Source organism: Mariprofundus sp. EBB-1, assembly GCF_003665155.1.
Taxonomy (GTDB): Bacteria; Pseudomonadota; Zetaproteobacteria; order Mariprofundales; family Mariprofundaceae; genus Mariprofundus.
The window spans coordinates 1-57,671 of sequence record NZ_RCFQ01000013.1 but is presented as its reverse complement, the minus strand read 5'-3'; the positions used below and the strand labels follow the sequence as shown (position 1 = coordinate 57,671).

The window sequence follows — 57,671 nt, the reverse complement described above, 5'->3', positions numbered from 1 at the left end:
GCATTGCCGATACGATTATAGGTGAAGTTGGCGCTAAGTGTGCCGCCGTTAGATAGCGGCTTGGCAATGTTGCCGGAGAATTGCCCAAGGCGCGTTTCACTGGCTTGAAAATCACTGGATACAGGAACCTTTTCTTCACTGGCAATGATGTTGGCTGACACGGTCGGGTCTAACATGCCTTCCACATTCAGGCTTTCGGTCATCGCAATGCGGCGATCAATACGGTTGAGCTGTAGATCGGGATGATGATCGCGAATGGACTCAAGCACCTGTTTTAAATGTAAGGGCTCAGCTGCCATGGCGGAAGATGTGGTAATAAACAGGGCTGCAAGCGTAATAATCAAGTGATTAAACAGCGTTTTCATGGGAGTTCCCTTATCAATTCATTATTTGTAACTGCAACAACACTAGGGTCTGTTCACATTAATTTCGAGGGTGGCGATTTAAGCCTATGATGATGTGCCGTTAAACCACTACAGAAGTAAAGACAGATTGGGTGGCATGATGCTGCTGATTGCTAATATAAGCGGTCATGTGCGTTCGCAAGTCAGCTGTATTTGTAGTGATTTAACTGACAATATAATTTCTGAAAAAACCGATACAGATATGGCCTGAACTTACGGCATGCCGTGATAAGATACTGGCTCATATTTGTGCCCAAGCGTAACACACACTTATAACGCTAATGCCAATTCAACACTTAAAGTTATATGTAAAAAATAGATCTCAAGTCATTGATTATATGTGTTTTATTTAGATCTTAGATAAAGACTGTTTTCTGATTCTTCGTTCCAGAAAGAAACAGCCGAAAGGCAGCACCGATGTGATAAATGCCAGGTTTGATATGGAACTGGACCACTTCTCTTTGCGTCTAACGATCTCTAGCAAAGCGATATAAGCCAGCCAGAGATAACCGTGGATGGGGCCGGCAAAACGCACAAGATCCATGCCCAATTGATATTTTGCAGGCATGGCAATCAAGACCAGGACGATCAGTGATAAACCTTCGATGATGCTCAAGATTCTGAATGTGTTAATCATATAACGATTTCTAGTCACATCAAAGTAAGATTCAAGCTTTGCGCTCAAGGTTTTGCTATGAACATGGTCAAACCGATGCAGCAGGAGAAATAGATGGTGACTTGAATCTGGTTTTGATCAGATTGTCAGGCATCTCCGTCTCAGGGGGAGTAATTCATGAACAGGTGGTCACATGCATAGTTTATCCGCGCTAAAATCCGGTCAATTGATTGGTGAACAAGGTGTAAAAATTTCCTGTGGTCTTGATGTGTTTCCAGAGGAGTTGTTTACCTTAGCTGATCATCTGGAATCATTAGATCTCTCGGGTAATCAATTAAGCAGTTTGCCGGAAGATTTTAGCCGTTTTAAAAAGCTACGTATTCTCTTTCTATCCGATAACAGGTTTCAGGTGTTGCCATCGGTTTTGTCTGAATGCCCTGAACTGAATATGATTGGATTCAAGGCCAATCAAATTTCACGGGTGCCAGAAGGTTCATTGCCGGAACATATCCGCTGGCTAATTTTGACGGATAATAAAATTGAGTCATTGCCTGCCTCTATAGGCCAGTGCAGCAAGCTGCAAAAATTGATGTTAGCAGGCAACAGGCTAACTACGCTGCCTGTCGAGATGAAACGGTGCAGGAATCTGGAGCTGCTTCGGATATCTGCCAATCGCCTGGAAGTGTTGCCGGAATGGTTGGTTAAGCTGCCTAAACTATCCTGGTTGGCATTTGCAGGTAACCCTTGCGTCAATCATACAGTGAGTGACCACACGCTGGCTGAAATTCATTGGGATGAACTACAGTTAGAAGATCAATTGGGTGAGGGGGCCTCAGGTATTATCTCCAAAGCCTACTGGCAGGATAATGAAGGTGTGGCTGTTAAAGCATTTAAAGGAGAAGTCACCAGCGATGGTTATCCTGCTGATGAAATGGCTGCTTCCATGGCCGCCGGCAAACATGATCACCTGATTGAAGTACTAGGCAGGCTTACAGGACATCCTGAGCAGAAGGATGGTTTACTGCTCTCGCTTATTGCAGATGATTTTAATAATCTGGCCGGCCCACCATGTCTGGATTCCTGTACGCGTGACACCTATGCTGATGATGCCGCTTTCAGCCTGATCGAAGTGCTGAATATCACCGGTGCGATTGCATCGGCTGCTGCACACCTGCATGAAGATGGCATAGCGCATGGGGATCTGTATGGTCATAATATTTTAATCAATGATGACGCACATTGTCTGTTAGGTGATTTCGGGGCAGCGACCTTATACAAAGATATGGATGCATCACTGAGTCATGCTATTGAACGGCTGGAAGTCAGAGCCTTTGGCTGTCTGATGGAAGAATTATTACAGCGCATCAATATCGATGAGCTCGCAACACAGACTGATATTTTTGCCAAACTGCAGCACTTAGAGCAACACTGCCTTTCAGAACATATAAAACAGCGTCCAGGTTTTATTGAAATCCATCAATGCCTTGTCAGCTTGAAATCCAAGCTTTTGGCGGTTCATGCCATGACTGATTTTCAGGCATTCAATTAGTCTGTATCCATCGCTCATTAATATGCATAAACATTGCGTTCAATTTCGAGCTCATGCTTTTTACCGCTTTCACTAATTAAATAAAAAGTGCCATTAGAGGCAAGCGGACCAATCTCAATCAGGCCCTTTCTTTCCAGTTGATCAATGGCATTGGTAATATCCAGTCGGCTGAATGGAAGTGAAATCACCATATCCTCTGAACAGAAGCCTGCTATGTCCGCATTGACGCAGTTGGATAAAATAGCAGTTTCTACTTCGGTCATCCGGCTATTTGCGGCGGCTGTTTGCAGAAATGTTTTCTGTTCTTCAAGTTGCTGAATATTTTTGAACAGAGCCTCATTTTCACGTTTCAGCTCTGCCAGCGTATCGTTCTGATTTGAGATGCTTTCCTGAAGAACACGCTTATCTGTATTCAACTGATTAATTTGATCGTTTTGACTATTAAATACCCTGAAAATGAATTCTAACAGTGCATTATCAAGTTCTTTGCCTTTAAAGGTCTCAAGCGTTGTCATTATATTCATAGGATCTCCTGCAATAATGGCTTGTGAATGTAGTTATTATAGGCTCTTGCATGTAAAAAGCACATTTTATTTAGGGGGAAGGATCGTGCTGCATCGTGCTGGCGGAACTAACATCACTATTATGATCGTGCTATGTGATTTTAATGAATGAAGCAGGAGCATATAACCGGCGTTTTGATGCAGCGCATCCTGACAGCAACAAAGAGCCCAGCACAGCTATACCAGTAGATTACTGTTGTATAAGTGTGTGACCAACGTTTAAACCGTGCTGGGCACCGGGGCCGATTTTAAACGTGCATAGGTGAGCGTTTTTCAGTCTTGTAAGCCTACATCTCCGCTGCGATCTGTCTTAAAACTGTTACATACGTCACATTAAGCAGTGGATTTAAGCCCTTAGCATCCGCCTCACTGTCTAACAGGAAACAACCGCTAAAGGAGAGAACATATGAAAACATTTTTCAAAAAAAGTGCTATTTCACTATTGGCTTTATTTATTGGTCTTATCAATGTGCAGATGCCTGTAGCTCAGGCTGCCATAGTTACGACAGATCAGGTGCTTGCGATGCAAGATACACATGCGGATCGTGAAAGGGTGATCTCATTTCTTGATCGTGCAGACGTACAGCAGGAACTTGTTAAACAGGGCGTTTCACCGGATGAGGCAAAAGCACGTGTTGCACATCTCAATGATGAAGAGCTCGCAATGCTGTCCGGCAATATTGACGAATTGCCAGCAGGTGGTTTTGTCGGTGCTTTGATTGGAGCCGGCCTGTTTGTCTTTGTGGTTTTATTGATCACAGATCTACTTGGTTTTACCGACGTATTCCCCTTTGCTCATAGCCATGCACATTAAATTTGATCATCGTACCGCTTGCATGGCGGGGGTGATCTGCCTGATGCTCATTGTTTCAGGGTGCATGCCCAAGCAGACAGCTACAATCATGCAGGATAAATCGGTAGTCGGCAGCAGCAAGGCCAGCGTTGATGGCGTGCCATTTTATCCGCAACTGGATTTTCAATGTGGCCCTGCATCGTTGGCCATGGCGCTGGAACATGCCGGTGTTGAGATTACACCTGAGCAATTAAGACCGGCACTGTTTGTTCCCAAAAAACGGGGCAGTTTACAGGTTGAGATGCTGGCGACTCCGCGCCGCTATGGTATGTTGGCGTATAAACTGAAACCGATGATGGCTGCACTGCTTCAGGAAGTGCAAGCAGGCCATCCGGTGATTGTATTTCAAAACCTTGGCTTGCAGATGGCTCCGCAATGGCATTACGCCGTGGTGACCGCTTTTGATCTTAATCAGAAGAGCATCACACTGCACTCCGGTGACATAGCTAATGATGTGATGGCTATATCTACCTTTGAACGCACTTGGGTGCGGGCAGATAGCTGGGCAATGTTGGTGTTGTCGGCAGGGGATATGCCTGCCACGGCAAATCCAAATGGGTATCTTACGGCAGTAGCGATGCTTGAAAAAGAGGGCTTTCATCGATCTGCACAGCAATTTTATGACGCTGCAATTACACGCTGGCCTGAGAGTCTTGCCGCCCGTATCGGTAGCGGTAATGCTCATTATGCACTTGGTAAGCTGAATAAAGCCCAACAAATTTATCTGCAGGCTACCTTGGACTTTTCTGATGCTGCGGAGGCTTATAATAATTTGGCTCAAACCTATTTGGACCAGAAACGTTACGAACTGGCTATTACAGCGATCCATCATGCTATTGCATTGGATAGCTCTTCTGATTTGTATCACCAGACATGGTCAGAGATTATGCAGAAAAAACAGTCCAGCCCCGGCTAAGCAGTAGCGTTCAATATTGGGATCCGCTGATTTATTCAGCATTTCCATAGTGGTTTGCTTGACTGGGATGAGAGAGAGGATAGATCCCCGATTGGGTATGGGTAGAATGGGTCCGCTATTAAAAAAACCAGCCCGATAGAGCGTGATCTTCACTGCTGTTTGTCCGTTGTTTTATAGGTTTTGATATTTTTCTTTTGCAATTTACATCCAGATTGGTGTAATCACGATATGCATGTGGCAGGGGACGCATAAATAGCTTTTCCAAACATTGTAAATTCATGGTGTGCGCGGGCTGAATCGTGTGTGTGCCAGAACCAGCTATCACAGATTGCGAGGAAGGGCGCATCTGATGGATACCAAGGACTGTGTTAAATGAGTGATCAAACCGATTACGATATTGATGACATTAAGGATCTGGATGGTATTGCACATATCCAGCTGCGTCCGAATATGTACACCGACACCGGCCCCGAGCTAGGTTGTCACCACATTGCCCAAGAGGTGCTCGATAACTGTGGTGATGAAGCTATCGGTGGTTTCTGTAGTCGTATTGTTGTTGAGTTGGAATCTGAGAATATTTTATCCATCACAGATAATGGACGTGGTATTCCGGTTAAGAAAAATAGCCAGGGCATGTCCGGTGTTGAGCTTGTTCTGACCAAGGATAAAGCCGGTGGAAAATTTGATCATAACTCCTATAAGGTATCCGGTGGCCTGCATGGTGTGGGTGTTACGGTAACCAATGCGCTTTCCTCCTGGCTTGAAGCCAGTGTTAAACGTGAAGGCGGTGAATTTTTTATGCGCTTTGAGAACGGGCGCACTGTTGAACACTTAAAAGAAGTAGCCAAGGTGGGGCCCCGTACACACGGCACAAAGATTCGTTTTTCTCCCAATCCAAACTATTACGATCGCCCTAAATTCAGAGTACAACAGATTCGCCAACAGGCCATGGATAAAGCGATCCTTATTCCCGGTCTGGAGGTGATTTTCAAAGCACCGGGGCTTGAGGATGAAAGCTTCTGTTTTAACAATGGGCTGTCTGAATTTATGACCTCGTTGCTCGATGATTCTCCCATCTTTGAATTCACCGGTCAGCTTGGTGATATGGAGAAGGTACATTGGTATTTTGCTGCTTTTGAGCAGGAGATGCCGATCTATTCCAAGTCTTATGTGAATACCATTCCTACACCGCGTGGCGGCACCCATGAGAAAGGTTTTGAAATGGGGATACTCAAGGCTGTGCGTGAATATATTGAAATGCGCCCTGAGCTGAAAAAGACGCTGGGTAAAAAAACCAGAATTGCGGCATCTGATCTAATGACCAACAGCCAGCTTGGTTTGTCGATCTATATTCAGGATGTATCCTTTGAAGGACAGACCAAACAGAAACTTACATCTGGAGAAGCTACCAAGTTTGTTGGTGGTGTGATTCACGATTCAGCTACCTTGTGGCTCAACCGCGATGCCGAAGTCTCTGATGCATGGGTAAAACTGATTATCGATCGGGCCACGGCCAGGGTGGCGCTGGAAAGTGGTAAGGCCAAGAAGGTGGACCGTAAAACCTTTACCGGTCGGACACCGCTGCCCGGTAAACTGCTGGATTGCCGTAGTAATGATATTGAACACACTGAACTCTACCTTGTGGAGGGTGATTCAGCCGGTGGTTCTGCCAAGCAGGCCAATGATCGTGATCTGCAGGCTATCTTTCCGCTCAAGGGAAAAATCCTCAACTGTGAAGGTGTGACATCTGAAGATGCTGCCAATAGCGAAGCTGTAGCCGATCTTAACACCGCTATTGGAACAGGTATCGGTGAGCACTGTGATGTTGAAAAGCGTCGTTATGGTAAAATCATTGTGATGACGGATGCCGATATTGATGGCTCCCATATTCAGACGCTGCTGTTCACCTATTTCTGGAGGCAGATGCGACCGATGGTGGAAGCAGGGCGCATCTATATTGTGCAGCCACCACTGTATGGTGTGAGCATCGGTAAACAGAAACATTATGCTCAGAATGAAGATGAACTCGACGGGCTGAAAGCGATGGCGCAGGCCGAGAATAAAAAGATCGAGTATATTCGCTATAAAGGTCTGGGTGAGATGGATCCACCTGAATTGGCCGAAACCTGTATGGATGTTGAAAATCGTATCCTTATTCAGGTCAAACCCGAAGATGCACGCCGTATGGATGCGTTGATGACCAAGTTGATGGGTGATGATGCGGGTCAGCGCAGAGATCTGCTCATGGGTAAGGAGATTGAAGCAGCAGAGTTTGTGCGAGGGCATTCTGATGATGCTGACGCGTCTAATGAGAGCGATTCGGTTGAAGGCGCTGATTTACCTGAAGGGGCTGATTCGGATGCTGTGGTGGATCCTTGCGATGTTACGCAGGAGGTTGAAGACGTCCCCTGTTTCACCCCTTACGAATCGGGCAATAACAACATTGCTCCGTTTGAAACGGTATTTCGTGAACTCTATCGCAGTTATGGTCTGAAGGTGGTGGGTGATCGTGCTATCCCTGATGTGCGCGACGGTCTTAAGCCTGTTCATCGGCGTATTTTGTTTGCCATGGAGAAACTCAAATTACGCTCTGATGCAAAAACCAAGAAAGCTGCCCGCGTGGTCGGTGATGTGATTGGTAAATATCATCCGCATGGTGATTCGGCAGTGTACGGGGCGATGGTGCGGATGGCGCAACCCTGGGTGATGCGTTATCCCTTGGTACACGGGCAGGGTAACTGGGGCTCGATCGATGGAGATTCGGCCGCTGCTATGCGTTATACCGAAGCTAAGATGACACCGATTGCAGAGGCCATGCTTACCGGCGATTTGAAAGATGGCATCACCATGTATCAGCCCAACTATGATGATCAGGATAAAGAACCGATGGTGCTGCCGGCACCGTTCCCGCTGGTGATGATGAATTCGTCGACCGGTAATCCTGCGGTTGGTTTTAAAACGGAAATTCCCTCCCATAATCTGACTGAGTTATTGGGTGCCTGCATTGCAATTGCGCAAAAGCGGGCAAGGACAGGGGAGATGGTATCTCCGAGAGACTTTGCCAGTGTGCGTAAGCATATTACGGCACCCGATTTCCCGGGCGGCGGTATTATTGCCAACACCCACGAAGAGTTGGAAACGATGTATGCCACCGGATACGGTAAAATGTTGCTGCGCTCCAAATGGCATATAGAAGAGCTGCCCAGAGGCATGTGGCAGATCGTGGTGACTGAGATTCCTTACGGCATTGAAAAATCACCGCTATTGATTGAGATGGGAATGCGCATTTCAGATAAAAGTATTGCCGAATCGCGCCAGTTACCAATGGTTGAAGATCTACGGGATGAATCGAGTGCCGAAGAGGGTATGCGCATCATCCTGTTCCCGAAATCGAAGAATCTTGATCCTGAACAGATTATGCTACACCTGTTTTCTGCCACCAACCTGCAGGTGACGATCCAGTATGCGACCTATGCACTGGAGAAGTGGCACGATTCAGCCAATGGTGAACGCTATCGTCTGCCGAGCTTGTTCCCGCTGGATAAGATGATTCGCTCCTTCCTAGATTACAGGGAGCAGTTGGTAATGAACCGCTCACAAGTGCGGTTGGCTGAGATTATGGCCCGATTACACATCCTTGATGGCTTACTGCTGGCGTATCCGAATATTCGTGAAATTGTCGAAATTATTCTCGATAATGATGAGCCGAAACCTATTATCATGGATCGCTATTCGCTTTCGATGATTCAAACCGAGGCGATTCTAGCTATCCGGCTTTCGCAGCTGCGTAAGCTTGAAGAGATGAAGTTGCAGGGTGAACACGACAGGCTCAGTACAGAAGCTGAGGGGCTGCATCAAGTGATTGATGATGGTACCCATCGTTGGAAACTCATTACAGCAGAGCTTAAAGATGCACTTAAACGATTCGGTGATGAACGCCGAACGCTTGTGGATCCCGATGCCGCAAAAGCGCGCACCATGAGCCGTGAGCAGATTGTGGTACGTGAACCGATTACCGCTGTGCTCTCCAGACAGGGCTGGCTCAAAGGCATGCGTGGCGCTCATGTGGATGCCTCGACGGTGAAATTCAGAGAGGGAGATAAACTGCTCGATTGGGCAGCCGGACATACCACAGATCAGTTGATCCTGATCGGCAGAACTGGCCGTGCATTTTCTATGCTTGGTGCTGATCTGGCCGGAGGACGCGGAGCAGGTGAACCTGTCTCGAAAAACTTTGTCTTTAATATATCCGATGCACCAACACGTATGGTGATGGTGAAACCTGATTCTGAATACCTGGTGGCCACTACTGCCGGTCACGCCTTCCGCGCTATGGGTAGCGGCATGCTGACCGCCAACAAAAAAGGTAAAGCCTTCCTCAACTTCCCGAAAGGTTCAAAATTACTCTGTATCAAGGAGTTTGGAGCGCACGATGATGCGATTGCCTTCATCGATTCAGAGGGGCGTTTGGGAGTGGTGAAAAAAGATGAGTTCCCGCTGTTGGCTAAAGGTAAGGGACTCACTGCCATAGCCTTGAAAAAAGGTTCCAAAGGCTTGCGTGATGCACTGCCGGTTAATAGCGCTGAAGAGATCAGGGTTGGTACAGAAAAGCGTGCTACAACAATACCTTCAGCGGAAGTGCTTGAGTTCTACATGACCCCAAGAGGCAAGGCTCCCAAGGGCCTTCCTATGGCTGCGGTCAATGGTATGATTGTCACGTGATTGTGGTGTTTTGAAGCCTGATCAGGGCCATTTTTTTCTGACCTTTAACAGAAAAGATCAGTGCGTTGATGGTTTGATATTTTGCTGATTCGCCTGGGTAACCATACCATCAATTCGCTTAAGGCGGTGGAGTGCATCAGATATTCTCTATCCTGTTCGATGGCGCGAATCTGTGTTTGGCGCAATAAGCTTTTCAATGACCAGCCACTGCTTTTAGAGCCGCCGGGTTCATTTTTATCCGACACATATCCCCACATATGCTGCACCGCATTTCTGATGCCGCCCTCATCAGGGATCTGGCGTAAGGATTCCGTTAACAGCAGGCAGAGTTCATCAAAGCCTATCTCTTTGTGAGCGATAGTTTGTCCTATGGATTTGTAGAGATTCGGATCACGCGCCAGCACCGAATATTTATGCTGACTCCAGAGTTGAGCGGGCATAGTGGGTAGCGGAATGCGCCCAGAAACTTTATCCATATATTTTGCTGCCAGCAATGCAAATTGCCGAACAGGGGGATCAATATAAATTTCAGGCCACTGCTCTGGGTTCGAGCGGGTAAGTATCGGAGAGCGATCGGTGTAACCACGCAACGCCATTTCACATGCCAATTGCCGATGCCGTTGTTTCAGTGCCCAACCATAACCGACCCAGCGCAGCGTTTCAGGGTGCCTCGAATAGCCTTTTTTGTTGTGGACAAGCACCGACACCAAACCATGCAACTCTCGATGCTCACCAAGCAGACTCTGGCGATTCAAATAACCGGGGTTAATGTCCCAAATTCTCATGTCTGTAAGCATTCCATAGGGCCAGTATAGATCGATATCGCTATTCAGTCTCGAAGACCATTAATTTGGAATCATTTCCCCGAATGATTTATTTCCAGCTATACTCTATCAAGAGAGGGGCATGGGGATGCGTGAAAATAAGCAACTAAGTAAAAACCATTTTGCAGCACTTGATGTGCCATTTTTGGTTATCCGCGATATGTAAACAATTGAACTTAACTCAATCGGTTTTTTGTTGAGAAGGAGAAATGTGTGAAGAAATTGATTCGTAAAGGCATATTGACTTTATTATTGGTTGTTTTACTGCTTGGAGGCTGTGGAGGCATTAAGACTTTAACTGCTTATTATAAAAGTAATATTGGTCAACTGAAAACTGAAGATATCATTATTGAAAGAGCTCCATATATAAGATATACCGAAGATAAAAACATTTCTTTATCCGAAGGTGGAGTTAAACTTATTAATGAATTTGCCATTATGGCGTTGTTTGCCAAAGTATCTTATCGCAAAGATTTGAATGAAAAAGAAAGGAAAAAGGCGTGTACGACTAAATTAGATTTTGGAATGCCAACAGGTATTGATGGGAAAGGTTGGTCTCGCTTAAGTTCAGATGGATATGAAACACCTGTATGTTATAATAAAAAAGGCCTATTTTTTGAAACTTATATATATCGTAGCCTAACTCAAGGTAAAGTTGAAAAAGCTGTGATTGCTATTCGTGGAACTGAAAATACGTGGACGCAATGGTTGCTTGATTGGTCTGCAAATATTGGTAATGCATTAGGGTTTGAGCCAAGCGAATATAAGGTGGCTAAACAGATGATTCCTGCCCTTATAAATAAAATTTATGATAAAAACCAAGGCGTTAAAATATATATAACTGGCCATTCTCTTGGTGGTGGTTTGGCGCAACAAACGGCCTATCTTGTAAAAGATACAGTGCTTGAAGCAACCTATGTCTTTGATTCATCTCCGGTAACAAATTGGACGAATATAGTTTTGGATAATGATGTAAAAAATGATGATCCTATTATTAAACGTATTTCTCATCGCGGTGAAGTTCTGGGTGGGATAAGAGGTTTTTCTACAAAATTTAATGTTAAGCGTTTTGGGAGATCAGATTATGAGTTTTTTTTCCAGAATGGGACTTCTGCAGTAGGAAATCATGAAATGGGTATATTGGCATGCCATATGGCAGTACGAATGGATTTTTCTAAAACCGAACACTATTATCCTAAATCATTTGTTGAGATAATGTTGAAACAAAAAGGTATATGTAAACCTAGAAAAGATGAGGCAGAAGACTTCGTGGATATTCCTGAAACAGTACTGGCGAAATTTCAAAGTAAATGAAAGCAGCTACTCTGACCCCAAGTTCACAATACCCTCGAATGGTTTATTCTGATGTTTGGGGCTGCGGGTAGTAATTCTCTAGCCAAGCAGAACTGAACTCTGGGTTTTTTATATATGCCTGGCGGGCCTTATTGGCAGCCCGTTTGCTGCTGAAACCGGGAATACGTATGCGATAAAACGACTTCTTACCAATCGTGACCCAGATCAGTTCGGTTGCAACGCCTCTGTTATCGAGGCTTTCACGTACTTTCTCGGCGACAGCCAGACTGGAAAATGATGCTAAATTGACTGTCCAAGCCATACGGGTGTTGGCTGGGTGGAGTGCAATCACCTTGCGCGAGACCGGGTCGATATCCAGATGCAGTATGGTGGTAGGGGATGGTATTGTTTGTGTCCGAGGCTGACTTTGCTTCTGCTCTGTAGAGGAGGCCAAAGGCTTACTCTGATCAGGTGCAACAGCAGGTTCTTGGTTCTGTTCCGCTGCTGCGGTTTGAGGTTCTGCGAGCTGATCAGGTGCAACAGTAGGTTCTTGGACCACCTGTTGCGCTACGCTTTCAGGTTCTACGATCTGATCCGGTGCAACAGCAGGCTCTCCACTCTGTTGCGCTACGGGTTCAGGTTCTACGAGTTGATCAGCTGCAACAGTAGATTCTACAGTCTGGTCCGATGTGATTACAGGCTCATCACGCTGTTTTTGTGTGGTTTCGGGCTCTGCAATCTGATCTGGTGTGACAGCAGGTTCTTCGCTCTGTTGCGGTACGGTTGCAGGTTTACTGGGTTGATCCGTTGCCGTTGTTTGCGGGGTCTTGATGGCAGGCACAGTTGGTGCTGTTTGTACGGGTTTTGTTGTAGCAATTGGTTGGCTGATATTGATGCCGGCATGTGTGTTATGAACATCACCTTTGAGAGTTAGCCACCAGATAGCAATGACGAATATGATTAGGATAACAAAGCCAGTCAGCAGAATTTTTGTTGGGGATGCAGCTGTTTCGGTGGTTTTAGCCATTACAGGCGCTGTCGAGAGCAGCAAAAATTCATCCTGTTCGGAAATAGGCAAGTCAGTCAGTTCGGATTCACCGCTGACTAAGGGCTGAAGATAGCCCTTATCGTTTTCAACATCATCGCTAAATTGAGCAATGAGCGAATCAAGGTAAGCTGCCTGATCGCTATCTGCTTGTTCACACGATTGTTCTTGTTTATTCCTGCCGGAATTATCTGCGGACACTTGCCCCCTCCACCCTCTGGTTTTCCGTAAGCTGGCGAGTGTTCCACTACTGCGTCAGGATGTCCATGACTCAGCTAGCAGAGGTCATGTCGGTCAGGTTATTGCCAGTCATGCGTATGCTTGTTTGTAGAGCAAAAAAAAACACCCCGCTGTTAGGCGAGGTGTTTAAATGAAACGTATTACCTTACTTAGGGTAAATGTTTGTAGCTTGTGGGCCTTTTGCGCCGTCTTCAATATCAAACTCAACAGCCTGACCTTCAGCTAGAGATTTGAAACCATCACCCTGAATTGCAGAGAAATGAGCGAAAACGTCATCGCCGCCGTCGTCCTGTGCGATAAAGCCGAAGCCTTTAGTGTCGTTGAACCATTTAACAGTACCTGTTGCCATTTTGAATATCCTTTAATTAACATTTTTTTGTGCATAACATGTATTTAAAAGTGTTAACATTAAGATCAACTAAGGAACTACCAAATCAGCATAGAAACACAATAAACAATATTTTTTGCGAAGCACAGTGTATGTAGTTGAGAGCATTAGGCCAGCAATTGTTTTCTAAACCTCTAATGACCGAGGCGAAACGTTAGAAACTTGCGGGTCTTTTGCTACTGACTGAGACTGGCTCAAGGTCGTTGAAGGCATGATCGAGCATCTTTCCTGAACTCATGCCCGGTTCCCATGCAACCATTCCAATGCGGATTTCCTCCAGCGTGGGTGCAATCTCTATGTGTGCCAACAGGCTGGCTTGCAGGCGTTTGATGGCCAGGCGTGCGCCTTTACTATCCGTGGACGGTGCGACTACGACAAAGGTCTGTTTGTCGTATCGGGCCGGAATATCAACCAAACGTAGTTGCTGGCATAGCTCAGTAGCAATATATGTCAGTTGTCCTTCGAGCACAGCTTCTGTCTGTGCAGGTACTTTCAATAGTAGAAGTGACAATGGCAATTGGGTGCGGGCAGCCAGATCAATATGGTATTGCAGCTGCTCCAGTGCAAAGTGGCGTCCTTCAATAGGGTTGGTCTGCTCAATAGACGGCTCTCGACCGCTGGCCAGGAATGCCGAGATATGATGGTGTGCATAGAGGCGGTAAACAAGTAGGGCAACTGCGGAAAGCAGCAAGATTACGGCTAATAATCCATACAGGCCGACTGCTTCAATCACCTTAGTGGCTAGAATGCCCAAGCCATGACTGGCAAAATAGATCAGTAAAGCCCATGAAATGCAGTTGATCAGCTGCAATATGCTGAAACGAATGGTGGTGATGGTAGAGCAACCAAACAATACAGCCGAGATCAGGCGCATACCGTATAAATACTGGCAGATAAAAACCGACCAGTTGGCATATTTATCCATCACAATATTGGCTTTGGGATAGTGTCTGCGTAGAAATGGAACCGCGTCAATCAGCTCCATACCACGCCAGCGGCCAATGAAAAAGAAAATCATATGCGCGACAAAGGTCCCCGCAGCAGCATAGGTGATAACCCAGTGCGCTTGTAGGAAACCATTGCTTACCAGTACGGATGCAGCCAGCAGGAATATTTCACCTTCAATGAACATCGATACAAAGATCGCCAGATAGCCATATTGATCGATAAGGTTGCGGGCAAATTCACTTTCCATATTTTGTGCCTCTCTGTATGGCTGTGTATATTGGTTGATCCGTAGGGTACGGCACTATTCCATATTCGCTACATGAAGACGAGGGTTTTAGCGTGGGTTTAGAGGTCTTGAGTCTATACCCTCTGTTCAGGTATGTGATGATCGCGTTGTAGCGGTAGTTAGAGGTTGAACTACCAGTGCACAAGATTTGATGGCATCTGGTCTGATACCTTGTTGATTGAAGGTGGAGGTTCTGTTGGTAAATATTGAAGACACTGTTCAGATGGCAAAAAAAAACACCCCGCTGTTAGGCGAGGTGTTTTAAAGAAACGGTTACCTTACTGAGGGTAAACGTTAGAAGCCTGTGGGCCTTTTGCGCCGTCTTCAACATCAAACTCAACGTTTTGACCTTCTGCTAGAGATTTGAAGCCGTCACCCTGAATTGCAGAGAAGTGTACGAACACATCATCGCCGCCATCATCCTGAGCGATAAAGCCGAAACCTTTAGTATCATTGAACCATTTAACAGTACCTGTTGCCATTTTTTAACATCCTTAATTCATTTAATTTGTGCATAACATGTATTTATAAGTGTTAACATTAAGATCAATCAAGGTGTTACTAAATCAGCCTAAAAAACACAATAAACAATATTTTTGCGAAGCACAGTATATCCAGTTTAAAGCACTATGCTAGAAAAAACTTTATCACCCCGTAAACAGGCTGCATTTCGCGTCTTGAAATGTAGCATCGAAGAAGCGGGTAGAGGCTGATTAGTTCTTGAATATTCAATGAAAAAATATGCCGGCAACAAGATCAAGGTGTTTAACATTCAATGGTTTCATTCTATATCAGAGACGCATGCAGGCGGTTATTTTGAGATGTCGCTTTATGGTAATAATAAGGAACAAAAGAAGGTTTTTTGTGTTGTGAATGTAAACACATATACTCGCGGCATTCATGGATACTCACGTGCCGCAGCAGCCACAGCTCGATCAACTGAGCCAACTCTCATCAGCCATTCAATCCTGTGCAAAGGGGCGGCAGGGTGGCTTTCGTAATCGTTTAAAGCGTATGCGTATCCGACTGAAACAAAACAAGAATATCGCACAGGGTTTTGATGCTCTGGTGAAGGATGTAGCGCTATCTAAGCAACAGTTAGCTGAGAGAAAGCTACACATGCCACGTGTGACGTATCCTGAATCATTGCCCATATCTCAAAAGCGCGCATTGATCTCTGATGCGATCAGGAAGCATCAGGTGGTGATTGTGGCCGGGGAAACAGGGTCGGGTAAAACGACCCAGATTCCTAAAATATGTCTGGAGTTAGGGCGTGGTATTCACGGCATGATAGGGCACACGCAACCCAGACGCATTGCCGCACGTAGTGTGGCGACCCGTATTGCAGATGAACTGAATTCACCACTTGGCAAAGATGTCGGGTATAAGGTGCGATTTTCTGATCACACCCAGAGCAATACCTATATTAAATTGATGACGGATGGTATTTTGCTGGCTGAAATTCAGCGTGATCCGAAGCTGCTGCATTATGATACGATCATTATTGATGAAGCGCATGAGCGCAGTTTGAATATAGATTTTCTACTGGGTTACCTTAAAAACATGCTACCTAAAAGGCCGGACCTGAAAGTGATTGTGACTTCAGCCACGATCAATACTGAGCGCTTTTCAACGTTTTTTAATAAGGCTCCAATCATAGAGGTATCAGGCCGTAGTTATCCGGTGGATATTGAATATAAACCGGTTGTGGTAGATGAAGCCAATCCCGATAAAGACTTTTTAAATACAGTGATCCATGCGGTGGATGAAGCTGAATTGCACGATCCCCTTGGTGATATTCTTATTTTTTTACCGGGCGAGCGGGAAATTCGCGAGACCACCCATGCATTGCAACAGCACAGCATGCGCGATACTGAAATTCTGCCTCTCTATTCACGTCTTTCTCCAGCTGAACAGGACAGGGTGTTTAAGACTCACCGGGGGCGGCGCATTGTATTGGCAACCAATGTGGCTGAAACATCATTGACGGTGCCTGGTATCAGGTTTGTGATTGATTCCGGGCTTGCTCGTATTTCTCGCTATAGCAGTCAGAGCAAGGTGCAGCGTTTGCCCATTGAGCCGATCTCACAAGCCAGTGCCAATCAGCGAGCCGGACGTTGCGGGCGTGTTGCGGCAGGCCTCTGTTTCAGACTTTATGCGGAAGACGATTTCAATAATCGCCCTGAACATACCGACCCTGAAATTCGCCGCACCCACCTGGCCAGTGTGATTCTTCAAATGACCAGTCTTGGCCTGGGTAATATTCACGATTTTAGTTTTATGGAACCACCTGAAAAACGGGCTATCTCCGATGGTTATCGTTTACTGGAAGAGTTACAGGCCATTGAGAAAGAGCAGCTTACACAGATGGGTAAACAACTGGTGCGTCTGCCGGTTGATCCTCGTCTGGCGCGAATGCTGATTCAGGCGGATAGAGAACGCTCCTTGCATGAAGTCTTGATTATTGTGGCGGCTCTATCGGTTCAGGATCCACGTGTTCGACCGACTGAATCGCAGAAGCAGGCCGATGAAAAACATCGCCTATTCAGTGATAAAACATCGGACTTCTTATCATGGGTTAAACTCTGGGATTGGTACCATGAACAGTCCAAACATTTGACCCGCTCTAAACTCAAGAAAGTGTGTCAGCAGCATTATTTGGCATATATGCGTATGCGTGAATGGCATGATTTGCATGGTCAGTTATTGTCGGTGATTGGTGAGTTGAAGATGAAACCTAATCAGCAAGCTGCAAAGCCAGATGAGGTACATAGAGCAATATTGGCAGGGTTATTGAGTCATATTGCGCTTAAACATCCTGAAAAAGGTTTTATGGGGGCGCGCAATCTGAAGTTGACGATTTTCCCCGGTTCTCCGTTGGCTAAAAAACCACCTCAGTGGTTAATGGCCGGCTCTCTGGTGGAAACTTCGCGTCTGTTTGCACGCAGCATTGCTCCGATTCAACCAGAGTGGCTGGAAGGGTTGGCTCCGCATTTGATCAAGCGGCAGTACAGTGAACCGCACTGGTCATCCAAGCTGGCGCAGGTGTCGGTATTTGAGAAGGTAACATTGTATGGTTTGGCCATTGTGTCTAAGCGCCGAATCCACTTTGGATCGATTGATCCGGTGGTTTCGCGCGAGCTGTTTATTCGGCATGCACTGGTGCATTCTGAATATCATACCAGCGGACAGTTTTTCAAACATAATCAGCGTTTACTCAAAGATATTGAGGGAATGGAACACAAAACACGGCGTAGGGACCTGTTGACAGAAGAGCAGGTTCGCTTCGATTTTTTTGATGCATTGCTGCCGGATCATATCTGTACAGGTAAGCTGTTTGAACAGTGGCGTAAACAGGCAGAACAGAGTCAGCCGCGAATGCTATTTCTTAGCAAAGAGATTCTCTTGCAGGATGCAGCTGCCGCTGTGGATGTACTGCAATATCCCAATTTTATTCAAGTTGGCGAGTTGAAACTCAAGCTCAGTTATCATTTTGACCCTAGCCATAAAGCCGATGGTATTACCCTGCGTGTCCCGATGCTGGCGCTGGGGCAGCTTGAGGCTAATCGCTTTGAATGGTTGGTGCCGGGTATGCTGGAGGAGAAACTTGCACTGTTGATTAAGGGGTTGCCCAAATCGTTGCGTAAAAACTTTGTGCCCGCACCTGCTTTTGCCAAAGCCTGTGTGGATAGCATGGTGATGGCAGAAGGGTCGCTATTGCTGGCTTTTGCCAAGGCGTTAAAACGTATGACCGGTGTAGAGGTATCCAGCAGCGACTGGAACCCGGATGGGTTGCCAAAACATCTCTCCATGAATTTCTCTGTGCTCGATGAGCACGGCACCAGCATTGCCCAGGATACCAATTTACAACTATTGCAGCATAAATATGCCATGCAGGTGCGTGATAATCTGCAACAGAATGCCTCGGCATCGGATATTACGCGCAGAGGCATCACCCGTTGGGATTTCGATGTCTTGCCGGATGCTATTCAACGCCAGCAAGGGCGTTCGCTGATGCAGTTTTTCCCTGCTTTGGTCGATCACGGGCAGAGTGTCTCCATTGAACTGTTTGAGAGTCAGCATGCAGCCAACAAGGCCATGCTTGCCGGGATGCGGCGGCTGATTATGTTGAGTCTGCATGCGCAGGTGAAACTGTTGAAAAAGAGTATGCCTAAACAGCGTGAGATCAGTCTCTATTACGCCACCATTGGAAAACGTGAAGCATTGTTGGAAGATATGATCTGTAACGCGTTTGATGCGGTGTTTTTAAACGATGGAAAACTGTGTCGAAAACAACACGATTTTGAGCATTTGATTCAAACCAGAAAATCAAAAGTGGTGGCGCAGGGCGAACAGGTGGCGAGTTGGGTGTTTGAGTCGCTTCTTGCCTATGCATCCTTGCAGCAATTGATCGCGAGTGTGCGCGCGGCAGCACTCAAACCTGTGGTGGATGATATCAACGCACAAATGGAGAATCTGATTTATGCAGGTTTTGTAGCGCAGACACCAGCGCAGTGGCTGGAGCACTTGCCTCGCTTTATTCAAGCTGCAGAGATAAGGCTGGGCAGGGCAGGGCCCAATCTCAAACAGGATCAGTGCAATGCACAGGCAGTGCAGGCGCTATGGCATGCATACCAAACCGAAATCAAAGAGCGCCAGATGCAAAATGAAAACGTTGATTCTCTGATTGAATTTCGCTGGTTATTGGAAGAGTTAAGGAGTGCACTGTTTGCCCAGCAGTTGAAAACCTCGGTGCCAGTTTCAGTCAAGCGTTTGCAGAAACGGTGGAAAGAAATCATACAATAATACACTTTTAGTATGGTGGTGATGATCAATGTAGATGCTGCAAAGATGACAATTTTAGAAATTTCTTGATACATGCAAAATTGGGTAGAAAGTTATCTCATCGGATACAAACAGTTTTGGAATGAAAATTGCTATACATTCGTATATATAAATGAATAAACCATTGTGAACAGGGGGCTTGCATGTCAATTACTGATCAGGAGATGCTAAAACAACCGTTTTTGCTACTGACTGATGCCAGTAATCGTATGCATGCTTCTCTCGATATTGCCGAGATCACTCGTATTGCGATCTCATCAGCCATGCTTTTGGTGCATGCCAAAGCTGCCACGTCGGCTCTGATGATTGATAATGCACTGGCCTTCTCTGAATTTAGTGATGGTAGTAACTGGCAACCTTTGCCGTGTCGGCTGGCTTTAGAAGAAGAGTGGGTGGATGATCTGATCAAAACACGCAGATCATTTATTGTCTCCGGTAGCGAAGATGTCAGTGCCTTTGATCTGCATATGGGGCAAACAGTGCCCGTTTCAGATCATCTGGTTGTTGTGCCCGTGATTGGTAAAGAAGAAGATCTACTAGCCTGTCTGCTGATTTTTGATGCAGATGCATCATTGTTTGACGATCAGTCCAGAGCGTTGCTGGAGAGTCTGGCATCAACGATGTCTATCGCTATTGAGAATAGCATTCTGTTGGCTGAAAGCCGCACAATTGAGGTTGATTTAGAGAAGTCTGTTGCTACTTATCGTACGTTGGTGGAGCAGATTCCGGCTATTACTTATATCGCAAGTCTGGATCGCAGTCGTATTCTATTTGTCAGCCCTCAAATTGAAGGCATTTTGGGGTATAGTCAGAATGATTTCTTGGCCAACCAGGAAATATGGTCACAACAAATTCATGATGAAGATCGAGATCGGGTGCTTGCAGAGGTGCAACAGAGCCTGAAAGATAATATTCCTTTTCATTCCGAATATCGTATTTGTTCAAAAGATGGTAACTACCTTTGGGTGCAAGATGCAGCATCCAAGGTGATTGATCACGAACAGGATCTATATTTTCAGGGTGTTGTGCATGACATCTCCGAGCGTAAAGAATCTGAGAAAAAATTAATGCAAATGGCGCATTTTGATCAACTGACGGGGTTGGCAAATCGTGGGTTATTTCATGATCGGCTTGATCAGGTTGTAGCGCATTCAAAACGTCATCAACAGAAATTTGCCGTGTTGTATTTGGATCTGGATGGTTTTAAAGCTGTGAATGATAATCTTGGCCATCAGGTTGGTGATGATCTGTTGATAGAGGCTGCATGCCGTTTAAAAAGTAAGGTGCGTGAAGTGGATACAGTGGCGCGCATGGGAGGTGATGAATTTACCGTTATTCTGGATGATGTGCATTGCCGTGAAACTATTCAAGTGATTGCCAATAAACTTATCCAGGCTATTGCTGCTCCTTATGAGCATATGGGAGACACACATCAGGTAACCATGAGCATGGGTATCGCTGTTTATCCAGAGGATAGTACAAATAGGGATGTGTTAATTACTGCTGCAGATAACGCGATGTATGCTGCAAAAAACAGTGGAAAGAATCGTTACTGTTTTCATCAGTGTGAAAAATCATAGCGCAAGTGGTACTGCTGCCTTTTATATCACTTAAAAAATATAATAAATGAGCTTAACGATGCTATATGCGTGATTATCTTACTTGATTACCTTTTTGATTATACAGATCGATTAGTTTGGATTCCAAGGGGTTGCTGTTTTCTCCCTGTGTAGCCTGCCGTGCTTCTTGGGAGATAGAGGCTTGATCTTGAACATTAGGGGCGGGCTTTGAATGGCCTGCAGGCACTTTTGCAGTCGTAGATTGCGACTGCTGGAGCAGGCGAGTGATGAAACCATCAGCAGGTAAAATAGAAAGTGCCACACCTATCTCCTTATTCATTTATTGTAGAAATATTCTTAATGGTTTTTCTACAATAGTAACCATCGGTTGAATATTGGCGGACTTTAGATTTTTTTTTGTTTTATTGTCTGCTTTGAAACCCAAGACGCAGCATAGTATTACATTATCTTTCAATATCGTGATGTTGGATACGTTGCTCTATTTTTTTAGCCATTGAAATAGCCAGTATATATCAAGAGGGATGATAAATATGCAAAGGACTGTAAAGACACTCTTTGTACTGTTTCGTTTACTGAGTACCTCTTCAATGGCAGTCGTACCACAGCAGCGCTTGTAGGAAACTTAAAGCCGTAGCTAAGGAGGGGGCGGAGGTCAGGTTTTAGCAGTTAACAGCAAATCATGATTAGACGCGCTACTGTTTTCTGAAAGCATCATATCCTCATTACCCTTATCGGTTAGTATCAATCTGCGATTAATTTCAATGAGATTTCGGATAATATTGTAAGCATAGCTACTGTCGTTCATTAAAGAGATCGCCATATCGGCGGTGATTTGACCACGACGAATCATACCATCCAGCCGTCGGTGCAATAGTTCATCATTTTTTTCAAGCATACGATCCAGTGCATCATGCGTTAAAGCGGATTGTTCCTGATCTCTTATTTTTTCGAGGCGACGCAATACTTTAGCGATACGTCTGCGAATATGATTGTACTCTTTTCGAATATCAGGATTTATGGATGCCATAAAACCAAGCATGTTTTTTTGCAGATGTTTGACATCTTTTAACATCAGAATAATGGCTTGATTACAAAAACGGATATTGTCTGTTTGCGGAGATGTATTGGTGTCGTTGGGCATGCGGTTAATGAAGTGGAGCAGGGCGCGATACAGGCTTTTGATATAATGATCATAGGCGTCATCAACATCATAATCATCGGGAGTGTCTAGCCTGTTGATCACACTTTTGAGTTTTTCATCAGAGAAAATATCTTTCTTCGTCAGTGATAGGCCACGGGCGATAATTTCAGTTGCTTTACCGTAAATATGCAGTGTTTCAAGGCGTATGGCCTCAACCGCTGTATCACTGAATTCCAGGGCTGAATCATTCAGGTGTTTCGGCTTGGCAAAATGATCGGGCTCAGCCCGGATGATGCGCTCGAGAAAACCAACCAACCGGTTAATGAATGGCACCATGACGATGATACCGATCAGATTGAACAGGGTATGAAACAGAGCCAATTTGAGTGTGTAATCATTTGCAGCAATGCCTGCGTAACCACTGATCACTTCTACAGCCTGCATCAGTGGTTGCATTAGGATAATGGCTATAAGGCCTGTCACAGTATTAAAAATAAGATGGGCACCGGCCAGACGTTTGCCTTGTTCATTTGAGCTTAGAGATCCGAGGATGGCTGTAATGGTAGTGCCAATATTGGCTCCAATAGCCAGAGCCAGAGCATTTTCATAGGTGATTTGTTGGGCTGCCAGAGCTGTGATAATTAATACCAGAGTGGCATGGCTGGATTGCATGATGACTGTTGCGGCAACACCGATCAGGGTAAACAGCAGCAAACCACGATAACCTGCAACGGCATATTCAGTAAGATGAATGGTGTCTTTAAATGCTTCAAAACCTTCTTTCATATAATGAATGCCAAGAAATAGAAAACCTAGCCCCATTAACACATAACCAATGCCTTTAAGTTGGCGTGATTTTTGAAACAGGAGAATGACACCAAATACCAGCATCGGCATGGCATAGGCTGATATTTTTACCTTCAGTCCGAAACCAGCCACCAGCCATGCACCTGTTGTTGTGCCCAGATTCGCACCAAAGACGATGCCTATGCCTTGTGCTAAGCCAATCAGACCGGCACCAAGGAAGGAGATGGCAATCACACTGACCAGAGAACTGGACTGCATGATAGTTGTGGTGAGAACACCGAAACTCAGACTTTTCCAGAGTTTGTTGGTACTGCGTTTGAGCAATTGTTCAAGTACGCCACCGGTAAATGCTCTGAAACCTTCTTCCAGGGCCAGCATGCCGAACAGAAATATTGCAATGCCGGCAGCGATCTCTTTGAAGTTCGGGCTGATCCAGAAACCGTAAGCCAAAACGATAAAAATCGTCGGTAGTAATATTTTACCCAACACACTTTTTAGCACGTCATTGATCTCCGGATCGCTTTTTTCCATTCAGATGAAGAGGGTGAATGCACTATTGTGATGATATTACAATTGGGCATTGTAAAGTCTATATGCTTGTTGATCATAAAAGATGAACCATCATATTTCATAGTCAGGAATGGTGCTTTACATGATGAAAGAATGATCGTAAAAGTGTGATGTATATCATATTTATCTGCTTAAAATAATGAATATTTGCGATATGATGACTATTTCTCCGACAATGCAGGATCAATACAGACCTGCCATAACCTCCCGTTCCATATTACCTGCAATAAGACCGCTACGCCTCAAACATGTGTTGCTCGTCGCGCTGGCCTTGGTGCTTAGTTGGCAGCTTTGGTTATTTATACAGCTGTTTGATTTGCGTAATGAAAACCCACAGATGAGTGCATTTATGGAGCAAGAACTGGAACTTAAGCGGGTAGAAAATCCAGAAGCTATACTGCAACATGAATTAATTACGTATGCACAAATGCCCTTCAATTTGAAACGTGCTGTCATAGCTTCAGAAGATGCAGCATTTTTTAATCACAATGGATTTGACTGGAAAGCGATCCAATCAGCACTGGAGAAAAATGTTCAGGCAGGGCGAATCACAGCAGGCGGCTCAACTATTTCTCAGCAATTAGCCAAAAATCTGTTTCTTTCCGGTGAGCGTTCAATGTTTCGCAAAGGCGAGGAGATGATCATTACGGCGATGCTTGAAGCCACACTCTCTAAACAACGTATTCTTGAACTTTATTTGAACTATGCAGAATGGGGAAATGGTATCTACGGAGCTGAAGCTGCAGCACAACACCATTTCGGTGTCTCGGCTGCGAACCTTACCGACTGGCAGGCTGCGCGGCTGGCCGCAATTCTACCGAACCCACGTTTTTATGATGGTCATCGTACCGAAGGCATGTATAAAAAAGCAGAAATTATTCTCAATCGCATACCAACTATTCGTATCCCTGCATAAATAGATTGACTACATATGATCACTGTTAAATTATTCTTTAGCATATATTTGATATGACAATCACGAGCGTAACAAATATCAGAAACAAGGATAAAACAGATATCGATGAAAGGGCTCTATGATATTTTGTCCTTACTATACGTTGTTTTTGCTTGAATAAGATTATTTATAGTATTTACTGCTTAAAAAATTACTATTTCATACTCACTCACTTACGTTATGATGCGGCTCCAAATTGCATCATGAAGCCAGCTATATTTACAACATGACCTCAGGTGAATGATTTTCTTAACCAAGGACACAACGACAATGACTGAACTGAACCCATTACGCGAAATACCGACTCAGAACATTTTTAAGAAAGGAGATGTTTTTGTCCTTTTCGGTGAACTCTTTGGCCGTGGTTATGTGAATGGCTTGATCGACCAGGCTCGTGATGCCGGTATGACGATTGTAGGCATCACCGTTGGTCGCCGTGACGAACATAATAAATTACGTTCGCTTACCGATGAAGAGCTGAGTATTGCTGAGGATAACCTTGGTGGGCGCATTATTAATATCCCCATGATGGCAGGCTTTGATCTGGATGCCGCGGAGGGTGAAGCTACACCTACCGATCTGCTATCCAGCATGACTATCAAAACATGGCAGGATGAGAAACTCGACTGGGCTCATATTGAGGCTTGCCATGAAGTTGGTGTAAAACGTTTTAAAGATTCACTGGCACAGGTTGTTGCGCAGTTAGAGGGGATTATTCCCGATGGCGCTAACGCCTATTTTGCCCATACCATGGCCGGAGGTATTCCCAAGGTAAAAGTATTCCTGGCCATTGCCAATCGTATTTATAAGGGGCGTGGTGCGCGTTTTATGTCCTCCCGTACACTGCTTGATAGTGATCTGGGTAAGTTTATTTTGAAGAATTTTGATGAGGTCTCAGCCAATACCTTTCAATATCTCATTGAAGCAACTGATGCATTGCGTAACCGTCTGGAAAACAGCGGCGGCAAGGTCTGTTATAGTGCCTACGGATATCACGGCACTGAAATTTTGATTAACGATGCATACCAGTGGCAGAGCTATAGCAATTATACGCAGGGTTATGCAAAAATGCGTCTGGAATCGATCGCCGAAGCGGCCTGGGAAAGAGGTATTAAAGCAACAGTATTCAATTGCCCGGAGATTCGTACCAACTCATCCGATATTTTTGCCGGTGTAGAGCTATCGCTGTTCCCGCTGCTTATCTCATTAAAGAGAGAGAATGGTGGACAGTGGGCAGAAAGCCAGTGGGAGCGATGCCGTGAACTGTTGGCAGAAGGGCATTCACTGGAAGAGTTATTGCAGACTATTGAAGACTACAATGCCAACGGTGTGATTACCGAGTTCCGCAATTACCAGTCATGGCCAATGGATAACAATGAAGCACTGGCTGAAGTGATGGTTGGTACTTCTGGTAATATCACGGCTCTTCACAAGGATAATAAAGCCTTGATCACAGAACATCTGAGTGGCTTGGTGCTGGAAGGTACTGGTCCATTGATGTTTCATGAGATGTCCGCTCCATCGGCACCTGTTCTATGGTTAAATCACGACATCATTGCTAAAACGCTTAATGCGATGCACAGCGCTGATTAAATAGATTTTAGGGGAACTGAGAAACGCAGCGTTTTCTGTGTAGAGATTGTGTCCCTGATAACTGGTCAACATGCCGTAATGCTCGGTAGCTGCGTGTTTACTGATTACGCACAAGTATGGTTTGGTACTTTTTTATAGAGGATAGATATAAATATTTTCAGGTACTGGTACAGTGAGCTTGATCTCATCTATGGTTTCAATGTTTTGGGGTTTGAAAAACAGTATTTTTTCAAATTTAGGCTATAATGCTTTAAATACCTTCGTAAGCCTTATCATGTCGTTTTCGTGGGTTTTTTTGGAGAGCGTGCATTGGGATATTCAAGTGGACAGTCAGCGTTGCGTATTGACCTGGTATTAGCCCTTGATGTTAATGTATGCGATCTGATCAGATTGCCAGCTAACAGCAACGTAAATAGTTCAATGACCTCTTTCACCAAGCAAGTCTTGGATTGATGCGTCTTTTTCTAAATAATAACTGCCGTATTTTATGTGGTTGCCTACTGGCACTACTGTTATCTCTTCATCCCATCGGTTCATCGATTGCTGCTGAAAAAAACAGGGCCGGCATTAGTGACCTTAAAGCAGTATATGTATTTAACTTTATTCGTTTTACAGAATGGCCAACGAGTGATGTCCACCGAAAAGGTATCTCAATTAATGTCCTGTCTGAAGAGGACGTGTATGACAGACTGAAAAATATTATAGCCAAGCCTGTCGCTAAAGGTCTGGGCTTAAGTGTACAATCATGCGAGCAGGATCGTTGCATACGCAACAGTTCGGTTCTCTATATAGGGGAATCAGGCAGGCAGGATTTCAAGCAGTTATTAAAACAGCTTGAAGGAGAGGCCGTTCTAACCATTTCAGATATTCCCGGCTTTGCTGAGCAAGGTGGAATGGTCGAAATTAAATATCACAACAAAAAACTTACCTTTGTCGTCAATTTGCAGGCAGTTAAACGTGCTGGATTTTATATCAGCGCGCAGTTGCTGCAATTGGGTGAGATAGTTGGGAGGGATAATGAATAGAAATTCTACTTCTATCCAACGTCAGCTCCAGCTCTTTTTTGTAGTAACACTGACACTAACTATGATGATCATGGGTGGTGTGTGGCTTAGTTATAATCAGGTGTTACTGGAAGAAGAAGCTGAGCGGGTGCTGATAGTTGAGAGTGACATCATAGGGGCTGCCGCCAGACCTGCTTTGATGTTTAACGATCAACGTATGGCCCGAGACTTGTTGCAAGCCATAAAATTCGACCAGGATGTCACTGTAGTGAAACTATTCACTTATGATGGTAATGCCTTGTTTACCTATAAAGCAGCAGGCGACGCTGCAGAGGTAGATCAGTCCATTGCATTTCAAAAACATCAGAGCAGCTCTTATCAAGGAGGTAAGTTGCATCTGTATCGTGTCGTGGAGCATAAAGGTAAACCTGTAGGTGTAATCTATCTTCAATCCAATCTTACCCACTTGCAGGCAAGCTGGTACACAGGTTTGATTATTGTAGTGATGGTGATGATTGGCTGTCTGTTGATGGGCTTACTGCTGGCCTGGCATCTACAGAAAAGAATTGCCCGGCCAATCAGTGCCTTGGCTAAAATTATGAGAGAGATGGGAAGCAGTCAAAATTATATGCTCAGAGCAGATGAAATGACGTATAATAGTGAGACGAAAGATCTATTGGTCGGTTTTAATCAGATGGCCGAAAAGATTCAGCAGAGTTTTCAAACCATTGAACAGAATCATGTGCATTTGAAAGAGAGTGAAGCGCGCTTCCGCAATATTGTTGAGCTTGCACCTGTACCTGTGATCATCACCCGCAGAGATGGCTTTGTGCTATTTCATAATCGTGCTTCAACTGCTCTATTTGATATCGATGATAAAGTTGGTATGCAGTACAATACATCAGATTTTTATCGTTATACGGAAGACCGGCAGCGCATGCTGGAAAAATTACAACAGGATGGCGAGCTGCATAGCCAGGAGCTGGAAGTACTCAAAACAGACGGTAGTCCTTTCTGGATTTCGCTATCGATGACGCCGATGTTCTTTGAAAATGAACAGGTATTATTCAGTGCATTTGTTGATATTACAGACCAAAAGACAGTAGAACAAACACTGGAGAGGAATAACCTTCAGTTGGAGCAGAGGGTTGTTGAACGAACCGAAGCCTTACAGGTAGCAAAAAACGAGTTGCAGTCCACGCTGGATAATATGATTGATACATATTATCGACTGCGGCCTGATGGTGTTGTGCAATGGGCATCGGCTTCTGTGTACGCATTGCTTGGATATGAATCAGAAGAAATCACAGGTCTCACTGTTCGGAAGCTGTTGATTGAAGACAAAGAGTATTTACAAGTGATGTCTGATTTTAAAGAACATGATAGTGCCGTTATAAAAAACTTAAAATTGAAGTTAAAACATAAACTTGGACATAGCATTTGGATTTCAGCATCCGTACATATCATTGTGAATAAGCAGGGTGAGCCCATCGCTATTGAAGGTGTAGCGCGCGATATTAGCGAGGTAGTGAAAGCCGAAAAACAGAAGTATGAGATGGAAAGCAAGATGGCACATGTGCAAAGACTTGAATCTCTGGGTGTGCTTGCCGGTGGTATCGCACATGATTTTAATAATATTTTGGCTGGCGTGATGGGGAATGCAGAACTGGCCAAATTGAATATGCAGGAGTTTGGTCTGCCGGAACAACAGGAATTAACCAATATTCTGGAAGGATCAAATAGGGCTGCTGACCTGTGCAAACAGATGCTGGATTATTCCGGGCAGGGTGGTTTTATTAATCATGATGTAAATATGACCTTGCTTGTTGAGAAAGCACTGCAGTTGATTGATATCACTGTGCCGAAGAATATTTCTCTCAATCTTGATCTGTCCAATAGTTTACCTCCTGTATTTGCCGATAAAACGCAGATGCAGCAGGTCATCATGAATCTGGTCAGCAATGCTGCGGAAAGTATTGCTAAAGAAAAAATGGGGAGTATCACGATTTCCACACGCTTGATTGAGGCTGATCAACAGGCATTGGAAAGCAGATATATTGATGAGCAATGTAAACCAGGTGCCTATGTGTTACTTGAGGTGCGAGATGATGGCTGCGGTATGGACAGTGAAACGCAGAGCAGGCTGTTTGAACCATTCTATACTACAAAATTTGCAGGGCGTGGGTTGGGGATGAGTGCAGTACTTGGCATTGTACGCTCTCATAACGGCTCTCTACAGCTTAGCAGTGCAGTGGGTAGTGGCACTTGTTTCAAAGTATTGCTTCCTGTTAGTCATAATACTGTAACGGAAGATGTTAACATAGATGAAGGTTTCACCAGTCTGGGGGGAGATCTTTCTGCCACGGTATTAGTCATTGATGATGAACTCATGGTTAGAACTGTTGTTGAGCGATTATTGAACAGACTTGGCTGCAAAGTCATTCTGGCCGCTGATGGAAAGCAGGGCATAGAGGCGTATCAGCATCATAAAGATGAAATCAGCATCGTTTTACTGGATATGATGATGCCGGTGATGGGTGGCAAAGAGACGTTAAAACGATTGAAAGCGTTGAATGCTGCATTGCCGATCTATATTTGTAGTGGTTACGGTAATGAAAATATTTCAGATCAGTTTAATGCAGTTCAACCTGATGGCATTGTACTGAAACCTTTTACACTAAAGCGCTTAACTGAAGTGTTGGAAATAAATACCATTTAAAGCGAATAAGCTTTGGCATGGTTGAGGGATGCTGTCGATATTTTTATCTGTTGCCGCTATCATGCGGCAGAGATTTTGGGGTGTTGTAAAAACAGGGGGGGGGATGAAGCGAATAGTACTGCGCTGGATGCGCATTCGGGTATTGCTACCATTGATGGTCGCTGTGGGAATCAGTGCGATACCAGCAGTCAGTGCAGAACGGTATTCGGCTGATGATTTGCTTTCGATGGATCTTGAACAACTGGCCAATGTTAAAGTGACAACCCTATCAAAGCGTGAAGAGCGCTATATGGCAACAGCAGGCGCGGTATTTGTCATCACCAGCGATGATATTCGACGCTCTGGTGTACGTAGTATTCCCGATGCCTTAAGATTAGCTCCAGGCTTGCAGGTGTCGCAAACCAATGCCAATCAATTTCAGGTAGGTATTCGTGGCCAGACTGATTTCTGGACAGATCTGTTGTTGGTCATGGTGGATGGACGTCCCATTTATAACACCACATTCTCAGGTGTATGGTGGGTGGCTCAGAATTATCCCTTAGAAGAGATTGCACGTATTGAAATTGTGCGTGGCCCGGGTGGTGCGATCTGGGGTTCGAATGCCGTGAATGGCGTGATCAATATTATTACCAAAAAAGCTGGTGCATCTCAGGGTTTACGTATTACTGCAGGTGAAGGCACTGAAGAAACGGGCTTTGGTAATATTAGCTATGGCGCCAGCAGTGGGGACGTTGATTACAGATTGTATGCTATGCGTGAAACCCGTGATGGTGGACTCTCCGGCAACGGACTCAATGATATGCCTGATTTCAGGCGCATGAAACAGCAGGGCTTTCGCCTTGACTGGAACGCGAGTGCTTCTACCAAGGTTTCTCTGCATGGTGATGCATACCAGATTCATAGTGGTCAATATGGCACATGGATGCCAAATCCAACGGTCGGTAATGCATCAAATGCGCAAATAAACTCCTTAAATGCTTTTAGCGGTAAAAATATTGTATCGCGTGTGGAAACTGATATTGCTTCAAATGTCAGTTTGAAAGGGCAGTTGTTTTACGACCAGTATAAGGTGCATACTCAAATAATCCGTGAGAAAAAAGAGACCTTTGATGGTGAATTTCAGGTTGATTTCAGTGATATACTGAATCAGAACATCTCTGTGGGTACAAATGTTCGTCGCCTGCGCTCTCACTTTAACAATACCCCGCAATTTCAAATGCCAACACGTACAACCGGTATAACTTCCTTTTTTATCAATGATGAATTGGCACTGTTTGACGGTATGTTTCGCATCATCGGTGGTTTGAAGCTGGAAAAGAACTCTTATACAACATGGGAATCACAACCAAGTATTCGTACCATTGTGTCCAATGATAACTGGGCAGTATGGGCATCGGCATCAAGAACAGTGCGTACACCCAATGATATGGAAAATGGCTTATCGTGGAATCGTAAGGCATCTGGCTGGTGTACGCCTCCACGCGTCTGTCTTGTCAAACAGACTGGCGATGGCAGAGCCAAGAGTGAGCATGTGAAGTCCTATGAAGTGGGTGCGCGTTTGCGGCCAACTGAAAAGAGCCTGATTGAACTTACAGCCTTCAAAACTATTTATAAGGGTGTGTTGGATACATGGCAGGATAAGTCGAATCTGGCAACGAATGCGGCTACAGGCATTACATATGAATATTTGACCAATGTATTGAATGGAAAAGGCGATGGTTTCGAGGCTAATTTCCGTGTAGAGGCCTTTGACGAGTTAACGTTAAAAGGCTCTTACACCTATCTGCATCAAGTGTATGTGGATTATCCGGTTAAAGATGGTGAAACAAAATGGACCGTACTCTCCAATAAATTTCAGGATCCTCGCAGCCGCTTTCATGTCGGACTAAGTTGGGATCCAACGAAAATGCTGGAGTTTGATGCCAATGTTTATTTTAATGGCCCGTTCCGTGATGGCAGTGTTAACGGAAACCATCGACTGGATATGCGTGTCGGTATTAAACCCATTGAAGGTCTTGAGATAAGCTTTGTCGCGCAGGATATGATGAACTTAAAACATTTCGAGAATGAAAATAACTCCATGCAATACGCCACCCAGCAACAGCAGCGCTGGTATATGCGGGCTACCTATCTATACAAGTAGAAAGTCTTTACAGGGTGCCATGAAGCGCGTTTGTTGAATGTTCTATTGCAGGCTTGTACAGGTTTATAACAAAGGTTCATCGCCCAAGTCCGGGTATGCTGTTTTGGGCATGCGAAGAATCGAAAGCTGTGTGTGATCGATAAGCTAGCCATCAGAAGATAGATAGAACGTTTGAGGGTCTTCACTGGCAGGGCAATTGGATTGAAATGTTTAAAAGCTTTTACCAGCCCCGCGTATAATGATCAAAAAGACAATGCTAAACCGGAGAGCAACAGTTGAAGTTTGTAGCCGTTGTTGTCTTTGCTTTGCGCAACGCTGCGTCCTTCGCGGAGAAATATGTTGAATAATGCCAGTAAATACAGGGTGTATTCATGCGATAATTTGGTCTGCACCGGGTTGATGATTTTATAATCGACACTGATAATGATTCGTAATGGTTCCGGCGAATGGGGTTGAAAAAAAAAGGCTGGCAGAGGAATGCTCTGCCAGCCTTTGAACTCTGTTGATCAAGCTTGATTATTTAGCTTGCTGAATACCTGCCAGATACCATGTTGGGTCGTCTGACTGAGGAGCGTGGCGGAAAATCCATACTTCGTTTACTTCAGTGGTATTGTCACCTGTAGTAGTGCCTTCACTATCAAGCGTCTGTTCGCGTAACATGGCAGTGTAGTTTACTGCGACCCACTCAAGATCGGACTCCATCCAGCTATCGGCAATCTCAGCATTGAGTGTGGCAACGTCAGTAGTGTGGCTCTCATCCGGGCGCATATCCTGACCAATGCGCTCAGCAATTTCAGCAGTACAGAACTTGCGAATATCTTCAATATCACCACTGTCCCATGCTTTTTGCATGCGTACATAAATCTCTTTTGCAGCGGGAAGAAAATGATGTTCATTGATATCGGGGCGAACTGCCGTACCCACAGGTTGACGTGGTGTATCATCCACGATGGTTTCGTCCGCGCTATCAAAATCATGAGCGAAGTCGCCTGTTGAAGAAGCGCCGGCATAGGACGGTTGTTGTCTAGCAGGAGCGCGTTTTCGCAGAAAGAAGAAGAGCAGGGCGATAATGCCGCCGATGATTAGAATGTCGAAAAAGTTAATGCCTTCAAATGCTCCACCGAAGAACATCGCGCCAAGGATGCCACCCAAAGCAAGTCCGCCGATCATCCCCATCATACCTGTTCGCGCTCCACCGCGTTGTCCTGATGCTGTGGCCGATTTTGCAGGTGTAGCCTGACGATTGGAAAAGCTGTTGGATTTGGGTTGTGACATACGCTGTTTACCAAAGCTGGAGCCCATACCGAAGCGTTTGGCATCAGCTTGATCAACACCGGAAATCATTAATCCGAAGATGGCTATCATGGCCAGGGTCATCATTTTTTTCATTCGTTCACCTCTATTTATGTTGTTGCCTGATCATTTTCATGATCATCATATGCAAGTTGTGCGAGCTGTGCTTGAAACATCGCCTTGCGCAGTGGGCGATCCTTAATGCTTGCGACATTGAGTGCAAGTATGCGCATTTCATGGAAACTGACTTTTCTGCGTTGTGGAGCAGCTTTCGATGGCTGAATGCCGGATCCCGGATGCATACGTGTACTTATTCTGTGCAAGTTTGTCAGTCCGGCATGTTTAAAGCAGGCCTTGCGAATATCATCTCTGAGAAAGCGTATTTGCTGGGCCATGATGGAGTGATCAACGCCAACCCACAAGCAGAGGCCGTCATTCTCAATCGGCTGTAGTTGAAGAGGTTCAGTGCGCGTGGACATCATTGTTCCGACAATATGTGGCCAGGCTCGACGTAAGCGTGCAAGGCTGATTAATGCATCCAGTGATTCCTCACCAAGAATTTTAGCAAGGTTGGCATGAATGCCTTGCAGTGTTGAACGCGAACGTTTGTTACGGGGACTCAATGGGTGTTCAATATGTAAAGATCAGAATGGTAACTTCTTGCCGCCGAGAATATGGGCATGCAGGTGAAACACTTCCTGACCACCGCCTTCACGCACATTAATAATCACACGATAACCATCAGTTAGACCTAGCACTTCATCAGCAACATGCCGTACGCTGTCCATCAATGTTCCGAGCAGGGCAGGGTCATCACAATCAGCTAAGGTAGCAACATGTAGTTTGGGGATAATCAGTACGTGTGTTGGAGCCTTCGGGTGAATATCGTGAAAAGCCAACACATGATCATTCTCATAGACCTTATTGCATGGAATATCTCCGGCAATGATTTTACAGAATAGGCAGTTACTCATTATAGACTACTCCTTGAATGATGCATGTTTTTATCCACCGACAATGGCTAAAAGAATACCAGCAGCAACTGCAGAACCAATTACACCGGCCACATTAGGGCCCATCGCATGCATGAGTAGGAAATTGTGATGATCCGCCTCTAATCCGACTTTGTTGGCCACACGCGCAGCCATGGGGACGGCAGATACACCTGCCGCGCCAATCAGTGGATTGATTTTTCCACCGCTCGTTCTGTACATGATTTTACCCATCAATACGCCGGCTGCAGTACCAACACAAAAAGCAATCATACCAAGTAGTAGAATGCCTAGTGTTTCCACGTGCAAAAAGTGACTGGCTTCCAATTTTGAACCAACGGACAGGCCCAGAAATATAGTGGTGATATTGATGATTTCATTTTGAGCCGCGTTGGAGAGACGATCCACAACACCTGATTCGCGCAGTAGGTTACCAAAGGTCAGCATACCGATCAGTGGCGCAGCAGTAGGTAGGAAGATAATGCACATGATGAGCACAATCAGTGGGAAGGCGATTTTTTCAGCTTTACTGACATGACGCAATTGTGCCATTTTAACTTTGCGTTCTTTTTCTGTGGTCAGCAGTTTCATGATTGGAGGCTGAATAATAGGCACCAGCGCCATATATGAGTAAGCAGCGACCGCAATCGCACCAAGCAGATCTGGCGCGAGCTTAGACGCCAGGAAAATAGCAGTAGGGCCGTCGGCTCCACCGATAATACCAATCGCCGCGGCATCAGCCATGGAGAATTCGAATCCTGGGATGTAGTTCAATGCCAACGCACCAATCAGGGTGGTGAAGATACCGAACTGAGCAGCAGCACCCAATAAAAGGGTTCTTGGCATAGCAATCAAGGCACCAAAATCCGTTAATGCACCAACCCCCATAAAGATAAGCAGAGGGAATGCACCTGTTTCGATACCAACACTATAAAGCATGCCGAGTAAACCATCAGGGCCGGAAATAGCGGCGATAGGAATATTGCTCAAAACGGCGCCAAAGCCCATAGGCAGCAGCAGTAGTGGCTCATACTTCTTAACAATGGCCAGATATAACAATAACAGACCGACACAGATCATCAGTGCCTGGCCCCACTCGATATTAGAAATACCGGTTGTGATCCAGAGCTGTTCGAATAACTTTAATGTTTCGGTCATGCGATAGTAACCAGTGGTTGGCCGACAGTTACAGCATCACCTTCTTTTACTTCGATGCTGACAATTGTACCTTTATGGCTGGAACGTACTTCAGTTTCCATTTTCATCGCTTCCATGATCAGAATGACATCACCATCATTTACGGTTTGGTTAGGGGTAACCACAACTTTGAATATATTCCCGGCCATCGGAGCGCCAACGGATGTGGTTGCAATATTGATGGCAGGAGCAGCGGCAGCGGTAACCGGAGCTGCTGGCGCACCAGTAGCCGGGTGCATTGATGTGACTTCACCTTCAGGAGAAACAACAACATCATAGTCGTTTCCATTGACGGTAATATTATAGCGTTCAGAGACCGTCGGAGCGATGATATCGTCTTCCTCTTCAATCCATGGTGCTGTTTCAAAGGCATCTGGATTATCACGATTTTTGAGGTATTTCAATCCGATTTGCGGAAACAGAGCGTAGATCAATACATCATCTACCAGTTTGTTGGATAGCTCAAAACCCTTTTCAGCAGCGATACTGGCCAGCTCAAGTGTTAATCTATCCATTTCATCTTCAATCAGGTCTGCCGGGCGGCAGGTGATGGGTTTTCCACCTTCAAGTACCTTCATTTGCAGTTCGCTGTTTACCGGAGCCGGTGTTTTGCCATATTCACCTTTAAGAATCCCCAGCGTCTCTTTGGTGACCGTACGATAACGTTCGCCGGCCAGTACATTAAATACAGCCTGAGTACCTACAATCTGTGAGGTGGGCGTGACCAGAGGGATAAAACCAAGGTCTTCACGAACGCGTGGGATTTCTTGTAGTACTTCATCAAAACGGTCATCGGCATTTTGCAATACCAATTGGCTTTCCAGATTGGTTAGCATGCCTCCTGGTACCTGAGCCACTAGAATACGTGAATCAATACCCTTTAATGAACCTTCAAATTTTGAATATTTTTTGCGGATTTCTCTTAAATCTGCCGCTACTTCTTCCAACAATTTAAGGTCGAGTCCTGTCGAACGTGCTTCATCTTCCATGATCGCAACAACAGATTCTGTAGCTGAATGACCATAGGTGTGACTCATCGATGATATACTGGTATCCACCATGTCGATACCGGCTTCAACTGCTTTTACAATGGCTGCGGTGCTCATGCCTGTTGTGGCATGTGCGTGCAGGGCAACAGGAATTGCAAGGGTCTCTTTCAGTCTGCTTACCAGTTTTTCAGCATCATATGGCTTGAGCAGTCCGGACATATCCTTGATGCAAATTGAATGACATCCCATGTCCTCCAATTGTTTACCCATGTCGACGGACATTTCGAGGGTGTGCACCGGGCTAACTGTATAACAGATGGTGCCCTGAGCATGTTTGCCTACTTTAAGTGTTGCTTTAACAGCCGTATCTAAGTTGCGCATATCATTCATGGCATCAAAAATACGGAAGACATCCATGCCGTTCTTGGCAGCACGCTCGACAAAGGTATTCACCACATCATCTGCATAGTGGCGATAACCAAGAATATTTTGTCCACGGAAGAGCATTTGAGAGCGCGTGTTGGGCATCGCTTCACTCAACAGACGCAGGCGTTCCCACGGGTCTTCACCAAGATAACGGATGCAGGAATCAAACGTTGCACCGCCCCATATCTCAGTAGACCAATAGCCTACTTTATCCAATTTTTCTGCAATCGGTAGCATGTCTTCAATACGCATGCGTGTTGCCAAAAGCGATTGATGACCGTCACGAAGGACGAGTTCGGTAATTCCGAGCGGCTGATTCATCTGCAGATGTCTCCTAAAAAAATGTTCGTTTATCCTTTGCGATGAGGGTGTTCAGAACGATATAATTTAACGGCACTTGTCACGACCTCAATCAGGTCTGTATTGCCAGCGGTAGTAGTCGTGTTGGCTGTATCAACAGGGGCTGTTTCAAATTTCTGAATAAGTAGAGAGGTGAGGTTGATTACACCAATGAGAAGACCAAGAAACAGGAAAACTACACCCATTCCCAGTGCCATCAATTGTAAGCCTGCTTGCATCAGTTCGTCCATGGTTAGCGCTTCACTCCATCAATCTTGCATAAGAAGCGCGCACACTAGGTGAAATAGGTCTCAAATTCCACTTTGAAGATAGGATTTGTTTAAAAAGTGGTCTTTTAAAGAGGGTGGTTAAACAACAGGCAGCACCATTGCAGCCGCATATTCATGCAAATCGAAGATTGATTAGCGTATTGGATGACTAATCAGCTATGCAACAACATCGATTTTATTGTTTTCAGGTAGTTTGGTTGTCTGGTTTACCGCTTGTTGTTTATTGACTTCAACAGCTTGTATGTTTTCTTTATTGGCTTGCACTTCAATTTTTTGTTGTGGCGCTGGTTCTTTGCTCTCAGCACCAGCCAATTCGCGAGCCTCTGCAGAAACCTGCACGGTCACCGAAGCTTTGCGTGATTGCTCAGCACTTTGTGTTTGATATTGCTGCGTTTGGGTGACGGTGTTCTGGTCCAGAACGGCAGCAGGGGTGGCAGTAGGTACAATAATCATCGAGTCCTCCTCACAAGGCATAATATTATTAAAAACACGCAGCTTCACATGTTACATATAAGCAGGGAAATCATTTCCCAAGTTAGCTACGTGCAGGAGGAGTCCATGTACCACCTTTTGTGCGATCAGTTATGTATATCGGTGATCTCACTGTGGACTTTAATTTTAAAGCAGTATCAAAAAGTTGCGCTAGGGCACTAGTCGAATTTCTTCAAATTAGAAATGAAGATGTGAGTGAGATTTAAACGTTTTGTCATGTCGATTTATTCTGTGATCGTGAGGCTAGAAAGTATCCTGATGAATATATACTGGATTCAATTTGGCTTGGGGTTAGCATCGCTCGATGCGCTTTGAACTTGCCGGAGATTACCGACCACGTGGCGATCAGCCGAATGCGATTGCTGAGCTCGTCAATGGCATAAATGCCGGTGATAGGCACCAAACATTGCTCGGAGTTACCGGCTCCGGCAAAACCTATAGTATGGCCTGTGTGATTGAGCGTACGCAGAAGCCCACCCTCATTCTTGCACCGAATAAGACACTGGCAGCACAGCTATATGGTGAGTTCAAACAGTTTTTTCCCAATAATGCAGTCGAATATTTTGTTTCGTATTATGATTATTATCAACCCGAGGCTTATGTACCATCGAGTGATACTTATATCGAAAAAGACTCCGCTATTAATGAGCACATTGATCGTATGCGTCACTCAGCGACACGGGTTTTACTGGAACGGGAAGATGTAATCATTGTTGCTTCTGTATCGTGTATCTATGGACTGGGTAGCCCTGAAGCGTATTCAAATATGTTATTGTATTTTGAGGTGGGTCGAGAAGTTGATCAGCGTGCGGCTGTAAATAAACTGGTTGAATTACAGTATCAACGCAACGATATAGATTTTCATCGCGGTACGTTTCGCTTGCGCGGTGATGTGTTGGAGGTTTATCCGGCCCATGCAGAAGACTTCGCTATTCGGATTGAATTTTTTGGCGATGAAATTGATGCCATTAGTCAGTTTGATCCATTAACGGGCAAAAGTATGGACGTGTTACATAAATATACGGTGTTCCCTAAAAGCCACTTTGTAACGCCACGCGATCAGTTGCTTAAAGCCATGGATGCGATCCGAGATGAATTGGCTGAGCGTTTAGCTGAATTGCATGATAAGAATCAACTTGTAGAAGCGCAGCGCCTGGAGCAGCGCACTATTTTTGATCTGGAAATGATCCAGGAGGTGGGGTATTGCACCGGTGTTGAAAACTATTCGCGTCATTTGACCGGTCGCCCTCCTGGTGATTCACCGCCAACTCTGTTGGATTACTTACCCAATAATGCGCTTGTAGTGGTGGATGAATCGCATGTTACTGTGCCACAAATTGGTGGCATGTTTAAGGGAGACCGCTCCCGAAAACAGACGTTGGTTGATTTCGGCTTTCGTTTGCCATCAGCCTTGGATAATCGGCCACTGCAGTTTCATGAATTTGAGTCGGTGGTGCCACAAGCTGTCTATGTATCGGCCACACCCGGTCCATATGAACTCGAGCAGTGTGGTGGGGTGGTGGTTGAGCAGGTGATCCGGCCTACCGGGCTGATTGATCCGCCGATTGAAGTGCGCCCGGCATCCACACAGGTAGATGACTTTATATCGCAAGCCAATGCGGTGATTAAAAATGGTTACCGAGTATTGGCAACATGTTTGACCAAACGTATGGCGGAAGATTTGGCCGAATACCTGAATAATCTGGGTATGAAAGTGCGCTATCTGCATTCCGATATTGATACGGTGGAGCGCATGGAGATACTGCGTGACTTGCGTTTGGGTCTGTTCGATGTGTTGATTGGCATTAACCTGTTGCGTGAGGGGCTGGATTTGCCCGAAGTTGCATTCGTGGCAATTTTTGATGCTGATAAAGAAGGCTTTTTGCGATCAGAGCGTTCATTGACGCAGACCATTGGCAGGGCTGCACGCAATGCTGAAGGTTTTGTGATTTTGTATGCGGATAAGATCACCGATTCGATGCAACGCGCGATGTTTGAAACAGAGCGCCGGCGTGAAATACAGCTGGCTTATAATGAAAAGCACGGCATTACACCGGAGACGGTGAAGTCGGATGTGAAAGATATTCTCGGTTCAGTGTATGAAATGGATTATGGACATATACCTGAAATTGCGGAACCGGCACCGTTAAGTTTGGAAGAAAAAGAAGCACGTATAAATGTTTTGGAACGTTTGATGACTGAGGCTGCAGCAGATTTAAGATTTGAAGATGCAGCCGCGCATCGGGATGAAATACTGCAATTGCAGGCACTTCAAGTAGCACGAAAAAGGATTAGTTAGTCAATGAGCAATATGCCTGAAATAAGCGAAACGCTGATTAGAACATGGGTGGGAAAAACATTTGCCATGCGTGGTAAGCGTTATTTTAAACATGATCGTGTAAGCGATGTTGAACCATTGCAAAATGGCAGCCAGTTGATGGGCGATGTGCAAGGCACTGCGCCCAAACCATATGAAGTGTTGATTCACTTTGCATCAGAGCAAACAGGCGAGATTCGTGGTGAATGTACGTGCCCGACTGGTTTAAACTGTAAACATGTGGCAGCTGTGTTATATGCCTGGATAGAAAAACAGGATGAAGTGGTCAAAGCACCTCAGTTTGCTGCACCGGGAGCCATGGCATTTGGTCAATGGTTGGGCGCATTGGAGCAGGTGAGTGATGGTAAAGTGGCGCATCAAGAGTATCCCGATAGCATTAAACAACGCCTGTTATATATTCTGGAGCCCGATGGTGATCTGAATGTTCAATTGCGTTTTATTACGGCGCGTTTATTGAAGTCGGGGGCGTATGGTAAAGCTCAGGATTATAATCCTTCAAATATTCTCAATTACACACCACCACAATTTATTCTTTCCAGTGACGAAAGCATGTTGCGTGAAGTTGCGAATGATCGATCCTTATCATCGCTGCATGGTTATCGCATTAAAGGGCCTCAAGGGTTAAAAATATTGAAACGGGCACTGACCAGTGGGCGTTGTCATTGGATGACCAAAGATTCCGAAGCACTACAGCGTGTTGATCGCCGCAATGGTGAATGGGGTTGGAAGCTGGGCGAGCGTGGAGATCAGCATCTCACACTGCATATGTCTGGTGCTGAGTTGGTTGTGCCGACATCACCACCATGGTTTATTGATGTGGAGCAGCATGCCTGTGGTCAGATTGAGAGCGGTCAAATACCTGATGTGGCAGAGATCCTACTGAATATCCCTGCTGTAGAGCTCGATTGTTCTGATGAGGCGATTAAAGATGTGAAACGACAGTTGCCCGATGATGTGCCTGCTCCGATGCATCTGCTGCATGTACACAGAGAGGTGAAACCGCAGTTGGTGATTCAACTTAAGACGATGAAGCTGGTGCAACAGTGGGGCTACCGTACACCTGAGCAGTGCCATGTGGTGGAGCTGTTTTTTGATTATGATGGTAAAAAAGTACCACGCTCATCCCAGCCAAAGTCAGTGCGTTCTATCAGAGGTGACAAGGTCATCGATTATGCCCGTGATGTGGCGTGTGAAACGGAGGCAGTAGAGCAGTTGATGCATGCCGGGCTCTATCCGGCGCGAGAAAGCACCATTGCTGCACACGTCGAATTTCCGGAGCATGCCTTCAGATTGATCCATGATGATGACTGGCCGGAATGGATGTTATATGAAGTACCTGACTTAAAGGAGGCTGGTTTTCAGATTGAAGTCTCTGATGGTTTTGCCTACAAGATAGAACAAGCCTCCAGTTGGGAGTTGAATCTTGAACAGAGCAAGTCCGATAATGCCAGTAGTTTGATGGGGCAGGCCAGCTTTATGGTTACCCTCGATAGTGGTGATCAGATTGATCTGATTGATGCCTTGGCACGTTGGGTTGGTAATAAACCGGATCTGTTGAAGGCTGACTCATTGGCGCGATTGAAAGAAAAAGCACAGATCCCATTGCCACTACCGGATGGTAGATTATTGCCGGCTCCCGGTGAAATGGTTGCCAATATTTTACACTTTATGATGGAAGTTTTTGCCGGTGGAAGTGATAACCAGACAGTAGAATTGTCTGTGCCGCAAATGCTGGCGCTGGAGGAGAGTATCTCAACTTCAGCGGCACCGGTGCAGGTTAGCAGTAGCGTTTGGCTCAAGCAGATGAAGCAGCTGGCTGATCTGGACAGTTTACCAGTGTGTGATGTGCCAACAGGATTGCATGCTGATTTGCGTGATTATCAGCGCGAGGGGTTGAGTTGGATGCAGTTCCTGCGTCAAATGAATCTCGGTGGAATCATGGCTGATGATATGGGGTTAGGGAAAACAGTTCAGGCTCTGGCGCATATTTTGAAAGAGAAAGAAGACGGGCGCTTGAAGCATCCTGCACTGGTCATTGCTCCAACCAGTTTGATGCACAACTGGCGACGTGAAGCAGAAAAGTTCACACCGGGTATGTCACTTCTGGTGGTACACGGCCCTGATCGTGCTAAATATTTTGATGTGTTGGCAGGCTATGATCTTGTCATTACCACATATCCGTTGTTGGCTAGAGATTTTGATGTGATTGAAGCACAAAACTGGCATATGCTGATTCTTGATGAAGCGCAGTATATCAAAAACCCGAGATCGAAAGTGGCCCGTTTGGTACGCCAGTTGAATGCGCAGCACAAAATTTGTATGACTGGTACACCTATTGAAAACCATCTGGGTGAGTTGTGGGCTCAGTTTGATTTTCTCATGCCGGGTTATCTCTATGATATGAAAGGTTTTACAAAACTATTCCGTAAACCTATTGAATTGCAAGGTGATACCGCCCGCCAGGATGCGTTGAATGTACGCTTGCGGCCATTCATGCTCAGGCGTTGTAAAGAAGATGTGGCGCTGGAGTTGCCTGCTAAAACGGAAATTATTCGCAGTGTTGAAATTGAAGGAGCACAGCGAGAACTTTACGAAAGTGTACGTTTGGCGATGCAGAAGCGGGTGCGTGACGCTGTAGCTTCTATGGGCGTCGCCCAAAGTCAGATTGTGGTGCTTGATGCCTTGTTAAAAATGCGACAAGTATGTTGTGATCCACGTCTGGTCAATGGTTTGCAGGGTGAACCGCCAGTATCGGCAAAGCTACAGATGTTGATGGAGCTATTGCCTGAAATGATTGAAGAGGGGCGCCGTATTCTGCTCTTCTCACAATTTACATCGATGCTTTCTCTGATCGAAGAAGAGTTAAAAGTGCAGAATATTGATTATGTGAAACTGACAGGTAAAACGCAGGATCGTATTACGCCGATTGAATCGTTCCAGAATGAAAAAGTACCACTATTCCTGATTAGTTTGAAAGCAGGTGGGGTTGGCCTGAATTTAACTGCTGCCGATACCGTGATTCACTTTGACCCATGGTGGAATCCTGCCGTGGAAAGACAGGCGACTGACCGGGCCCACCGTATTGGTCAGGATAAGGCAGTGTTTGTTTATAAGCTGATTACAGAAGGTTCTGTGGAAGAGAAAATTCTGGAGTTGCAGGAACGCAAACGTGAATTGGCTGATGCGATTCACCAGAAAGATGCTGTGAAAAAATCATTATGGTCTGCTGAAGAGCTTGATAATCTGTTTGCACCATTGAATTAGTACGTATTAATTGCGACGCTAAAAAACTACGTCCATATAGTTTTTTTAGCGCGCAAAGGCAAAATCGAGGTTTTGTTTTTGTCTACACAAGATTGCAGGATTGCACGGGTTACGCCCGCAGGGAGCCAGACATGGATGTGTGGCATGAAAATCAAGCACTTGCGCACATGATTTTGGCAGGCGGTCCATGGCCTGCACGGATACGCTGATTTTTTTCAGCACATCCTTGGGTTGACCCTTTGCTTTTGGTTCACAGAGTAGCCCCTCTGTTTATGATAGGCGGGCGAAAAAGTAGGAGAGAGTTATATGTTCAGTCGTTTAAGTGAAAAGATCGGAGATATTACCCACAAGTTGCGTGGTGCAGCGCGGGTATCTGAAGCGGATCTGGATGCCACACTGCGTGAAATGCGTCTGGCAATGCTGGAAGCGGATGTGGCGTTGCCTGTGGTGCGTCACTTGATGGCTGAAGTAAAAGAACGTGCACTTGGAGCCGAAGTTGCCAAGAGCCTGCAGCCGGGTCAGGTCATTATTAAAATCCTCAATGATGTACTGACCGACCTGCTCGGTGGGCAACGTCGCGATTTGGATTTGTCAAAAATCCCTTCCGTTATTCTGTTGTGTGGTTTGCAGGGTGCAGGTAAAACAACTACTGCCGGTAAACTGGCACGATTGCTTGCTTCGCAGGGTAAAAAAGTCGCCATGACTTCGGTGGATGCCACCCGACCTGCGGCTCGTGAACAGCTTCAGGTTTTGGCTGGTCAAGTGAACGTACCCTATATTCAGGGTGAAGGTTCAACGGCTGCTAAAATGGCCAAGTCGGCGGTGATGCAGGCAGGTCGTGATGGACTGCATGTCTTGATTCTCGATACCGCCGGTCGCCAGGTGGTTGATGATGACTTGATGGCTGAGATCAAAGATGTGGCCGATACAGTCGATGCCAGTGAACGCTTGTTGGTGCTGGATTCCATGACCGGTCAGACCGCGCTACCTATTGCTGAACAGTTCCATGCTGCCGTGACCATGTCCGGTTGTATTCTGACCAAAACCGATGCAGATGTGCGTGGTGGTGCAGCACTCTCCGTTGCCCACAGTACAGGTGTGCCGATTCGTTATGTCGGTACGGGCGAAAAGATCGATGCATTTGAATTGTTTGATCCGTCACGTATGGCCGGCCGTATTTTAGGGCAGGGTGATGTTGTTGGTCTGGTTGAGAAAATTCAGGCCAATGTCGATCAGGGCGTAGCGGAAAAGGCAGCTGCGAAAATCAATAAAGGTCAGTTTGATCTGGGCGATTTCGCTGAACAGTTGGGTCAGATGCAGAATATGGGTGGTATGGCAGGCATGTTAAAAATGATGCCGGGTATGAAGTTGCCTCCGGAAGCCATGGCGCAGATGGATGATAAACCGATCAAACGTATGCAGGCAATGGTCTATTCCATGACCGCCAAAGAGAAAAAGTATCCCAAGCTCATCAATGGTAGCCGCAAACGCCGCATCGCTAATGGCTCCGGTACAACCGTGCCGGATATCAACCGCATGCTCAAACAGTTTGCCCAGATGCAGAAGATGATGAAACGCATGAAGGGTGGAAAAGGGCGTCGTATGATGAGCCAGATGATGGGTAAATTTGGTGGAATGGGTGGCGGTATGCCACCGGGCATGCCGAAAATGTGAGCTTGTACAGATTAGGTTGCTTGTATGATTGAGCATGAAAAGGCCAATACAATTCGTGTCGAAGGGGCACGGGTACATAATCTTAAAAATATCAGTCTGGAGATTCCGCGCGAAAAACTGGTGGTGATTACCGGTGTGTCAGGCTCTGGCAAGTCCAGCCTGGCATTTGATACACTCTATGCAGAAGGACAACGGCGTTATGTGGAGTCGTTATCAGCTTATGCGCGCCAGTTCTTGGGTATGATGGAGCGCCCGGATGTAGATGCTATTGAAGGGCTCTCTCCGGCTATATCGATTGAACAGAAGACTACTTCGCGTAATCCACGTTCTACCGTTGGCACCATTACCGAAGTTTATGATTATCTGCGCCTGTTGTTTGCTCGCATTGGTCAGCCTTATTGCCATGGTTGTGGAAAGCAAATCACATCACAACCAGCCAGCGTCATTATTGATCATATAGAGGCACTGGAAGAGGGCACCAAATTACAGCTGTTGGCTCCAATTGCGCGTGGTCGTAAAGGCGAATTTCGCAAAGAGTTGGAGCAGGCCGGTAAAGATGGTTTTGTGCGGGTGCGCATCGATGGCGACGTGATGGCACTCGATGATGTGCCTGCATTAAAGAAAAATATTAAACACAATATCGAACTGGTCGTAGATCGACTGGTGATCCGGGAAGGCATTCGTACACGTCTGGCAGATTCGGTTGAGACGGCGTTGCGTTACGGCGAAGGGCTGATGATTGCCCTGATTGGGAAGGAGGAAGAGGTCTTCTCTGAACGCTTTGCTTGCGCCGATTGTGGTATCTCATATCCGGATATTGAACCTAGATTATTCTCATTTAATTCACCAGTTGGAGCATGTTCTTCATGTGATGGTTTGGGTAGTAAAACGGTGTTTGATCCCGATTTGGTGGTGCCGAATGATACGCTCTCTATGGCCGATGGCGCCATTGAACCGTGGGCCGGACGCGAAACATTTATGTATCGCCAGACCTTGGAATCGGTCGCAGCCTTCGTTGATGCCGATATGGATCAACCATTTAAAGATCTGACCGCAGAAGCGCGCAAGGTGTTTCTTTTCGGCAGTGGCAGAAAGAAGATTCAATTTGTGTATGAAACACCGGGGCAGAACAGGGTGGTTGAACGGCCCTTTGAAGGTGTGATCCCTAATCTGGATCGACGCTATCGTGAAACAAACTCGGATGATGTGCGCGAAGCGCTATCGAAATATATTAACACCATTGATTGCCCTGTATGTGAAGGTTCGCGACTCACCAAACCGGCGCGTTACGTGCGTATTGCGGGCAAATCACTGCCTGAAATTGTCAAAATGCCTCTGCGTGATGAGCAGGCATGGATCAATAGTCTGGTATTGAGTACTCAGCATCAAGCGATAGCGGATAAAGTGCTCGAAGAGATCTCGGCGCGATTAGGTTTCATGATTGAAGTGGGGCTGGATTACCTGAGTCTGGAACGTACATCAGGTACGCTCTCCGGTGGTGAGGCGCAGCGCATACGATTGGCTACGCAGATTGGCTCTGCGCTTGTCGGTGTACTCTATATTCTCGATGAACCGTCTATAGGTCTGCATCAGCGGGATAATGATCGTTTGTTGGCCACCTTAAGGCGGCTGCGTGATCTGGGTAACTCGGTGATTGTGGTAGAACATGATGAAGATGCTATCCGTACAGCTGACTGGGTGATTGATATGGGCCCGAGAGCTGGCGTACATGGTGGAGAAATAGTTGCACAAGGGCCATTGAAAGCGATTTTAAAAGAAAAAACACTTACCTCTGATTATTTGTCGGGTCGTAAACGGATTACCATACCCAAGCAACGCAAGGTGAATAAGAACCATGCCATGCTTGGTGTAGAGGGTGCTTGTGAACATAATCTGCAAACGGTGAAAGCGTTGTTTCCGCTGGCGCGTTTCTCCTGTGTGACCGGTGTATCAGGTTCCGGCAAGTCAACACTAACCAATGAGACCTTGTTTAAAGCTCTGGCCAAATCCAAGGGCTTGAAAACTGAACGAATGGGAGAACATGGCAAGCTCATTGGTGCGGATTTGATCGATAAAATTATTAATATTGATCAAAGTCCGATTGGTCGTACTCCGCGCTCCAATCCAGCCACATATACAGGACTGTTTACCCCGATTCGTGAGTTTTTTGCTCAGGTACCAGAATCCCGCGCCCGTGGTTATAAAGCCGGACGCTTCTCATTCAATGTGAAAGGTGGTCGATGTGAAGCCTGTCAGGGCGATGGCATTATCAAAGTTGAGATGCATTTCTTACCCGATGTGTATGTGCACTGCGAAGCTTGTCAGGGCAAACGTTATAATCGTGAGACGCTTGATATTCGCTACAAAGGCAAAACCATTGATGATGTGCTGCATATGACCGTGGACGACGCGCTGGAATTTTTCGTTTCGATTCCACCGTTGAAAAACCGTTTAAGTACACTGCAACAGGTGGGCCTGGGTTATATTCAACTGGGCCAATCTGCCACAACACTGTCCGGTGGTGAGGCGCAGCGTATTAAACTATCGAAAGAGCTGGCGCGTAAAGCGACCGGAGATACGCTCTATATTCTCGATGAACCCACAACGGGCCTGCATTTTCATGATGTAGCCAAATTGCTCGATGTGTTACATGCATTGGTTGATCGTGGTAATACCATGATAGTCATTGAACATAACCTGGATGTGATTAAAACCGCCGATTGGATTGTGGATATGGGGCCTGAGGGCGGTGATAAAGGTGGTAGTGTGGTTGTGAGCGGTACTCCAAAACAGGTGGCTGCTTGTCCGGCATCACACACCGGTTTTTATCTGAAAGCTGTACTGAAGTCGTGAAAAGTTCATGCGTGCCCTTTGTATGCGGTAATTTAATTTTATCGATGTTTACGGTGGTGCTAGTGTGGCTGCAATGAAATACCATGACGTGATGAACTGATGACACTGGATCGTTACATGCTGCGACTGTGGTTGGGTCCATTTGCTGGCGGCTTGATACTGGTGCTAGGTGTGTTGCTATTGGGGCGTACACTTAAGTTATTGGGTATGGTTTCTGATAGTAGTCAGGCCTGGTTTCTTATTGCCGACCTGCTAACCCTGACCATTCCATATTTTTTGCTGTTGACGGTGCCGATGGCTTTTTTCCTTTCCATGCAGAATACCATCGCAGGTCTGCAGCAGAGTAGTGAAATGGATGTACTACGTGCGTCAGGCCTCTCTTATACACGGATGTTTCGCAGCTTTTTTGTATTGGTGCTGTTGCTCTGGGGCTCTTTAACCTACACATCGATGGTGCTATTGCCGCAAGGTCAATTGGGCTTTTATAATATTCTTAGTAAAGTATATGCTCTTAAGGGGGCAATCTCTTTCTCTCCCCAACGTTTTACCCAGGGTTTTGATGGGGTAACAGTCTATGTCGATGGTGAAGATGATAAGGGTGTTTATCACGGTGTGATTCTGGAAGATAATCGGGATAATGTGTCGGTTATCTATACTGCCCAGTCTGCCCGTTTTGATATGACCGGAAATGAGGTGAGTGGTAATAACCTTGAGTTGCATATGAACCACGGTGTGCGCCTTGAAGGGCAGGGTGCTGATCAGCGCATGCTGGCCTTTGATAGCTATCAGGTAGCGATTCCAGTCTCGGATGGTAAATGGAAGAAATATAATTCCATAGATCATGTGACCATGATGACCTCGACGGAGCTGTGGAATGCTATGCAGAATGATGCAGACGGGGCACTGGCGGAGTGGAATCGGCGTCTGTTATTACCAACTACGGTACTGGTGCTGTTCTTTTTTACCTTGCCACTCTCCTTGACGCAGAAACGTTCCGGAAAAGCCGGCTCCATGATTGCAGGCATCGCACTGCTGGTGATTATTTACAATTTACAGTTGTTTTTTCACCGACAGGTTAATCAGGGAATATTCCCCGGCTGGAGTATGTGGCTGGAGCAGTCACTGTTGCTGGCCTTCGGTATTTATTTGTGGATACGTGCCGAAGCGGATCGGCTTCCGACGTTCTTTTCATACATTATCGGCTTTGTAAATGTGTTGCATCAATGGATCATGAATAAACTTGCGCGTCGTGTTGGCAAAACCAGTTAAGGGGATGCTGGTTTGTTGCATCCTGTAAGAAGTAAGTAATTTCTTGTTGGTATTTACGTGTTCCAATATTGCCGGTAACAGGCGATTTGATCCGCTGCGACGACCTGCCAGTCTCTTATGACCACATCTGATGATTCTCTCATCTGATTAATCCCGTTCATCCGATCATCACAAGCCTTGGCCCAGGTTGATATGGGTGCATCCAGAGCCAATACCGATGCGTTATCCAGTTCATCCGCAATGCCGCAGGCATCTGATATCAGAACAGCTACTCCTGCAGCCCTGGCTTCCGCGATGACCATGCCATAAGGCTCCTGACGGGCGGGATGCAGTAATAGATCAAACTGTGCATATAAGGGGGCGCTATCGGTTTCACCAAGCAGTTGATAACGTTCTTCAGGCCAATGCGCAAACAGATGACGCACTGCATCGGGATTGGGGCCGACTACAATAAATGAGAGTTTGGGGCGGTTATGGCGTAATTCAGTCACGATCTTTACCGCCATATCCAGTCCTTTGCGTTTCCACTCTTTGCCGACAAAACCAATCACCCCTGCATCCGTATCAACAACACGCTCAACGCATTTAGGGATATCGGCAACGCCCGGTGTGATAGGGGCGGCCAACCGTTTGGATATCTCGGGATAATAATCGTTTAAAGCATTAGCAATAAGTGTTGAATTGGGAATGATTGCCTTGACTTGAATGCCACACAATTCACGTCTCTCCAGATAGAGGTTTGCCAAAATACGCAGTGAAATGCGTTTCCACCATGGTTTGTCTTTTACCTTGGCAAAAGGAGGGCCATGAAAGGTGGTGAATTGGTGCACATTGGTGCGTTCATGGCTGTGAATAATATGATGTTGATATTCAGGGTGTGTTGCAAGCCAATCTGAAACACGTTTGGAAAATCTCAAATGTGCCAGCCAGCGTGGTTTTTTTCGGATGCCGCCCAGGCTCACAACGGCTACACCTTCAGGGGCAGCATCTGCGCAAAGCTCTTCACACAATACAGTAAGCTGATGACCGGCAGCAGCAATCTCCCGGCTAAGCTCCCACACATAACGTTCCATACCACCCACCGGGCCAAAGCGGCGCACTATTTGAATGATGTTAAGCTTTGTAGTCATGGTGATTTTGGTGGATTGCTCCAGCCTTTTTGGCGTTCGGTCAGTTTGGCGTAGCGGTAGAAGGTGCCTTCCAGATTAGCAAAGGCAATCACAAAACCGGCCCAACCATCGAGCATGCCAAGTTTGAGAATATAGATGCGGAAAAAAGCCCATAGCCCGCGCGCCAGCGCTTTTCCCATTCCGGCAGAGACACTATTGCGTTCAAGTTTCAGCGCTCCCAGTGTGGAGTAGCGCATGCCTTTGTCCTGAATCTGACTTAAGTCTTTAAACGGGAACTGCCAGATAGCCTGTTGCATATGATCTATGCTGCCGTGAATCTCAAAACCCTCATGCACTTCGTCATGGTTGTTGAAAACCAATGCGCCTTTTTTAAACAATTGGGGTTGGCGATAATCGGGGTGCCAGCCGCAATGATTGATCCAGCGGCCCATGAACCAGTTGCGGCGGGGGGTGTACCAGGCACCGGCTGCATCTGGCCGATTGATGATATCACGAATCTCTTCAGCTGCTTCCGGTGTGCAACGCTCATCGGAATCAAGACTGAATACCCAATCATGGGTACACGCTGCGATGGCATCATTGCGCAGCTTTCCAAAACCCTCAAAGTCCAGTTGTTCAACGCGAGCGCCCAAAGCGCTGGCAATCTCAGCGGTACGATCCTTACTATGTGAATCGGCGACAATCACTTCATCAGCCCATAAGACACTGTTCACCGCATCAGCAATTTTCTCTTCTTCGTTATATGCTATGATGTAGACGGATAGTTTGGAGTCTGTACGCACGTATCTATTACCTCATAGTTATTCTGATGTGCTGCATACCTGATGATGATCACCTTAGCTGCTGCGGTTTGTTTATCAAGAACCGAGGTATTGAACCGGATCAGATCCGGCTCATACCGTTTCGAGTGCTTGCTTAATAGCCCAGGTTAGGCGCTAACCAGCGTTCAGCTTCATTCATGCTTATATCTTTACGGGTAGCATAATCTTTCACCTGATCTTTGTTGATCTTGCCTACTGTGAAGTAGTGCGCTTCCGGATTGGCAAAATAGAGACCGGATACTGCTGCGGTCGGTAACATGGCATACGACTCAGTCAGCTCCATACCGATATGCTCTTGCACATCAAGCAGTTGCCATAGAGTGCCTTTTTCAGTGTGTTCAGGGCAGGCTGGATAACCGGCTGCCGGGCGAATACCCTGATATTTTTCTTTGGCCAACTCTTCAGCACTAAGTGATTCATCAGCCGCATATGCCCAATGCGTGCTGCGCACCTCTTTGTGCAGCTTTTCTGCCAGTGCTTCTGCCAGACGGTCTGCCAATACCTTGATCATAATGGCGGCGTAATCATCATGTTCTGCTTCATATGCTTTGGCTTTCTCTTCTGCGCCAAAGATAGCGACAGCAAAACCACCAATATGATCGTTCTCTTTGGCGATGAAATCAGACAGGCAGAGGTTTGCGCGTGAATCTTTTTTATCCAGCTGCTGACGTACAAAGTGGAAGCGGGCGGCTTCGCAGGAGCGCGTTTCATCACTGTAAACAATCACAGAGTCATCAGCAGTAGGTGAAGCCGGGAACAGACCAAAGACCGCTTTGGCTTCAAACCAGTTTTCAGCAATGATTTTATCCAGCCAGGTCTGTGCTTCATTGAATAGTTTCTGAGCTTCTTTCCCTTTGTGTGGGTCATTCAGGATGCGCGGGTATGCACCATTGAGTTCCCATGCAGAGAAGAACGGGGTCCAGTCGATATAGTCACGAATATCGGTGATGTTAATGTTTTCCAATGCCTGCACGCCCAGTGTGGCCGGTGCTGGTGCAATTGTGTCTGCATCAATATTTGTCGGGTTCGCTCGTGCATCAGCAAGAGATAGCCAATCGGTTTGTTTCTGGCGCCCCAGATAGCGATCACGTACGGCTTCGTATTCAGTGCGCGTAGCGCTCACAAAGTCAGTGCGATGGGCTACTGAGATAAGGTTTTGAGCCACACCAACAGCGCGTGACGCATCTTTTACCCAGATCACCGGCTCATCGTACTCATGCATGATTTTCACGGCCGTATGCGCTTTGGAGGTGGTTGCACCACCGAGCATGATAGGGGTGGTGAAACCAAGGCGTTTCATCTCTTTGGCGATGTGCACCATCTCATCGAGTGATGGTGTGATCAGACCAGAAAGCCCGATAATATCGACATTATGTTCTTTGGCTTTCTCAAGAATAGTAGCTGCAGGCACCATGACACCAATATCAATCACTTCAAAATTGTTGCATTGAAGCACTACACCTACGATATTTTTACCGATATCGTGGACATCACCTTTGACGGTCGCCATCAGAATTTTGCCGTTGGAAGAGGATACCCCGGTGGCCTTTTCAGCTTCAATATATGGCATTAACCAGGCCACGGCTTTTTTCATCACACGGGCTGATTTCACCACCTGTGGCAGGAACATTTTACCATCTCCAAAGAGATCACCAACCACATTCATGCCGTCCATCAGCGGTCCTTCAATCACCTCAATGGGGTTATCGAATGCCAGACGGGCTTCTTCGGTATCTTCATCAACGTGGGCATCAATGCCCTTAACCAGTGCATGTTCCAGGCGTTTGGCTACGGGCAGCTTGCGCCACTCTTCATCGGCTTTTTTGGCAATGACGCCATCGCCGCGATAATCATCGGCAATGGAGAGCAGGTGATCGGTAGCATCCGGATTGCGATTGAGCACCACATCTTCCACTGCATCACGCAATGCTTTAGGCAGCTCTTCATATACTTCCAGCATACCGGCATTGACGATACCCATATCCATGCCATTTTTGATGGTGTAATAGAGAAATACGGAGTGAATGGCTTCGCGTACCGGATTGTTGCCACGGAAAGAGAAGGATACATTGGATACACCACCAGAGATCATGGCGTGTGGCAGGTTCTGTTTGATCCAGCCGGTGGCTTCAATGAAATCGACGGCATAGTTATTGTGTTCTTCAATACCGGTAGCAATAGCGAAAATATTCGGATCGAAAATAATATCTTCAGGTGGAAATCCACACTCATCCACCAGAATATGGTAAGAGTTTTTACAAATCTCTATTTTACGCTCATAGGTATCGGCCTGACCATCTTCATCAAAGGCCATCACCACCACAGCGGCACCATATTTAGCCAGCAGCTTGGCGTGGTGAACAAAGGCCTCTTTTCCCTCTTTCATTGAGATGGAGTTCACAACACCTTTACCCTGAATGCATTTCAGACCGGCTTCGATAATTTCCCATTTGGATGAATCGATCATGACAGGCACACGGGAGATATCAGGCTCAGAAGCGATAAGATTGAGGAAGGTCACCATTGCGGCTTTACCATCGAGCATCGCTTCATCCATATTGATATCAATGATCTGGGCACCGTTCTCCACCTGCTCACGGCAGACATCCAATGCTTTGTTGTAATTGCCTTCAAGAATAAGACGTTTGAACATGGCTGAACCGGTCACATTGGCACGTTCACCAACATTGACGAAGAGAGAGTTCTTGTCGATATGCAGCGGTTCAAGGCCGGATAGGCGACAGATCACTTCGCGTTCAGGGGCAGGTCGAGGGGCGATACCATCGACAGCTTTGGCCATGGCACGGATATGCTCCGGTCCAGTACCACAGCAACCACCGATGACATTAAGGAAGCCTGATTCTGCCCACTCTTTAATTTCAGCTGCCATCTCTTCAGGTGTTTCATCATAACCACCCATGGCGTTGGGCAGGCCAGCGTTGGGATGGGCGTTGATGGCGCAGGAAACAGTATTAGAAAGCTCTTCAATATATTGACGTAACTCACCGGCACCTAGGGCACAATTCAAACCAATAGATATTGGATTAGCATGCGCGAGTGAGTTGTAGAAGGCAGTAGCCGTTTGACCGGATAAGGTGCGTCCTGATGCATCGGTAATGGTGCCTGAGATCATGATTGGTAGTTCTACATTATTGTCTTCAAAGAACTTTTTCACGGCGAAAACTGCGGCTTTGGCGTTAAGCGTATCGAAGACAGTTTCAATCAGCAGAATATCTGCACCACCATCAATCAGGCCGCGTGTCGCTTCAGTATAAGTCTCTACCAGTTCATCAAAGGTGACATTACGAAAACCCGGATCGTTCACATCTGGTGAAATAGAGCAGGTACGGGATGTGGGGCCAAGTACACCTGCTACAAAACGCGGTTTGTCCGTTGTGGTAAATGCATCACACGCTTTCCGTGCAGCTTTGGCACCGGCCACGTTTAATTCATAAACCAGCTCTTCCATGCCGTAGTCGGCCATGGAGGCAGAGTTGGCATTGAAAGTGTTGGTTTCCAGAATATCGGAACCAGCCTCAAGATATTTGGCGTGAATTTCACCAATAATTTCCGGTTGTGTCAGTGAGAGTAGGTCGTTATTGCCTTTAAGCTCTGATGGCCAGTCAGCAAAACGCTCGCCGCGATAGTCGGCTTCCTGCAGTCCGTATGACTGGATCATGGTGCCCATTGCACCGTCTAAAATCAGGATGCGTTTCTGCATTTGAAGAGATAAAACGTTAGATGAATTCATGAGCGGCAATATAGCAGCAGTAGTCGTTGGTATAAATAAGTTTAAAGCCATTTGTAAAGAATGGCCTCAATTTCTAACTCCTTGGAATGACAAACGACAGCACACATACAAGGTCAGTAGCGTGGTAATCAGTAGGGGAGGCGTGTTGTACTCACAAATTGTGGGTTCCTAATGGCCGTTTTCTAAGGTGATGGCGTCTAAACGAGGTGATTTTTTCAACTACTCTTGCCTATCCTTCGTTATGCTTGTTATGATGCCGAAACAAGGCAATCAGTAGTTACACCTCAAGGATCACATCAATGCATGCCCAAATGGATTTGAACATGAACGCATCGGAACCACGACCAGCAAAAGAGACAGAGCAGACCGGCAAGACACAAGAGCCTCAATATGTTGAGACCATTATCATCGGCTCCGGCTTTTCAGGTTTGCTGGCTGCTGTGCGTTTGCAGAAAAAGGGTTGTGATGACTTCCTCATGTTAGAACGAAGTCCTGAGTTAGGCGGTACCTGGCAAATCAACTCCTACCCCGGAGCTGAGGTGGATATTCCCACCAGTCTCTATTCCATCTCCTTTATTCCATTTCCGTTCAAGAAAACCTTTGCGCCGCAAAGTGAACTGCTCGCCTATACCAACCATATCATCGACAAGTTCAGCTTAAAAAAACAGTCCAAAACGAACCAGACAGTCACCAGCCTCAGCTATGATGATAGTGCTAATTTGTGGCATGTGAAGACCGAGTCGGGCGAAAATTATACCGCCCGCTTTGTGATCGACACCAGTGGTGTGCTGGCCAATCCGCATATCCCCAATATTGAAGGCGCGGACACTTTCACCGGCGCACAATTCCACGCAGGTCACTGGGATCATTCTGTCTCTTATGAGGGCAAACGTGTCGGCGTGATCGGCTCTGGCTGTTCCGGCGCACAGATCGTTCCAGCCATGGCTGACAAGGTTGATCGCTTAACCCTGTTCATGGGTAAAGCGCAGTGGGTACTGCCACGTTCAGATCGGGAATATAGCACTGTCGAGCGCTACCTTCGTACGCTGCCAATCATCCGCCATATCATCCGCCTGTTTGTATTTATCTTTTACGATATCCGCTTTGTTGCCTTTCGCCGCTATCCGATAATTTCAAAGGTCGCTCCCTACATGAAAGCGTATTACAAGAAACGGCAGCAAGAACATCTCGAAAAATTCATTAAAGATGATGCCTTGCGAAAACACATGATGCCCGATTATGAATTGGGCAGCCGTCGTGTCATTCCAACCAACACCTATCTGCCAGCACTGGCAAAAGACAATGTCGATGTCGATATAAGCGGCATTGAGTGCATCACACCCACAGGCATTAAAACCAAAGATGGCAAGGATATTCCGCTTGATAACATCGTTTACGCCACGGGATACTATGCCTATACGAATATGAAAAGGGCGCTGACGTTTCAGGTGAATGGCCTGGGTGGTCGCAATCTGAATGCCGAATGGGAAACAAAAATCGCCTCGTATAAGGGTATTACTGTTTCGGGTTACCCCAACTATTTTAAAGTGAATGGCCCCAACACCGGCTCCGGCCACAGTTCGCAAATGTCTTATATGGAAGTGGCTACCGATTATATCGTGCAAGCCATCACTGCTGTGAAACAGGATAAAAGCATCAAAGCCATTTATCCGAAACCGCATCTTCAGGATGAATATGTCGCCGAAGTAAGAGCCAAGATGCAAAAAACAGTCTGGCAAAATGCCACAGTTACCGCCTTCTACAGAAAGAACATGACTGACGAGGTCACCAGTCTGTCGCCGGAACCTGTGACCGGCTTTATCTTTTCCCGGAAATGGTTTGATTTGAAGGATTATGATCTGTTGAAGTAGCCAGTTGCTCAGAAATCTCCGAAACGGGGTTTAAAGAGTCTTCTGTCAGCTTTGGCGGGACACCGTGAAAATAATAACAATGATAGACCTAGCTCCGTTAGTTGTGATTATTTACCATTTAATGGGGCGGAAACTTTTCCCGCTTATCCCATGAAATAACAAATAATCAGGCGTAGATCTGAACGGAATGGGGGGTAAAGAATCAACACAGGAGCTGGCAACTTGAAACTGAAATTTTTTATCACCGGAGGAACGATCTGTAAGTGCTATAATGAGATTAGTGGCGCACTTGAGTTCCGTGATTCGTTTATTCCGGAAATGCTGGAGCGGGGCAGGTGCAAACTGGACTACAGCACCGAGCAGTTGATGTTCAAGGATAGCCTGGAGATGAATGATGAGGATCGGGAAACCATTCTCGCCAGTTGTAGTGCGTGTGAAGAGTCAAAGATCATCATTTCCCATGGCACCGATTCGATGGTTGATACCGCACGGGTGCTTGGGCAGAAGCTGGAGAACAAAACGGTAGTGCTGTTCGGAGCGATGATCCCTTATTCGATCAGCAACTCCGATGCGATTTTCAATCTCGGCTGCGCAGTCACCGCTGTCCAGCTATTGGGTGCTGGTGTCTTTGTGGTGATGAACGGGCACATTTTCCGCTGGGACGATGTCAGCAAGAAT

The 57,671-nt window shown here is 46.0% G+C and carries 39 protein-coding genes (1 of these 39 running past the window's edge); 19 read left to right on the top strand and 20 right to left on the bottom strand.

Annotated elements, in window-relative coordinates; all coding sequences use genetic code 11:
* On the bottom strand, positions 1-365 hold the start of the coding sequence (locus D8Y20_RS07215) for a TolC family protein (RefSeq protein ID WP_121542373.1). Its footprint begins 1,141 nt before the window's first position; only the first 365 of its 1,506 coding nucleotides appear in the window; the start codon lies at positions 363-365; the stop codon falls past the left edge of the window.
* Positions 366-753: 388 nt separating this feature from the next.
* Positions 754-1,041, bottom strand: a complete 288-nt coding sequence (locus D8Y20_RS07210) for a DUF3817 domain-containing protein (protein WP_121542372.1) — start codon at positions 1,039-1,041, stop codon at positions 754-756.
* Positions 1,042-1,213: 172 nt separating this feature from the next.
* Between D8Y20_RS07210 and D8Y20_RS07205 the strand changes: the two genes are divergently transcribed.
* Positions 1,214-2,569: a leucine-rich repeat-containing protein kinase family protein gene (locus D8Y20_RS07205; RefSeq protein WP_121542371.1), complete on the top strand. Its 1,356-nt coding sequence runs from the start codon at positions 1,214-1,216 to the stop codon at positions 2,567-2,569.
* A 17-nt stretch (positions 2,570-2,586) separates the two neighbouring features.
* Here D8Y20_RS07205 and D8Y20_RS07200 read toward each other — a convergent pair whose 3' ends face one another.
* Complete coding sequence (locus D8Y20_RS07200; protein ID WP_121542370.1) at positions 2,587-3,093, bottom strand: hypothetical protein; 507 nt, start codon at positions 3,091-3,093, stop codon at positions 2,587-2,589.
* A gap of 445 nt (positions 3,094-3,538) precedes the next feature.
* Between D8Y20_RS07200 and D8Y20_RS07195 the strand changes: the two genes are divergently transcribed.
* From D8Y20_RS07195 to parC, 3 genes are all read left to right on the top strand, one after another.
* Positions 3,539-3,946, top strand: a complete 408-nt coding sequence (locus tag D8Y20_RS07195; RefSeq protein WP_121542369.1) for a PA2779 family protein — start codon at positions 3,539-3,541, stop codon at positions 3,944-3,946.
* Complete coding sequence (locus D8Y20_RS07190; RefSeq protein ID WP_236075322.1) at positions 3,936-4,901, top strand: PA2778 family cysteine peptidase; 966 nt, start codon at positions 3,936-3,938, stop codon at positions 4,899-4,901. Before D8Y20_RS07195 ends, D8Y20_RS07190 begins: the two co-directional genes overlap by 11 nt.
* Positions 4,902-5,273: 372 nt before the next feature.
* Entirely contained in the window at positions 5,274-9,623 is a 4,350-nt protein-coding gene (gene parC, locus D8Y20_RS07185) for a DNA topoisomerase IV subunit A (protein ID WP_121542368.1), read from the top strand.
* Between the two features lie 44 nt (positions 9,624-9,667).
* On the opposite strand, the gene D8Y20_RS07180 is transcribed toward parC, so the two are convergent.
* The gene (locus D8Y20_RS07180) at positions 9,668-10,408 is read right to left on the bottom strand and encodes a DUF1722 domain-containing protein (RefSeq protein WP_121542367.1); all 741 of its coding nucleotides are present in this window, start codon (positions 10,406-10,408) and stop codon (positions 9,668-9,670) included.
* A 252-nt stretch (positions 10,409-10,660) separates the two neighbouring features.
* On the opposite strand from D8Y20_RS07180, the gene D8Y20_RS07175 reads away from it, so the two are divergent.
* Positions 10,661-11,761 carry an Mbeg1-like protein gene (locus tag D8Y20_RS07175; protein WP_121542366.1) on the top strand — a complete coding sequence of 367 codons (1,101 nt, stop codon included), beginning with the start codon at positions 10,661-10,663 and terminating at the stop codon, positions 11,759-11,761.
* 43 nt (positions 11,762-11,804) lie between these two features.
* Here D8Y20_RS07175 and D8Y20_RS07170 read toward each other — a convergent pair whose 3' ends face one another.
* The 4 genes from D8Y20_RS07170 to D8Y20_RS07155 all read right to left on the bottom strand — a co-directional run bounded on the left by D8Y20_RS07170 (position 11,805) and on the right by D8Y20_RS07155 (position 15,129).
* A complete protein-coding gene (locus D8Y20_RS07170; RefSeq protein WP_121542365.1) occupies positions 11,805-12,986 on the bottom strand; it encodes an SPOR domain-containing protein in 1,182 nt (393 codons plus the stop codon).
* A gap of 184 nt (positions 12,987-13,170) precedes the next feature.
* Entirely contained in the window at positions 13,171-13,374 is a 204-nt protein-coding gene (locus D8Y20_RS07165; RefSeq protein ID WP_121542364.1) for a cold-shock protein, read from the bottom strand.
* A gap of 193 nt (positions 13,375-13,567) precedes the next feature.
* Positions 13,568-14,608 carry a diguanylate cyclase domain-containing protein gene (locus D8Y20_RS07160; RefSeq protein ID WP_121542363.1) on the bottom strand — a complete coding sequence of 347 codons (1,041 nt, stop codon included), beginning with the start codon at positions 14,606-14,608 and terminating at the stop codon, positions 13,568-13,570.
* Positions 14,609-14,925: 317 nt separating this feature from the next.
* Positions 14,926-15,129, bottom strand: a complete 204-nt coding sequence (locus D8Y20_RS07155) for a cold-shock protein (RefSeq protein WP_121542362.1) — start codon at positions 15,127-15,129, stop codon at positions 14,926-14,928.
* Positions 15,130-15,547: 418 nt separating this feature from the next.
* Between D8Y20_RS07155 and hrpA the strand changes: the two genes are divergently transcribed.
* Both hrpA and D8Y20_RS07145 read left to right on the top strand, forming a co-directional pair.
* The gene (gene hrpA, locus D8Y20_RS07150; RefSeq protein ID WP_121542361.1) at positions 15,548-19,453 is read left to right on the top strand and encodes an ATP-dependent RNA helicase HrpA; all 3,906 of its coding nucleotides are present in this window, start codon (positions 15,548-15,550) and stop codon (positions 19,451-19,453) included.
* 182 nt (positions 19,454-19,635) lie between these two features.
* Entirely contained in the window at positions 19,636-21,072 is a 1,437-nt protein-coding gene (locus D8Y20_RS07145; RefSeq protein WP_121542360.1) for a diguanylate cyclase domain-containing protein, read from the top strand.
* 73 nt (positions 21,073-21,145) lie between these two features.
* Here the strand turns inward: D8Y20_RS07145 and D8Y20_RS07140 are convergent, their stop codons facing one another.
* On the bottom strand, positions 21,146-21,373 hold the full coding sequence (locus tag D8Y20_RS07140) for a hypothetical protein (RefSeq protein ID WP_236075321.1): 228 nt from the start codon (positions 21,371-21,373) through the stop codon (positions 21,146-21,148).
* 351 nt (positions 21,374-21,724) lie between these two features.
* Positions 21,725-23,551, bottom strand: a complete 1,827-nt coding sequence (locus D8Y20_RS07135; protein WP_121542358.1) for a Na/Pi cotransporter family protein — start codon at positions 23,549-23,551, stop codon at positions 21,725-21,727.
* A 193-nt stretch (positions 23,552-23,744) separates the two neighbouring features.
* On the opposite strand from D8Y20_RS07135, the gene mtgA reads away from it, so the two are divergent.
* The 5 genes from mtgA (at position 23,745) to D8Y20_RS07110 (ending at position 32,004) form a co-directional block, all read left to right on the top strand.
* A complete protein-coding gene (gene mtgA / locus D8Y20_RS07130) occupies positions 23,745-24,506 on the top strand; it encodes a monofunctional biosynthetic peptidoglycan transglycosylase (RefSeq protein ID WP_236075320.1) in 762 nt (253 codons plus the stop codon).
* 309 nt (positions 24,507-24,815) lie between these two features.
* Positions 24,816-26,138, top strand: coding sequence for a hypothetical protein (locus D8Y20_RS07125; RefSeq protein ID WP_121542357.1), 1,323 nt, complete (start codon positions 24,816-24,818; stop codon positions 26,136-26,138).
* Between the two features lie 452 nt (positions 26,139-26,590).
* On the top strand, positions 26,591-27,163 hold the full coding sequence (locus tag D8Y20_RS07120; protein ID WP_121542356.1) for a YfiR family protein: 573 nt from the start codon (positions 26,591-26,593) through the stop codon (positions 27,161-27,163).
* Complete coding sequence (locus D8Y20_RS07115) at positions 27,156-29,861, top strand: PAS domain S-box protein (RefSeq protein WP_121542355.1); 2,706 nt, start codon at positions 27,156-27,158, stop codon at positions 29,859-29,861. The genes D8Y20_RS07120 and D8Y20_RS07115 overlap by 8 nt, the downstream gene beginning before the upstream one ends.
* Positions 29,862-29,964: 103 nt before the next feature.
* Complete coding sequence (locus tag D8Y20_RS07110; RefSeq protein WP_236075319.1) at positions 29,965-32,004, top strand: TonB-dependent siderophore receptor; 2,040 nt, start codon at positions 29,965-29,967, stop codon at positions 32,002-32,004.
* Positions 32,005-32,520: 516 nt separating this feature from the next.
* On the opposite strand, the gene D8Y20_RS07105 is transcribed toward D8Y20_RS07110, so the two are convergent.
* From D8Y20_RS07105 to D8Y20_RS07075, 7 genes are all read right to left on the bottom strand, one after another.
* Positions 32,521-33,393, bottom strand: coding sequence for a Tim44 domain-containing protein (locus tag D8Y20_RS07105; RefSeq protein ID WP_121542354.1), 873 nt, complete (start codon positions 33,391-33,393; stop codon positions 32,521-32,523).
* A 14-nt stretch (positions 33,394-33,407) separates the two neighbouring features.
* Positions 33,408-33,920 (bottom strand): DUF721 domain-containing protein, encoded by a 513-nt coding sequence (locus tag D8Y20_RS07100; protein WP_121542353.1) that lies wholly within the window; start codon positions 33,918-33,920, stop codon positions 33,408-33,410.
* A gap of 21 nt (positions 33,921-33,941) precedes the next feature.
* Entirely contained in the window at positions 33,942-34,271 is a 330-nt protein-coding gene (locus tag D8Y20_RS07095) for a histidine triad nucleotide-binding protein (protein WP_121542352.1), read from the bottom strand.
* A 30-nt stretch (positions 34,272-34,301) separates the two neighbouring features.
* Positions 34,302-35,447 carry a sodium ion-translocating decarboxylase subunit beta gene (locus tag D8Y20_RS07090; RefSeq protein WP_121542351.1) on the bottom strand — a complete coding sequence of 382 codons (1,146 nt, stop codon included), beginning with the start codon at positions 35,445-35,447 and terminating at the stop codon, positions 34,302-34,304.
* Positions 35,444-37,222 carry a sodium-extruding oxaloacetate decarboxylase subunit alpha gene (oadA, locus tag D8Y20_RS07085; RefSeq protein ID WP_121542350.1) on the bottom strand — a complete coding sequence of 593 codons (1,779 nt, stop codon included), beginning with the start codon at positions 37,220-37,222 and terminating at the stop codon, positions 35,444-35,446. Before oadA ends, D8Y20_RS07090 begins: the two co-directional genes overlap by 4 nt.
* A 29-nt stretch (positions 37,223-37,251) precedes the next feature.
* Positions 37,252-37,491: an OadG family protein gene (locus D8Y20_RS07080; protein WP_121542349.1), complete on the bottom strand. Its 240-nt coding sequence runs from the start codon at positions 37,489-37,491 to the stop codon at positions 37,252-37,254.
* A gap of 195 nt (positions 37,492-37,686) precedes the next feature.
* Entirely contained in the window at positions 37,687-37,983 is a 297-nt protein-coding gene (locus D8Y20_RS07075) for a hypothetical protein (protein WP_121542348.1), read from the bottom strand.
* A gap of 343 nt (positions 37,984-38,326) precedes the next feature.
* Between D8Y20_RS07075 and uvrB the strand changes: the two genes are divergently transcribed.
* From uvrB to D8Y20_RS07050, 5 genes are all read left to right on the top strand, one after another.
* Positions 38,327-40,321: an excinuclease ABC subunit UvrB gene (gene uvrB, locus D8Y20_RS07070; RefSeq protein ID WP_121542347.1), complete on the top strand. Its 1,995-nt coding sequence runs from the start codon at positions 38,327-38,329 to the stop codon at positions 40,319-40,321.
* A gap of 3 nt (positions 40,322-40,324) precedes the next feature.
* Positions 40,325-43,624 carry a DEAD/DEAH box helicase gene (locus D8Y20_RS07065; protein WP_121542346.1) on the top strand — a complete coding sequence of 1,100 codons (3,300 nt, stop codon included), beginning with the start codon at positions 40,325-40,327 and terminating at the stop codon, positions 43,622-43,624.
* Positions 43,625-43,930: 306 nt separating this feature from the next.
* On the top strand, positions 43,931-45,298 hold the full coding sequence (gene ffh, locus D8Y20_RS07060) for a signal recognition particle protein (RefSeq protein WP_121542345.1): 1,368 nt from the start codon (positions 43,931-43,933) through the stop codon (positions 45,296-45,298).
* A 24-nt stretch (positions 45,299-45,322) separates the two neighbouring features.
* Positions 45,323-48,151 carry an excinuclease ABC subunit UvrA gene (gene uvrA, locus D8Y20_RS07055; RefSeq protein WP_121542344.1) on the top strand — a complete coding sequence of 943 codons (2,829 nt, stop codon included), beginning with the start codon at positions 45,323-45,325 and terminating at the stop codon, positions 48,149-48,151.
* Positions 48,152-48,250: 99 nt separating this feature from the next.
* Positions 48,251-49,420, top strand: a complete 1,170-nt coding sequence (locus D8Y20_RS07050; protein WP_121542343.1) for an LptF/LptG family permease — start codon at positions 48,251-48,253, stop codon at positions 49,418-49,420.
* A 53-nt stretch (positions 49,421-49,473) separates the two neighbouring features.
* Here D8Y20_RS07050 and D8Y20_RS07045 read toward each other — a convergent pair whose 3' ends face one another.
* The 3 genes from D8Y20_RS07045 to metH form a co-directional block, all read right to left on the bottom strand.
* A complete protein-coding gene (locus D8Y20_RS07045; RefSeq protein ID WP_121542342.1) occupies positions 49,474-50,550 on the bottom strand; it encodes a glycosyltransferase family 4 protein in 1,077 nt (358 codons plus the stop codon).
* Positions 50,547-51,332: a glycosyltransferase family 2 protein gene (locus D8Y20_RS07040; protein WP_121542341.1), complete on the bottom strand. Its 786-nt coding sequence runs from the start codon at positions 51,330-51,332 to the stop codon at positions 50,547-50,549. The genes D8Y20_RS07045 and D8Y20_RS07040 overlap by 4 nt, the downstream gene beginning before the upstream one ends.
* A 133-nt stretch (positions 51,333-51,465) precedes the next feature.
* Positions 51,466-55,122, bottom strand: a complete 3,657-nt coding sequence (metH, locus tag D8Y20_RS07035) for a methionine synthase (protein ID WP_121542388.1) — start codon at positions 55,120-55,122, stop codon at positions 51,466-51,468.
* 323 nt (positions 55,123-55,445) lie between these two features.
* On the opposite strand from metH, the gene D8Y20_RS07030 reads away from it, so the two are divergent.
* Both D8Y20_RS07030 and D8Y20_RS07025 read left to right on the top strand, forming a co-directional pair.
* Entirely contained in the window at positions 55,446-56,993 is a 1,548-nt protein-coding gene (locus D8Y20_RS07030; RefSeq protein ID WP_121542387.1) for an NAD(P)/FAD-dependent oxidoreductase, read from the top strand.
* A 222-nt stretch (positions 56,994-57,215) separates the two neighbouring features.
* The coding region (locus D8Y20_RS07025; RefSeq protein ID WP_121542340.1) for an asparaginase domain-containing protein at positions 57,216-57,671 on the top strand (456 nt) is incomplete at its 3' end.

Bases quoted from the DNA above. Each gene is read 5' to 3' on its own strand.
- D8Y20_RS07120 (WP_121542356.1), top strand. From the start codon at position 26,591: ATGCGTCTTTTTCTAAATAATAACTGCCGTATTTTATGTGGTTGCCTA.
- D8Y20_RS07110 (WP_236075319.1), top strand. From the start codon at position 29,965: ATGAAGCGAATAGTACTGCGCTGGATGCGCATTCGGGTATTGCTACCA.
- ffh (WP_121542345.1), top strand. From the start codon at position 43,931: ATGTTCAGTCGTTTAAGTGAAAAGATCGGAGATATTACCCACAAGTTG.
- D8Y20_RS07095 (WP_121542352.1), bottom strand. From the start codon at position 34,271: ATGAGTAACTGCCTATTCTGTAAAATCATTGCCGGAGATATTCCATGC.
- hrpA (WP_121542361.1), top strand. From the start codon at position 15,548: ATGGATACTCACGTGCCGCAGCAGCCACAGCTCGATCAACTGAGCCAA.
- D8Y20_RS07080 (WP_121542349.1), bottom strand. From the start codon at position 37,491: ATGGACGAACTGATGCAAGCAGGCTTACAATTGATGGCACTGGGAATG.
- D8Y20_RS07160 (WP_121542363.1), bottom strand. From the start codon at position 14,608: ATGGAAAGTGAATTTGCCCGCAACCTTATCGATCAATATGGCTATCTG.
- mtgA (WP_236075320.1), top strand. From the start codon at position 23,745: ATGATGACTATTTCTCCGACAATGCAGGATCAATACAGACCTGCCATA.
- D8Y20_RS07145 (WP_121542360.1), top strand. From the start codon at position 19,636: ATGTCAATTACTGATCAGGAGATGCTAAAACAACCGTTTTTGCTACTG.
- D8Y20_RS07190 (WP_236075322.1), top strand. From the start codon at position 3,936: ATGCACATTAAATTTGATCATCGTACCGCTTGCATGGCGGGGGTGATC.
- uvrB (WP_121542347.1), top strand. From the start codon at position 38,327: ATGCGCTTTGAACTTGCCGGAGATTACCGACCACGTGGCGATCAGCCG.
- D8Y20_RS07135 (WP_121542358.1), bottom strand. From the start codon at position 23,551: ATGGAAAAAAGCGATCCGGAGATCAATGACGTGCTAAAAAGTGTGTTG.
- parC (WP_121542368.1), top strand. From the start codon at position 5,274: ATGAGTGATCAAACCGATTACGATATTGATGACATTAAGGATCTGGAT.
- uvrA (WP_121542344.1), top strand. From the start codon at position 45,323: ATGATTGAGCATGAAAAGGCCAATACAATTCGTGTCGAAGGGGCACGG.
- D8Y20_RS07180 (WP_121542367.1), bottom strand. From the start codon at position 10,408: ATGAGAATTTGGGACATTAACCCCGGTTATTTGAATCGCCAGAGTCTG.
- D8Y20_RS07125 (WP_121542357.1), top strand. From the start codon at position 24,816: ATGACTGAACTGAACCCATTACGCGAAATACCGACTCAGAACATTTTT.
- D8Y20_RS07045 (WP_121542342.1), bottom strand. From the start codon at position 50,550: ATGACTACAAAGCTTAACATCATTCAAATAGTGCGCCGCTTTGGCCCG.
- D8Y20_RS07205 (WP_121542371.1), top strand. From the start codon at position 1,214: ATGCATAGTTTATCCGCGCTAAAATCCGGTCAATTGATTGGTGAACAA.
- D8Y20_RS07210 (WP_121542372.1), bottom strand. From the start codon at position 1,041: ATGATTAACACATTCAGAATCTTGAGCATCATCGAAGGTTTATCACTG.
- oadA (WP_121542350.1), bottom strand. From the start codon at position 37,222: ATGAATCAGCCGCTCGGAATTACCGAACTCGTCCTTCGTGACGGTCAT.
- D8Y20_RS07195 (WP_121542369.1), top strand. From the start codon at position 3,539: ATGAAAACATTTTTCAAAAAAAGTGCTATTTCACTATTGGCTTTATTT.
- D8Y20_RS07200 (WP_121542370.1), bottom strand. From the start codon at position 3,093: ATGAATATAATGACAACGCTTGAGACCTTTAAAGGCAAAGAACTTGAT.
- D8Y20_RS07115 (WP_121542355.1), top strand. From the start codon at position 27,156: ATGAATAGAAATTCTACTTCTATCCAACGTCAGCTCCAGCTCTTTTTT.
- D8Y20_RS07075 (WP_121542348.1), bottom strand. From the start codon at position 37,983: ATGATTATTGTACCTACTGCCACCCCTGCTGCCGTTCTGGACCAGAAC.
- D8Y20_RS07090 (WP_121542351.1), bottom strand. From the start codon at position 35,447: ATGACCGAAACATTAAAGTTATTCGAACAGCTCTGGATCACAACCGGT.
- D8Y20_RS07050 (WP_121542343.1), top strand. From the start codon at position 48,251: ATGACACTGGATCGTTACATGCTGCGACTGTGGTTGGGTCCATTTGCT.
- D8Y20_RS07155 (WP_121542362.1), bottom strand. From the start codon at position 15,129: ATGGCAACAGGTACTGTTAAATGGTTCAATGATACTAAAGGTTTCGGC.
- metH (WP_121542388.1), bottom strand. From the start codon at position 55,122: ATGAATTCATCTAACGTTTTATCTCTTCAAATGCAGAAACGCATCCTG.
- D8Y20_RS07065 (WP_121542346.1), top strand. From the start codon at position 40,325: ATGAGCAATATGCCTGAAATAAGCGAAACGCTGATTAGAACATGGGTG.
- D8Y20_RS07165 (WP_121542364.1), bottom strand. From the start codon at position 13,374: ATGGCAACAGGTACTGTTAAATGGTTCAACGACACTAAAGGCTTCGGC.
- D8Y20_RS07105 (WP_121542354.1), bottom strand. From the start codon at position 33,393: ATGAAAAAAATGATGACCCTGGCCATGATAGCCATCTTCGGATTAATG.
- D8Y20_RS07030 (WP_121542387.1), top strand. From the start codon at position 55,446: ATGAACGCATCGGAACCACGACCAGCAAAAGAGACAGAGCAGACCGGC.